General features: G+C 61.9%; 44 protein-coding genes and 1 pseudogene. 21 read left to right on the top strand and 24 right to left on the bottom strand.

Features of this window, described 5'->3' with window-relative positions:
* Positions 1–53: 53 nt before the first annotated feature.
* On the bottom strand, positions 54–1169 hold the full coding sequence (locus E4O92_RS01720; protein WP_135188021.1) for an acyl-CoA dehydrogenase family protein: 1116 nt from the start codon (positions 1167–1169) through the stop codon (positions 54–56).
* A 170-nt stretch (positions 1170–1339) separates the two neighbouring features.
* On the opposite strand from E4O92_RS01720, the gene E4O92_RS01725 reads away from it, so the two are divergent.
* The gene (locus E4O92_RS01725) at positions 1340–1732 is read left to right on the top strand and encodes a GYD domain-containing protein (RefSeq protein WP_206076793.1); all 393 of its coding nucleotides are present in this window, start codon (positions 1340–1342) and stop codon (positions 1730–1732) included.
* On the opposite strand, the gene glcF is transcribed toward E4O92_RS01725, so the two are convergent.
* From glcF to E4O92_RS01740, 3 genes are read right to left on the bottom strand one after another with little or no spacing between them, the layout of a single operon-like run.
* Positions 1733–2971, bottom strand: a complete 1239-nt coding sequence (glcF, locus tag E4O92_RS01730) for a glycolate oxidase subunit GlcF (RefSeq protein ID WP_135188023.1) — start codon at positions 2969–2971, stop codon at positions 1733–1735.
* 3 nt (positions 2972–2974) lie between these two features.
* A complete protein-coding gene (gene glcE, locus E4O92_RS01735) occupies positions 2975–4030 on the bottom strand; it encodes a glycolate oxidase subunit GlcE (RefSeq protein WP_135188024.1) in 1056 nt (351 codons plus the stop codon).
* Positions 4031–4040: 10 nt separating this feature from the next.
* Positions 4041–5519: an FAD-linked oxidase C-terminal domain-containing protein gene (locus tag E4O92_RS01740; protein WP_135188025.1), complete on the bottom strand. Its 1479-nt coding sequence runs from the start codon at positions 5517–5519 to the stop codon at positions 4041–4043.
* Between the two features lie 74 nt (positions 5520–5593).
* Between E4O92_RS01740 and E4O92_RS01745 the strand changes: the two genes are divergently transcribed.
* On the top strand, positions 5594–6163 hold the full coding sequence (locus tag E4O92_RS01745) for a cob(I)yrinic acid a,c-diamide adenosyltransferase (protein ID WP_135188026.1): 570 nt from the start codon (positions 5594–5596) through the stop codon (positions 6161–6163).
* 6 nt (positions 6164–6169) lie between these two features.
* Positions 6170–7162, top strand: coding sequence for a rhomboid family intramembrane serine protease (locus E4O92_RS01750; protein WP_135188027.1), 993 nt, complete (start codon positions 6170–6172; stop codon positions 7160–7162).
* A gap of 238 nt (positions 7163–7400) precedes the next feature.
* Here the strand turns inward: E4O92_RS01750 and E4O92_RS01755 are convergent, their stop codons facing one another.
* The 4 genes from E4O92_RS01755 to E4O92_RS01770 all read right to left on the bottom strand — a co-directional run bounded on the left by E4O92_RS01755 (position 7401) and on the right by E4O92_RS01770 (position 13249).
* Positions 7401–9578: a hypothetical protein gene (locus E4O92_RS01755; protein ID WP_135188028.1), complete on the bottom strand. Its 2178-nt coding sequence runs from the start codon at positions 9576–9578 to the stop codon at positions 7401–7403.
* Between the two features lie 651 nt (positions 9579–10229).
* A complete protein-coding gene (dxs, locus tag E4O92_RS01760) occupies positions 10230–12101 on the bottom strand; it encodes a 1-deoxy-D-xylulose-5-phosphate synthase (RefSeq protein WP_135188029.1) in 1872 nt (623 codons plus the stop codon).
* Positions 12102–12992, bottom strand: coding sequence for a polyprenyl synthetase family protein (locus E4O92_RS01765; RefSeq protein WP_135188030.1), 891 nt, complete (start codon positions 12990–12992; stop codon positions 12102–12104).
* A complete protein-coding gene (locus E4O92_RS01770; protein ID WP_135188031.1) occupies positions 12989–13249 on the bottom strand; it encodes an exodeoxyribonuclease VII small subunit in 261 nt (86 codons plus the stop codon). Before E4O92_RS01770 ends, E4O92_RS01765 begins: the two co-directional genes overlap by 4 nt.
* Positions 13250–13607: 358 nt before the next feature.
* Between E4O92_RS01770 and E4O92_RS01775 the strand changes: the two genes are divergently transcribed.
* From E4O92_RS01775 to E4O92_RS01785, 3 genes are read left to right on the top strand one after another with little or no spacing between them, the layout of a single operon-like run.
* The gene (locus tag E4O92_RS01775) at positions 13608–14708 is read left to right on the top strand and encodes an aromatic ring-hydroxylating oxygenase subunit alpha (protein ID WP_135188032.1); all 1101 of its coding nucleotides are present in this window, start codon (positions 13608–13610) and stop codon (positions 14706–14708) included.
* Between the two features lie 7 nt (positions 14709–14715).
* Complete coding sequence (locus E4O92_RS01780) at positions 14716–15636, top strand: DMT family transporter (RefSeq protein WP_135188033.1); 921 nt, start codon at positions 14716–14718, stop codon at positions 15634–15636.
* 9 nt (positions 15637–15645) lie between these two features.
* Positions 15646–16497: a sulfurtransferase gene (locus E4O92_RS01785; protein WP_135188034.1), complete on the top strand. Its 852-nt coding sequence runs from the start codon at positions 15646–15648 to the stop codon at positions 16495–16497.
* Between the two features lie 215 nt (positions 16498–16712).
* Here E4O92_RS01785 and E4O92_RS01790 read toward each other — a convergent pair whose 3' ends face one another.
* Positions 16713–20021: an amidohydrolase family protein gene (locus tag E4O92_RS01790; protein WP_135188035.1), complete on the bottom strand. Its 3309-nt coding sequence runs from the start codon at positions 20019–20021 to the stop codon at positions 16713–16715.
* Positions 20022–20114: 93 nt separating this feature from the next.
* Positions 20115–20441 carry a hypothetical protein gene (locus tag E4O92_RS01795; protein WP_135188036.1) on the bottom strand — a complete coding sequence of 109 codons (327 nt, stop codon included), beginning with the start codon at positions 20439–20441 and terminating at the stop codon, positions 20115–20117.
* A 520-nt stretch (positions 20442–20961) separates the two neighbouring features.
* Between E4O92_RS01795 and E4O92_RS01800 the strand changes: the two genes are divergently transcribed.
* Both E4O92_RS01800 and E4O92_RS01805 read left to right on the top strand, forming a co-directional pair.
* Positions 20962–21609: a DUF5343 domain-containing protein gene (locus tag E4O92_RS01800; RefSeq protein WP_135188037.1), complete on the top strand. Its 648-nt coding sequence runs from the start codon at positions 20962–20964 to the stop codon at positions 21607–21609.
* 1 nt (position 21610) lies between these two features.
* Positions 21611–22207, top strand: coding sequence for a Swt1 family HEPN domain-containing protein (locus E4O92_RS01805; protein WP_135188038.1), 597 nt, complete (start codon positions 21611–21613; stop codon positions 22205–22207).
* A gap of 514 nt (positions 22208–22721) precedes the next feature.
* Here E4O92_RS01805 and E4O92_RS01815 read toward each other — a convergent pair.
* Both E4O92_RS01815 and E4O92_RS01820 read right to left on the bottom strand, forming a co-directional pair.
* A complete protein-coding gene (locus E4O92_RS01815) occupies positions 22722–23243 on the bottom strand; it encodes a penicillin-insensitive murein endopeptidase (RefSeq protein WP_135188040.1) in 522 nt (173 codons plus the stop codon).
* Positions 23244–23255: 12 nt separating this feature from the next.
* Positions 23256–23750, bottom strand: coding sequence for an Hcp family type VI secretion system effector (locus E4O92_RS01820; protein WP_135188041.1), 495 nt, complete (start codon positions 23748–23750; stop codon positions 23256–23258).
* A gap of 208 nt (positions 23751–23958) precedes the next feature.
* On the opposite strand from E4O92_RS01820, the pseudogene E4O92_RS25080 reads away from it, so the two are divergent.
* A pseudogene (locus E4O92_RS25080) lies at positions 23959–24096 on the top strand (sulfurtransferase); the annotation flags it as partial.
* A 22-nt stretch (positions 24097–24118) separates the two neighbouring features.
* Entirely contained in the window at positions 24119–24847 is a 729-nt protein-coding gene (locus E4O92_RS01830; RefSeq protein WP_135188042.1) for a glutathione S-transferase family protein, read from the top strand.
* 232 nt (positions 24848–25079) lie between these two features.
* Here the strand turns inward: E4O92_RS01830 and E4O92_RS24675 are convergent, their stop codons facing one another.
* Positions 25080–25241 (bottom strand): hypothetical protein, encoded by a 162-nt coding sequence (locus tag E4O92_RS24675; protein ID WP_167759665.1) that lies wholly within the window; start codon positions 25239–25241, stop codon positions 25080–25082.
* Positions 25242–25565: 324 nt separating this feature from the next.
* Here E4O92_RS24675 and E4O92_RS01835 point away from each other — a divergent pair, with 324 nt between their 5' ends.
* On the top strand, positions 25566–26360 hold the full coding sequence (locus tag E4O92_RS01835; protein ID WP_135188043.1) for a hypothetical protein: 795 nt from the start codon (positions 25566–25568) through the stop codon (positions 26358–26360).
* A 36-nt stretch (positions 26361–26396) separates the two neighbouring features.
* On the opposite strand, the gene E4O92_RS01840 is transcribed toward E4O92_RS01835, so the two are convergent.
* Complete coding sequence (locus E4O92_RS01840) at positions 26397–27098, bottom strand: ZIP family metal transporter (protein ID WP_229482942.1); 702 nt, start codon at positions 27096–27098, stop codon at positions 26397–26399.
* Positions 27099–27248: 150 nt separating this feature from the next.
* Positions 27249–28133, bottom strand: coding sequence for a dienelactone hydrolase family protein (locus E4O92_RS01845; RefSeq protein WP_135188044.1), 885 nt, complete (start codon positions 28131–28133; stop codon positions 27249–27251).
* A 231-nt stretch (positions 28134–28364) separates the two neighbouring features.
* On the opposite strand from E4O92_RS01845, the gene E4O92_RS01850 reads away from it, so the two are divergent.
* Together E4O92_RS01850 and E4O92_RS25085 are read left to right on the top strand one after the other, a co-directional pair.
* Positions 28365–29507 (top strand): radical SAM protein, encoded by a 1143-nt coding sequence (locus E4O92_RS01850; protein ID WP_135188045.1) that lies wholly within the window; start codon positions 28365–28367, stop codon positions 29505–29507.
* Positions 29508–29730: 223 nt separating this feature from the next.
* The gene (locus E4O92_RS25085; RefSeq protein ID WP_229482945.1) at positions 29731–30267 is read left to right on the top strand and encodes a PEP-CTERM sorting domain-containing protein; all 537 of its coding nucleotides are present in this window, start codon (positions 29731–29733) and stop codon (positions 30265–30267) included.
* 67 nt (positions 30268–30334) lie between these two features.
* Here E4O92_RS25085 and E4O92_RS01860 read toward each other — a convergent pair whose 3' ends face one another.
* Both E4O92_RS01860 and polA read right to left on the bottom strand, forming a co-directional pair.
* On the bottom strand, positions 30335–31543 hold the full coding sequence (locus tag E4O92_RS01860) for a DUF4382 domain-containing protein (RefSeq protein ID WP_135188046.1): 1209 nt from the start codon (positions 31541–31543) through the stop codon (positions 30335–30337).
* A gap of 194 nt (positions 31544–31737) precedes the next feature.
* On the bottom strand, positions 31738–34488 hold the full coding sequence (gene polA, locus E4O92_RS01865) for a DNA polymerase I (protein ID WP_135188047.1): 2751 nt from the start codon (positions 34486–34488) through the stop codon (positions 31738–31740).
* Positions 34489–34671: 183 nt separating this feature from the next.
* Here polA and E4O92_RS01870 point away from each other — a divergent pair, with 183 nt between their 5' ends.
* From E4O92_RS01870 to E4O92_RS01880, 3 genes are all read left to right on the top strand, one after another.
* Positions 34672–35139: a hypothetical protein gene (locus E4O92_RS01870; protein WP_229482947.1), complete on the top strand. Its 468-nt coding sequence runs from the start codon at positions 34672–34674 to the stop codon at positions 35137–35139.
* A gap of 69 nt (positions 35140–35208) precedes the next feature.
* Positions 35209–36168, top strand: coding sequence for a homoserine kinase (locus E4O92_RS01875; RefSeq protein WP_135188049.1), 960 nt, complete (start codon positions 35209–35211; stop codon positions 36166–36168).
* Positions 36165–36935, top strand: a complete 771-nt coding sequence (locus tag E4O92_RS01880; RefSeq protein ID WP_135188050.1) for a BPSS1780 family membrane protein — start codon at positions 36165–36167, stop codon at positions 36933–36935. The genes E4O92_RS01875 and E4O92_RS01880 overlap by 4 nt, the downstream gene beginning before the upstream one ends.
* 15 nt (positions 36936–36950) lie before the next feature.
* On the opposite strand, the gene E4O92_RS01885 is transcribed toward E4O92_RS01880, so the two are convergent.
* On the bottom strand, positions 36951–41177 hold the full coding sequence (locus E4O92_RS01885; RefSeq protein ID WP_135188051.1) for a DUF3857 domain-containing protein: 4227 nt from the start codon (positions 41175–41177) through the stop codon (positions 36951–36953).
* 339 nt (positions 41178–41516) lie between these two features.
* Entirely contained in the window at positions 41517–43835 is a 2319-nt protein-coding gene (locus E4O92_RS01890; RefSeq protein ID WP_135188052.1) for a UvrD-helicase domain-containing protein, read from the bottom strand.
* A gap of 227 nt (positions 43836–44062) precedes the next feature.
* On the opposite strand from E4O92_RS01890, the gene E4O92_RS01895 reads away from it, so the two are divergent.
* The 3 genes from E4O92_RS01895 (at position 44063) to E4O92_RS01905 (ending at position 45947) form a co-directional block, all read left to right on the top strand.
* Entirely contained in the window at positions 44063–44545 is a 483-nt protein-coding gene (locus E4O92_RS01895; RefSeq protein WP_135188053.1) for a PGDYG domain-containing protein, read from the top strand.
* A gap of 142 nt (positions 44546–44687) precedes the next feature.
* The gene (locus tag E4O92_RS01900) at positions 44688–45191 is read left to right on the top strand and encodes a hemerythrin domain-containing protein (RefSeq protein ID WP_135188054.1); all 504 of its coding nucleotides are present in this window, start codon (positions 44688–44690) and stop codon (positions 45189–45191) included.
* Between the two features lie 207 nt (positions 45192–45398).
* Entirely contained in the window at positions 45399–45947 is a 549-nt protein-coding gene (locus E4O92_RS01905) for an SRPBCC family protein (RefSeq protein ID WP_206076794.1), read from the top strand.
* Between the two features lie 255 nt (positions 45948–46202).
* Here E4O92_RS01905 and E4O92_RS01910 read toward each other — a convergent pair whose 3' ends face one another.
* The 5 genes from E4O92_RS01910 to E4O92_RS01930 all read right to left on the bottom strand — a co-directional run bounded on the left by E4O92_RS01910 (position 46203) and on the right by E4O92_RS01930 (position 52721).
* On the bottom strand, positions 46203–48275 hold the full coding sequence (locus E4O92_RS01910; RefSeq protein ID WP_135188055.1) for a M13 family metallopeptidase: 2073 nt from the start codon (positions 48273–48275) through the stop codon (positions 46203–46205).
* An 83-nt stretch (positions 48276–48358) separates the two neighbouring features.
* Positions 48359–48997 carry a hypothetical protein gene (locus E4O92_RS01915; RefSeq protein WP_135188056.1) on the bottom strand — a complete coding sequence of 213 codons (639 nt, stop codon included), beginning with the start codon at positions 48995–48997 and terminating at the stop codon, positions 48359–48361.
* A 197-nt stretch (positions 48998–49194) separates the two neighbouring features.
* Positions 49195–49683: an outer membrane beta-barrel protein gene (locus E4O92_RS01920; protein ID WP_135188057.1), complete on the bottom strand. Its 489-nt coding sequence runs from the start codon at positions 49681–49683 to the stop codon at positions 49195–49197.
* A gap of 349 nt (positions 49684–50032) precedes the next feature.
* Positions 50033–51466 (bottom strand): alpha/beta hydrolase family protein, encoded by a 1434-nt coding sequence (locus E4O92_RS01925; protein WP_135188058.1) that lies wholly within the window; start codon positions 51464–51466, stop codon positions 50033–50035.
* A gap of 148 nt (positions 51467–51614) precedes the next feature.
* Positions 51615–52721: an S-(hydroxymethyl)glutathione dehydrogenase/class III alcohol dehydrogenase gene (locus tag E4O92_RS01930; RefSeq protein WP_135188059.1), complete on the bottom strand. Its 1107-nt coding sequence runs from the start codon at positions 52719–52721 to the stop codon at positions 51615–51617.
* 327 nt (positions 52722–53048) lie between these two features.
* On the opposite strand from E4O92_RS01930, the gene E4O92_RS01935 reads away from it, so the two are divergent.
* Together E4O92_RS01935 and E4O92_RS01940 are read left to right on the top strand one after the other, a co-directional pair.
* Positions 53049–54617: a S8 family serine peptidase gene (locus E4O92_RS01935; protein WP_135188060.1), complete on the top strand. Its 1569-nt coding sequence runs from the start codon at positions 53049–53051 to the stop codon at positions 54615–54617.
* Between the two features lie 180 nt (positions 54618–54797).
* Complete coding sequence (locus tag E4O92_RS01940; protein ID WP_135188061.1) at positions 54798–57596, top strand: valine--tRNA ligase; 2799 nt, start codon at positions 54798–54800, stop codon at positions 57594–57596.
* Positions 57597–57671 lie beyond the last annotated feature (75 nt).

Here is a 57671-nt window from a genome sequence, read left to right on the forward strand (position 1 = left end):
TTCGGTGGCGCACGTAACCGCGTGCGCACAGGTGCGCACCCTACGAGGTCGTTTCAGAATGACGGCGACAGGGGAAGCAGCATCGTATGCTGCGTCCCCGTGTGCACGTCGCGCCAAACGCGATTGATCTCGCTCTCCTCGTGCGCGGCATACAGCCCGCAATACGGATACAAATCGTCCGCGCCACGCCGCGCAGTGACCACCAGATCGAGCGATGCACGATGCAGTTCATGCATTCGTTCGGGGCTGACCACGTCGTTTTGGCAGACCGTATCCCACATCCGTTCCAGCAGGCCGTAGAACAATTCGCGCGCCTGTTCCAGATTGCGCTGTGCGCGCAGCAGCGCCGCGCTCACTTCAGGCATATCGGAAAGCGGCACGCCCGTACCAGGCCGCTTGCGGTTGGCAATGAGAGCCCTGGCCAGCTGCTGGAAATGCGCGCCCATTCCCGCGATGTTGGCCGCGATCGTCACGTAGGCCAGCGAAACGAACGGGAACCGGTACAGCGGCCCCGGTGCCGTCGCGGCCGCAGGATCGATGACGAACGCGTGACGGCCATCCACCCACACATTATCGACGCTGAAGCTGTGCGAAGCGCTCGCGCGCAAACCGATGCTGCGCCATGTGTCGTGCACGCGCACGTCCTTGGCAGGAATGATAAAAGCGCGCACCAGCGGCGCGCCGGTGCAGTCCAGGACCGCCTGCCCGCCTTCGCGGATCACCGCGTTCATCGTGAAGTGCGTGGCGATCGGCGCCCCCGTCGCAAACTGCCATGTGCCGCTCAGGCGATAACCCTCGCCTTCGGCATCCGCGTGGCCCGTCGGCGCACCGCTGCCGCCAACGCACAGCCGCGGCGTGCCAATGATCTCGCGCGCAAACTCCGGTGGCAAGAAGCCGGCGAACCAGCCGGCGCCGGCGCACAGCGTCACGGTCCAGGCGGTGCTGCCGTCCACCGCCGCCAGCGCTTCCTCCAGGCGCACCACGTCAGGCAGCGCCAGCTCGCCGCCCCCAGCAGACTTGGGCGCCAGCATGCGCAGCCAGCCGCGCTCATGCATCAGGGCCTGCAAAGGTGGCGTCAACATGCGCTGCGCGTCCGATGGGCTGGACTCGTCGCGGATAAGCTGGCGGTCTGGTTCGGCCAGGCGTGGGGATGCTGCGTTTGCGGTCATTCGTGAATCTGCCGGGTTGTTTGATCGAGTCGCGCCGATCAAGAGCGCGCCCAAGTATAGCCGCTCGTCGCATCGATGGAGATGTCGGTTGAACCGCCTCTTACGATCGAATGTCAAACGGCGTGAGTGATCTTTGTCGCAAGACATGGCACAGCTGGAAGGAGATGCAAATGCCAAAATATCTTGTCGAAGCCAACTATCGCACGTCGGGCATCTCGGGCCTGCTGAAAGAAGGCGGCACCGGCCGGCGCGCGGCGGTCAATGAAATGTTCAATTCGCTGGGCGGTAAGGTCGAATCGTTTTACTTTTCCTTCGGGGAAGAAGACGTTTACATCATTGGCGAGCTTCCGGACAATGCCGCTGCGGCCGCACTGACGGTCAGGGTCGACTCCACCGGAGCGGCCACGTGCAAAACCTTCATGCTGATGACCCCGGAAGAAATCGATGTGGCCGTAAAAAAGACCGGCACATACCGGCCGCCCGGCTATCAGATCGAGGCCGAAGTCTCCAAGTGGGAGGGCGAAGGTGGACACCTTGCGGGCGGCGAGGCGGGCAACGAGTGATCATGCTCGCTGCCCGAAGTCAGTAAGCATCCGGTCGATCAGCTCAATCCAGTGCGTCACCGGCTTGCTGGTGCCCGACTGCAGGTGCGTCAAACAACCGATATTGGCTGACACAATCCCATCGGCCCCGGTGGCTTCGAGGTTGGACAGCTTGCGGTCGCGCAGCTCATGCGCGATTTTGGGATGGAGCATCGAATACGCGCCGGCCGAGCCGCAGCACAGATGGCTGTCCGCGCACAGCACCACGTCCACGCCGGCCGCCCGCAGCACGCCCTCGACCTTACCCCGAATCTGTTGGCCATGTTGCAGCGTGCATGGCGGATGATAGGCGACGCGCTTCGTGACCCTGCCTTGCAGGCGCGCCGCCAGCTCGGCCTCGAACTGCGGCATGATCTCGGACAGGTCGCGCGTCATCTCCGAAATGCGCCTGGCCTTGGCCGCATAGGCAGCATCGTGCGCCAGCAGATGTCCGTACTCCTTCACCGTGACGCCGCAGCCGGACGCGGTCATCACGATCGCCTCGACCTGATCGACGTAGGGCCACCACGCGTCGATATTGCGGCGCATGTCGTCAAGGCCGCCTTCCTGGTCGTTCATGTGGTAGCGCACCGCGCCGCAGCACCCGGCCTTGGGCGCAACGAGCAGTTGTACGCCGAATGAATCGAGCACGCGTGCCGCCGCGGCATTGATGTTCGGGCCCATCGCCGGCTGCACACAGCCGGCCAGCACCAGCATCTTGCGCTCGTGCGTGCGCGCTGGCCACTGCCCGGGATCGCGCGTGGGCAGCAGCTTGTCCTGCAGGCCCTTTGGCAGCAGCGGGCGCAATGCCTGGCCCAGCTTGTACGCGGGCTTGAACAGCGCGGTGCGCGGCAGCGCTTCCTTGAGCGTGGCGCGCTTGACCCGCTGGCCCGGTGCACGCGGCACGCGTTCTTCGACCACCTTGCGGCCGATGTCGAGCAGGCGAGCGTACTTCACGCCGGAAGGACAGGTGGTTTCGCAGTTGCGGCAGGTGAGACAGCGATCCAGGTGCAGCTGTGTCTTGTGCGTCGGCTGTGCGCCCTCCAGCACCTGCTTGATCAGGTAAATGCGGCCGCGCGGACCATCCAGCTCGTCGCCCAGCAGTTGATAGGTCGGGCAGGTGGCGGTGCAAAAACCGCAGTGCACGCAAGCGCGCAGGATCGATTCGGCTTCCTCGCCCTCGCGCGTGCCTTTGATGAAATCGGCGAGATTGGTCTGCATGGTTCAGTACATCCGTCCCGGATTGAAAATGTGCGACGGATCGAATGCCGCCTTCATGCGCTCGTGGATCCTTAAAAGCGCCGGCGCCAGCGGATGGAACACGCCGACGCTCTTGTCGCCGCCCCGGAACAGGACCGCATGGCCGCCGCGTGCCGCCACGGTGCGGCGAATCTCCTGCGCGCTCTGCCCGTCCGCCGCCGCGCGCAGCCAGCGCTGCGCTCCGCCCCATTCGATCAGTTGCTCCCCCTCAAGCACCATCGCCCCGGTAACCGACGGCACCGAAAGCCGCCACAACGCGCCCTCGCCCGCAAAGAATGGGTGACGCTGTTCACGCAGCGCGGTCCAGAACGCGGACGCATCAATCACCTCCTCGCCCCCAAGCGACTTCACAGCCGCGTCGACCGCTGCCTGCGCGCCGGACAAGCGCAGCATCAGAACGCCGTCATCCCAGCAGCTTGCCGAAATCGGCAGCGGCTGGCCGCCCCACTCGTTAAGCTTGCGGATCGAGTCCATCGCACCGATTTCGAAACGCAGCGAGGTCTCGCGATACGCGCGCGGCAGCACCTTGACCGACACTTCCAGCAGCAGAGCGAGCGTGCCGAGCGAGCCGGCCATCAGGCGCGACACGTCGTAGCCCGCGACGTTCTTCATCACCTGGCCGCCGAAGGTGAGCACGTCGCCCTTCCCGTCCATGATCTTTGCGCCGAGGACGAAGTCGCGCACGGCGCCCACGCTGGCGCGGCGCGGGCCCGACAGGCCGGCGGCAATCGTGCCGCCCAACGTCGCGCCTTCGCCGAAATGCGGCGGCTCGAATGCGAGCATCTGGTCGTGCTCGGCCAGCACGGCTTCGACCTCTGACAGCGGCGTGCCGGCGCGCGCTGTGATCACGAGTTCGGTCGGCTCGTAGTCGACAATGCCGGCGTAGCTGCGCGTATCGAGAATGTCGCCTTCGAGCCGTTGGCCGTACCAGTCCTTGGTGCCGCCGCCGCGGATGCGCAGCGCGCGCTGGTCGCGGCTAGCCGCCAGCACCTGTTCCCTGAAATGTTCGATTGCCTGCATGTTTGGTGTCTCAAAAGCGCGGCAGGTCAGCGAACGGCAGTGCGCCCTTCGTGACATGCATCTTGCCGAATTCGGCGCAGCGGTGCGGGGTGGGGATCGCCTTGTCCGGGTTGAGCAGCATCGGCACGTCGAAGGCGCGCTTCACCGCCAGGAACATGTCGAGCTCCTTGCGGCCGAACTGCACGCACATCGAATTGATCTTTTCCATGCCCACGCCATGCTCGCCGGTGATGGTGCCGCCCACTTCCACGCACAGCGCGAGGATCGCGGCGCCAAAGGCTTCGGCACGCTCGAATTCGCCGGGCTGGTTCGCATCGAACAGGATCAGCGGATGCAGGTTGCCATCGCCCGCGTGGAACACGTTCGAGCAGCGCAGGCCGAAGGTTCTCTCCATCTCCTCGATCCCGGTCAGCACCTGCGCCAGCTTCTTGCGGGGAATGGTCCCGTCCATGCAGTAGTAGTCGGGCGAAATGCGGCCCGCGGCCGGGAACGCGTTCTTGCGGCCGGACCAGAAGCGCATGCGCTCGGCCTCGCTTTGCGACACCGCGATCGCGGTCGCGCCCGCCGAGCGCAGCACGCGGGTCATGCGTTCGATTTCCTCGGCCACCTCGAGCGCCGTGCCGTCCGCCTCGCACAGCAGGATCGCCGCGGCGTCCGTGTCGTAGCCGGCCTTGACGAACGGTTCGACCATGCGCACCGACATGCGGTCCATCATCTCCAGGCCCGCCGGAATGATGCCCGCGGCGATGACGCTTGCGACCGCGTCACCGCCGGTGACCACGTCGTCGAATGAGGCCATGATCACCTGCGCGGTCGCGGGCTTGGGCACCAGCTTGACCGTCACCTCGGTGACGATGCCCAGCATGCCCTCCGAGCCGATGAAGACGGCCAGCAGGTCCAGGCCCGGCGCATCCAGCGCCTCGCTGCCCAGTTCGATGATCTCGCCGTCGATGGTGGCCACGCGCACGCGCAGCACGTTGTGCACGGTAAGGCCGTACTTCAGGCAGTGCACGCCGCCCGAATTCTCGGCCACGTTGCCGCCGATGGTGCAGGCGATCTGCGACGAGGGATCGGGCGCGTAGTACAGACCGTACTGGGCGCAAGCCTCCGAAATGGCGAGATTGCGTACGCCGGGCTGCACGATCGCCGTGCGCGCATACGCATCGACACGCACGATGCGGTTCAGGCGCGCGGTCGAGATCACGACGCCATCAAGAATCGGCAGCGCGCCGCCCGACAGGCCGGTGCCAGCGCCGCGCGGGACGATCGGCACGTTCAGCTCGCGGCACACGTTCAGGATCGCCAGCACCTCGTCTTCGTTTGACGGCAGCGTGACGATCATCGGCAACTGGCGGTAGGCGGCCAGGCCGTCGCACTCGTAAGGTCGGGTATCCTCGGGGTCGGACAACACGCTGCGCTCGGGAAGCCGTGCGCGCAAGGCAGCCGCGACCTGTTCGCGGCGACCGGTATCGATTGGTATGGCGGACATTGGGGAATTGTAAGCACAATCACATCGATTTAGCGTATCCTCCGCCTATCTTTTTTTAATCGCAGGACATAATCATGGGCAATCGGCTTTCAAAAATCGCCACACGTACCGGCGACGATGGCAGCACCGGCCTGGGCGACGGCAGCCGCACCGGCAAGGACAGCGCGCGCATTGCGGCCCTGGGTGACGTCGATGAACTGAACTCCTTCGTGGGCCTGCTGCTGTGCGAAGACATGCCGCCGGCGCTGCGCGAAGAGCTGGTGACGATCCAGCACGACCTGTTCGATCTGGGCGGAGAACTGTGCATTCCCGGCTACCAGCTGATCACCGACGAGCAGGTGGCGCGCCTGGACGAGCTGCTGGCAAAGTACAACGCCGACCTGCCGATGCTCAAGGAATTCATCCTGCCGGCCGGCTCGCGCGCCGCCTCGCTGGCGCACGTGTGCCGCACCGTATGCCGCCGTGCCGAGCGCAGCATCGTGGCGCTTGCGAAAAGCGAGACCATCAACGCGCAGCCGCGTCAATACGTCAACCGCCTGTCCGACCTGATGTTCGTGCTGGCGCGTGTGCTCAACCGCTTCGCCGGCGGCAGCGACGTGCTGTGGCAGCACGAGCGCAAGCGGGGACTGGAGAGCGCCAGCTGAACGCCGATGGCAGATCCTGACGTCTTCGAGGTCCGCTTTTACGTCAATCGCCGCACCAAGCCGGCCAATCCGTTCCACTTCCACGGCAAGGGGTCACTGACGATCGAGCGCGACTTTGTCATCCTGCGCAGCCGCAGCCATCGCACCTTCCGGATGCCGGCCCATGAAGAACATCGGCTGCGCATGGTGGACATCGTCAACGTGCACACCGATGGCCAGGGCGTGTGGTTCGACGTGCAGGGTGTGAAGGGAGACCAGACCGTGGGCTTCGACGTTGGCGACGAGGCACAAGCCGACCGCATCCTCGCACTGCTGCCGCGGCGCCTGACCGATGAGTTTGCGATTGCCCACGCCGAGCGCCTGATCTTCCACGACCGGATCGACCATTGGACGCCATCGACTCCGGCGATCTGGGCGCTGCTGGCCGTGAACATCGCCGTGTTCGTGCTCATGTGGCTGGACCAGTCAGGCCACGGTTCAGCAATCGAACAGTCGCAGAAACTGGTACGCTGGGGCTCGAATGCCGGGCAGCAGACGCTGCACGGCCAATGGTGGCGGCTGGTGACGTCGATGTTCCTGCACGGGAGCGTGCTGCACATCGCGTTCAACATGTTCGCGCTGTTGCAGGTCGGCCGGCTGGTCGAGCGCATGTTCGGCAGCCTGCGCTTTTTCGGGCTGTACATGCTGTCGGGCGTGAGCGGGAGCCTGGCCAGCGTGATGTGGAATCCGCACGTGAACAGCGTGGGCGCGTCGGGCGCGATCTTCGGCATCATCGGCGGGCTGCTGGCGTTTATCGGACGCGAGAACAGCGGCGTGCCGGCGACCGTGGTCAAGGACCTGCGCGGGTCGCTGGCGCTGTTCCTGCTGTTTAATATCGGGGCGGGGTTTGTGTATCCGCACACCGACAACGCGGCGCACCTGGGCGGGCTGATTGGCGGGTACCTCGCGGGGCACCTGCTGGCGCGCTCGCTGCATGTGCCCGGCCAGAACCAGTCTTAGCCTGCACGCGGCTCAGCCCGTAGGGTGGGCGGGTCTCCCGCCCACGCGTTCAACCGGACTTCGCTCAGCCCAGCAGTCAAACCATGCGTGATTTGGACGCGTGGGCGGGACACCCGCCCACCCTACGATCGAAGCCGTCTACTTCGGCAAGCGGATTGGGTACTCGGCCACCTGGCTGTTGTTGGCATGGCCCGGCCAGCACCAGCCTTAGCCGGCCGGGTTCGCATCGCCATCGGTTTTACGGAATGACCGGCACCGGCCGCCCGTAGATTACGTAGCGCACGGTCGCGGTACAGCCGACCGTGGCGCATGTCCCGCTCGGGACACCCGGCGGCAGCGGATTGAGGATGACATCGTACACTTCCGCGCCAAAGAACCGGCGCTCCCCGGGTATCAGCCGGTTGCCCAGGTAGTCGCCGAAGCGGACAACCTGCACGCCACGTATCACTCCCACCTGAGTAGCGTTACTCGATGTCACCTGGTAGACCACGAAGTCGTCCCGGAAGCCGACCGCGTTCTGCGGGTAGCCGATCGTGCCCCCGCCCACCGCGAGGTTGATCCCGATCTCCCTGCCATCGCTTCGCGGCACGGCCATCGCATACGCGAAATCGTTGTTCCAGATGTCGTATTCGGCGAACGCGTTGTAGGTGGTCGCGCTGCTGGTCGGCGGCACCAGCGTTTCCAACCGCACGTAGGCCTGCGGCCGCCCCCCGCCCGCGTTGACGCCGGCATCAAACGCGAACAGGTACTCGTCGCGGAATCCTTCCGGGTTCTCGGCAGGCAGGCGCCGGAATGCCCCGCCCGTGATATTCCCGGGGAACGAGGCCTTGAGCCAGTCGTTGCCGTCCGGCGCCACCGAGGTATAGCTGTTGCCCCGCATGATGCTGCTGATCGTGACGGAACTCGATACCGCCGCACCAGCATTGTCGGCGAACGTAAACACCCGCAGCCTGCTGCTGTTGTCCAGCGCTCCCAGTACCATCCGCGCCGGCGCGCCCTGGATGAAGTGGGACTTGGACAGGCCGCTGGCGCCGGTCAGCTCGGTACGGTTGTAGCCGACGGTGGGGATCGATGCATCGGCAATGTCGGCCAGGCTCAGGCGCGCCACGATGCGCCGGTCCGGAAAGACACTGTCAGGGGCATAGGCATGGTCCACTCCGACGTACAGGAAGGTGTCGGAGAAAGCGAGGTCCGGATAGTCCATCCATTCGGAGGAAGTCAGCCCCATCCCGCTGGACACCCCGGTGACGCTGGGGCCGGTCAGGTCGACATAGGTCCAGGCATTGTAGAAATCGGTCGCGATGTCCTGCGGGCTCGCCCACGCGATGCGCAACCGGTTCGAGGCGGTGACCGTGGTTCCCGCCGCATTGAACACTGCCTTGTACTGGAGCAGCCAGACGAACAGGTTACGAGCAGGAAGGTACAGGACGATCTGGTCGCAGCACAGTCCGCCATCGCTTTCGGGAAAAAACGTCCTTCTCGCGGGATTGCCAGGCTGCGGCGCGAACAGGTTGATGTTCGTGAACGTGGCGCCGCCGTCAGTCGAGAAACTGATTCCCGTGTTAAAGGTGGTCAGCACCACGCCGTCCGGAGCGGAGGCTGCCGCATTCGGGTCGGGCGGCACCCCGGAACTGGTGCCCGAGGTGTTGTTGCGCACGATCTCGACCGCCGCTCCGGACATGCTGGCGCTCACGCCGGTCGCGGTGGGCGTCGCGGGAAACACCTGGCGCTGCGGACCGATCGGTATCAGGGGCGGCGTCTCGGCGTTGTTATCGGGAGTGCGCGGAATCGGGGGCGGGAAGAACGCGTTGCGCAAGGACTGCTTGGTCGACAGCCCCGTCCGCGCCTTGAAGGGGCCGGGTTCCGCGGTGTTCGGACTGATCGTGCCGTTCAGCCTGAACTTCACGGTCTTCCCGTGCTTGACGTAAGTGCCGGCCAGGGTGAACGGGTGCGGCGTGCCGTTGATGGGCGCCAGCCTGAAGATGGCGTCGACCAGCAGGTGCTGCAGGCCCTGCACCGGGCCCAGCAGGATCGGCAACTTAACCGGGCCCTGGTAATCGCCACCCTCCAGCGTGATCGATGTGACGCGCACATCTTTGACAGCTTCGCGGATATTGTTTGCCACGTCGAACTGGACGCCCACGGTCCGCCCGTCGTCCCACGCCGAGGCGACCACGTTGCCGAGCACCAGCGCCTGTTGGCGCTGGCGATGGTCGTGATCACCGTCATGATCCCGCCCATCGTGGGCTTGCCATTCGTTACTGGCGCCTGTTGGCTGCGGCTGGCCGGCTACGGCAAGGCCGGACACGCCAAGCCCCGCGATCAGCAGGCTGAACAAGCCGACCGCCGAGAGCCTGCCCAAGGTCGGCCGTAACCAGCCGCCGGCGAACCACGCTTGCGTGAATTTGCTCTTCATGCCTTGTCTCCGTCGAACGCAACTGGATCGGCAAATCGGACACCAGGCCCGATTCGGCCAACGCACCTTCAGGCAAGTCCAGCCGGGCTGGGCTTGATACGGGACAGGCACAAACGCTGCCCGCCGGGTACGCAGACAGAGCATAGGCCTGCTGGGCTGACTAATTTTGATGCAGTCTAAGCATTCAGCAGATTCCGCTTGACAAGCAAAATTCTTTCGGGAATGCGGGCCTGCAGAAAAAAGGGCATCTGGTGGGGCACCTGCTGGCGCGGTGGGCCTTAGCAGGCTACACGCGGCTCGGTAGGGTGGGCGGCGCCCTGAAGTCAAATCATGCGGGATTTGAACGCGTGGGCGGAAATCCGCCAATCGAAGCCGTAGTTAAAACAGACGGAGGCGGTTTGCATGCGTCCGCGTGCGCACAGGTGCGCACCCTACGATCCGCGGCAGATGCAGGCGGTAGGAGGCGCGGGACCGCCGAGGGCCTGTGCGCACGCGGTCAACGTTCGCGTCATGCCGGCTGACCATAGGCGCATAGCCAGTAGGGTGGGCGGCTTGCCCGCCCACGCGTTCAACCGGACTTCGCTCAGCCCTGAAATCAAATCATGGGTGATTTGAACGCGTGGGCGGAAATCCGCCCACGCTACGCAAAACCTAGCTGTTGTTGACCACCAGCCGCGGCTCTCCACCGCCGAAGCGCTGGCGAATCGAGGCGGCGATGCCCTTCGCATCCAGCCCCACCGACGCCAGCAGCATTCCCGGATCGCCGTGGTCGATGAATTGGTCCGGCAGGCCAAGGTGCAGGATCGGTTTGACGATCCCCTCAGCAGCCAGCGCCTCGGCCACCGCCGATCCGGCGCCACCCATTACGCAGCCCTCTTCCACCGTCACGAGATAGTCGTGTTCGTTGGCCAGGCGCTTGACCAGCTCGACGTCAAGCGGCTTCACGAAGCGCATGTTGGCGACCGTCGCATTCAGTTCGTTGGCCGCGCCCACGCTCGGCGTGACCATGGAGCCGAAGGCCAGGATCGCGATGCCTTTGCCCTGGCGCTTGATCTCGCCTTTGCCGATCTCAAGCGAGGTCAGTTCCTGCTCGATCGCCGCACCGACGCCCGCGCCGCGCGGATAGCGCACCGCCGCCGGTCCCGGGTAGTGGTAAGCGGTGGTCAGCATCTTGCGGCATTCGTTCTCGTCCGATGGCGCCATCACGATCATGTTCGGGATGCAGCGCAGGTAGGCCATGTCGTAATTGCCGGCGTGCGTGGCGCCGTCCGCGCCCACCAAACCGGCGCGGTCCAGCGCGAACGTCACGTCCAGGTTCTGCAGCGCCACGTCATGGATCAGCTGGTCGTAGGCGCGCTGGAGAAAAGTAGAGTAGATCGCGACCACCGGCTTCATGCCCTCGGTCGCCATGCCGGCGCCGAAGGTCACGGAGTGCTGCTCGGCGATGCCGACGTCGAAATAGCGTTGCGGGTACTGCTGGTGGAAGCGCACCATGCCCGAGCCTTCGCGCATGGCCGGCGTGATGCCGACCAGGCGCTGGTCGACCGCCGCCATGTCGCACAGCCAGTTGCCGAACACCTCGGTGTACGAGACCTTCGACGGCGCCGCCGCCGGTTTGATGCCTTCGTTCGGGTTGAACTTGCCGGTGCCGTGGTACAGGATCGGCTCGGCCTCGGCCAGCTTGTAGCCCTGGCCTTTCTTGGTCACCACGTGCAGGAACTGCGGGCCCTTGAGCTTCTTGATGTTCTGCAGGGTCGGGATCAACGATTCCAGGTCGTGGCCGTCGATCGGGCCGACGTAGTTAAAGCCGAATTCCTCGAACATCGTGGCCGGGACCACCATGCCTTTGGCGTGTTCTTCCAGGCGCTTGGCCAGCTCGCGCACAGGGCCGGGCAGCACGCTCTTGCCGACGTTTTTGGCGGCGGCGTAGAACTGGCCCGACATCAGGCGCGCAAGATAGCGGTTGAGCGCGCCGACCGGCGGCGAGATCGACATGTCGTTGTCGTTCAGGACCACGAGCAGGTTCAGGTCTTCTTCCACGCCCGCGTTGTTCAGCGCTTCGAACGCCATGCCGGCGGTCATGGAGCCGTCGCCGATCACGGCGATCGCGTGCCGGTCCTCGCCCTTGATCTTGGCCGCTTGCGCCATGCCCAGCGCCGCCGAGATCGAGGTCGACGAATGCGCGGTGCCGAAGGTGTCGTAGATGCTTTCGTCGCGCTTGGGAAAGCCCGACAGGCCGCCCAGCTGGCGCAAGGTGGGCATGCGTTCGCGCCGGCCAGTGAGGATCTTGTGCGAATAGGTCTGGTGCCCGACGTCCCACACGATGCGGTCATGCGGCGTGTTGAACACGTAGTGCAGCGCGATCGTCAGTTCCACCGTGCCCAGGTTGGACGAGAGGTGGCCGCCCGTCTTCGATACGGAATCGAGCAGGAAGTGGCGCAGCTCGTGCGCAAGCGGCGTGAGGCTGGTGCGCGGCAGCTTGCGCAGGTCCGCGGGGTCGTTAATGGTCTCTAGCAGTTTCATTTATGCTTTCCGCTGCACGATCAGGTCGGCCAGTTCGCGCAGCCGCAGTGCTTGTTCTCCGAACGGCGCCAGCGCCTCATGCGCGTCGCGCCGCAGTTTTTCGGCCAGTTCCCGTGACGGTTCCAATCCCAGGATCGACACGTAGGTCGGTTTGTTGTCGGCTGCGTCCTTGCCGGCGGTCTTGCCAAGGGTGGCCGAATCGGCGGTCGCGTCGAGCACGTCGTCGACCACCTGGAACGCCAATCCCACCGCTTTCGAATAGGCGGCCAGCGCGGTCAGTTCATGCGGCTCGATATCCCGGCCGGCCAGCGCGCCCAGCAGCACCGACGCGCGCAGCAGGGCGCCGGTCTTAAGCTGATGCATGTGTTCGAGGTGCTCCAGGGTCAGGGCCACGCCCACGCTGTCCAGGTCGATCGCCTGGCCGCCGCACATGCCGCCCGAACCTGCGGCCTGGGCCAGCAGGTGCAGCATCGCCACCAGCCGCACCGGCGGCACGGTGACCGCTTCGGCCAGCACCGCGAAGGCCTGCGCCTGCAGGGCGTCGCCGACCAAGAGCGCGGTCGCCTCGTCGTAGGCGACGTGCACCGTCGGCTTGCCGCGGCGCAGTTCGTCGTCGTCCATGCATGGCATGTCGTCGTGCACCAGCGAGTAGGCGTGGATCATCTCGACCGCGGCGGCGGCGCGCGCCAGCGCCTTGGGCTCGGCATTGAACAGGGCTCCGCTGGCGTACACGAGCAGCGGCCGCACGCGCTTGCCGCCGCCCAGCGTGGTGTAGCGCATTGCCTCGTGCAGCTTGTGCGGCACCTGGCTGCTTGCGGGCAGGAAGCGGTCGAGCGCATCCTCGACCTGTGCCTGCACGTCCTTCATCCAGTCGTTGAAGTTGGCCGTCATTGCCCGCCCTCGCCCGCTTGTTCCCCCGCGAACGGCTTGAGCATGTCGCCTTCGAGCACCTTGACCTGCGACTCGACCTTCTCCAGCTGCGCCGCGCAGTATTTCACCAGTTCGGAGCCGCGTGCATAGGCGGCGACCGAGGCCTCCAACGGCAGCTGGCCGGATTCCATCTGCGACACCAGTTGTGCCAGCTCGGCCATTGCCTGTTCGAACGACTCGGGTGGCGCCGCGCGCGACGCTGCTGTGTTATTTGACATAGATCGGTAAAATGTGTGGGGCACGGAACCAGCGGGGACTCGCCACCCGCAACTTGTGCGCCACTGGCCAGTCTAACCGCGTATTTTAGAACATTCCTACCCCCAGAGTGGCGAGCCGTGCGCTGCCAACTCCTTGCTGGCAAAGCCGACATTTTATCGCACTCCGCTCGGAATCCATGAAAACGATGCAATTCCGACAATTTCTGACCACACAGCGGCCACGCCCGCGCGACGGCCCGCGCCCGTAGAGCTCGGTTCCACGGTATAATCTCCGGTTCTGTCCGAAATACCGTATTCCGCGTCCAAAATACTGGTCTTTGGATTCTTTCTCTTCTTTGATTTGATAAGGGGGGTTGGGATGTCCGATCTGGCTACCCACGCCAAGCTGGCGAGTTCTTGCGTCCAGCTTCCGGTAACTGTTTATTTTGACGAAGCGCTGATGCAGCGCGAAATGCAGCAACTGTTTCAAAAGGGTCCGCGCTACGTCGGTCACGAATTGATGGTGCCCGAAGTCGGCGATTTTGCCACGCTCGCCTCCGAAAACGAAGGCCGCATGCTGGTGCGTAACGCCAATGGCATCGAGGTGCTGTCCAACGTATGCCGCCACCGCCAGGCACTGATGTTCAATGGCCGCGGCAATGCCAACAACATCGTCTGCCCGCTGCACCGCTGGACTTACGATTTGAAGGGCGAGCTGATCGGCGCGCCGCATTTCAAGGAAACGCCCTGCCTGAACTTGGCAAAGACTTCGCTGCAGAACTGGAACGGCCTGCTGTTCGAACAGAATGGATATAACGTGATGGACAAGCTGGCCAAGCTGTCTGTCACCAAGGACCTCGATTTTACGGGCTACATGTTCGACCACGTCGAGGTGCACGACGTCGATTACAACTGGAAGACCTTTATCGAGGTCTATCTGGAAGATTACCACGTCGAGCCCTTCCACCCGGGCCTGGGCAATTTTGTCAGCTGCGAAGACCTGACCTGGGATTTCGGCACCGACTACAGCGTGCAGACCGTGGGCGTTAACCGCGGCCTGAAAAAATCCGGCTCGCCGGTTTATCAGAAATGGCACGAGCAGGTCCTGAAATTCAACAACGGCCAGGAACCGAAATTCGGCGCGATCTGGTTGACGCTCTACCCGAACATCATGGTCGAGTGGTACCCGAACGTGCTGGTGGTGTCGACCCTGTGGCCGCTGGGGCCGCAAAAGACGCGCAACGTGGTCGAGTTCTACTACCCCGAGGAGATCGTGCTGTTCGAGCGCGAATTCGTCGAGGCGGAACGCGCCGCCTACATGGAAACCTGCATCGAGGACGACGAAATCGCGCTGCGCATGGACGCGGGGCGCAAGATCCTGCTGGCGCGCGGCGTCAACGAAGTCGGCCCGTACCAGTCGCCGATGGAAGACGGCATGCGCCACTTCCATGAATGGTACCGCAGCAGGATCGAACTATAAGGTTTTAATGGCTTCACTTTGGATGGTCTTTGCCAGCTTCGCGTTCGCCGCCATGGGCGCCGCCGTGAAGCTGGCCTCAGGTGTTTTCTCGACGTCTGAATTACTCATGTACCGGGGCCTGATCGGCACCGCCATGCTGTTCCTGGTTGCTCGGCACCAGGGCGGCAGCTTCAAAAGCCAATTCCCCAGGGAGCACCTGTGGCGCAGCGCGGTCGGCGTGATCTCGCTTTGGCTGTGGTTCTACGCGATCGGCCAGCTGCCGCTGGCAACCGCCGTCACCCTCAACTACATGGCGCCGATCTGGATCGCGGCCGGCGTATTCGCCGCAGCTTGGTGGCACGGAAAAAAGCGCGTCGAATGGCAGCTGGTGCTGGCCGTCCTGATGAGCTTCGTCGGCGTCATGCTGGTGCTGCGTCCCGCGATCGACAGTGACCAGTGGCTGGGCGGCGTGTCCGGCCTGCTCTCCTCGATCATTTCGGCGATGGCCTACATGCAGGTGCGGCGCCTGGGCCAGATGGGCGAGCCCGAATACCGCGTCGTGTTTTATTTTTCGCTGACCACCACCGTGGCCGGCTTTGCAGGCAGCCTGCTCAGCCCGGACGCGGCCGGCGTGCGCTTCCACCCGATCGACCTGCACGCCGGCGCGCTGCTGGCGGCGATGGGCGTCTCCGCGCTGTTTGCGCAAATGGCGATGACCCGCGCCTATCGGGTCGGCAAGGTGCTGGTGGTGGCCAACCTGCAGTACACCGGTATCGTGTTCTCGAGCCTGTGGGGCGTGCTGCTGTTCGGCGACAGCCTGGACTGGCACGTGTGGCTGGGGATCGCCGTGATCCTCGCCTCCGGCGTGGCGGCGACGTTCTACAATACCGGCAGCGCGGCTAAAACCGTCGCCGCTGAAAAGAAGGAACCGATCACTAGCGAAACCTGAGGACCTGCCATGTACACGACCCTGATCGCAGCTGAACAACTGGCCCGGCACATCGACGATGCGAACTGGGTCATCGTCGACTGCCGGCACGACCTGATGAACCTGTCCGCAGGCCGCGCGGCCTATGCGGCCGGACACCTGCCGCATGCGGTGTTCGCGGACATGGAAACCGAACTGTCGGGCGCCAAGCGCGATGCCGGCGGCGCGTTCCGCGGCCGCCATCCACTGCCCGAGGTGGATGCTTTCATCGAGACGTTGCGCTCGTGGGGCGTGAACGACGACACGCAGGTGGTGGCCTACGACGCCCACGGTGGCATGTTCGCAGCGCGTCTGTGGTGGATGCTGCGCTGGGTCGGCCACGAGGCCGTGGCGGTGCTGGACGGCGGCCTGGCCGCCTGGCAGGCGCAGGGGCTGGCGCTCACGAATGCAGTCGATGCGAAGCCGCGAGGTACGATCCAGGCGCACAGGGCGCTGGTCTCGACGGTGAGCGCGCCCGAGGTGCTGGCCAACATCGGGCGCGGCGAACGGCTGGTGGTCGACGCCCGTTCGCCCGACCGCTTCCGCGGCGAGAACGAGACCATCGACCCGGTCGGCGGCCATATCCCGGGCGCCAGGAACCGCTTCTTCAAGGACAACCTGCAGGCCGACGGCCACTTCAAGGCGCCGGCGCAGCTCAAGACCGAATTGGCGACGGTGGTGGACGATGCGGCCCGGGCGATCATGCAGTGCGGCTCGGGTGTGACGGCTTGCCACAACCTGCTCGCGCTGGAGGTGGCCGGCATGCCGGGCGCCGCGCTCTACCCCGGATCGTGGAGCGAATGGTGCGCCGATCCAAGCCGTCCGGTCGCAACCGGGGCGTAACGAATTTGTAGCAGGCGTAGGGGGCGCGCGGCCGGCGAGGACCAGTGCGCACGCGGTCACCGCCTGCTGACTTGCGGCTGCCGCTCCATTACGCGGCGTTCGCGAACCGCGTGCGCACAGGTGCGCACCCTACGCCCCCCAGCTAACGGTGGCAGCGCTCTCGAAAACAGCCCGGACGTTATCCGCCCGGGCCGTTCAGGCGTCACCGCGCGCGGTCAATCCTGCTCCGAACCGTAGCCGTGGCTGTGCCCGTGGCTGTGGGTATTACCCTCGACCGGTGCATTGGCCCCCTCCACGCCTTCGAAGAAGAACGGCTTGCGCGCTTTCGGCGTAGCGCCGACTTCATTCATGGTCGCGGTTTCATACAGGCGGCCACCGACCATCACATACGTTATCCGGTCGGACTTGCGAATGTCCGCCACCACGTCGCCGTCGATGATCGCCAGGTCCGCAAGCTTGCCCACTTCGAGCGAACCGACGTCCTTGTCCAGCCCGAGATAGCGGGCGCCGTTCAGCGTGGCGGCGCGGATCGCTTCCAGCGGCGTCATGCCTCCCCCCACCAGCGACCACATTTCCCAGTGCGCGCCCAGGCCTTCGCGCTGGCCATGCGCGCCCATGTTCACCGGCACGCCAGCGCGCTGCAACTCGGTTGCGGTGCGCGCCACCTTGAAGACATTGAAGTCTTCTTCCGGCGCGGTTTCGCGGCGAATGCTGCGCGGCTCGAGAACCGACTTCGGCACATAGCGCGACAGCAGCGGATGCTGCCAGACATCGGTACGGGCATACCAGTAATGTTCCCCGTCCAGGCCGCCATACGAGACGATCAGCGTCGGCGTGTAGCCCACCTTGGTCTGCGACCACAATTGCTTGACGTCGTCGTAGGCCCTTTCAACCGGAATCGAGTGTTCGACGCCGGTATGGCCGTCCACCACCATCGTCATGTTGTGCTGGAACAGCGAACCACCTTCCGGCACGACCATCATGCCCGTCTGGCGTGCCGCTTCGAGAATCTGCTGACGCTGGTCACGGCGCGGCTGGTTGTAGCTCTTGACACTGATCGCGCCCGCAGCCTTCAGGCGGCGCAGGTGAGTCAGCGCATCATCCAGGTTGTTCACCGTCGCGGCGAAGTTGCCCTTGGCGCCGTACAGGATCGTGCCGGTCGAGAAGATGTGCGGGCCAACCACCTGGCCGGTCCGCTGCATCTCGCTGTGCGTGAAGATCGTGGCGGTATCGTTGGATGGATCGTGAACCGTCGTCACACCGAAGGCGAGTCCCGCGTAATCGACCCAGCTCTGCTGCGGCACGATGCCGTCTTCGCCCATCGAGCCGTGCCAGTGAGCATCCACCATGCCGGGGATGATGGTCTTGCCCGCCGCATCGATGCGCGTCGCACCAGGCGGTACGGCAACCTCGGCCGCAGTGCCAACGGCCGCGATTCGGTTGTCCCTCACCACGATGCGGCCATTTTCGATCACTTCGTCGCCCTTCATCGTGACTATGCGGGCGCCGTCGATCACCACGGTGCCGCGCGGCGCGGCCGTTTTAGCGGTAAAGCCGATCTTGACGCCCGGCTGCTTCATCAGCGCTTCGGCACGCAGTTTCTCCTGCTTCGCATCCGGGTCGCTCGGCGCAAAGGCAAGCTTCATGTCGCGTGTGAACAGCTCGTCGCCCAGCGAGAAATGCAGCGCGTTGCTGTTGCCGGCCCAGTGCAGGTAGTCGCCCGCGTCCACGTCCAGCTGGCGCTGGGGCAATGCCTCGGCCTTTTCACCAATCGTCACGGCCTTGCCGGCCAGCGGCAGCGGCGTCACCCAGGTGTGGAAGCGCTCGCCGTAGGCAAGCCATGCACCATCAGGCGAAACGGCGAAGTTCGTCACAAACTCCCCCTGCGCAACCGCGTGCTCTTCATGCTTGTCGAGATCGATACGCACCAGCGAGGTCATCGAGTCGACCTCGTTCGAGCGCTTCGTGCGCGTTACGTACAGGTGATTGCTGTCGTTGCCGAACTGAGGCGCCCGGCCGTCGTCGGTGATCAGCACGGGCTTGCCCTTGCCATCGGCGGGAACCTTGTAGACGCCCGGCTCCAGGCCGTACCACGGGCTGATCAGGTGCCTTCCCTGGCTCTTGACGTAGACCACGTCCTTGCCGTCTGGAGCAAATGCCGGTTCGAGGTACTTGCCCGGAGCCGTCGTCAGCGTCGTTTCCTTGCCACTCTTCAGGTCGATGGTGCGGACCGAACCGAGCTTTTCGTCGTTCCAGGTCGTGAAGACGACCTGCTTGCCGTCACGCGAGAATTTCGGGAAATACTCGAAATGGTCTTCCTGCTTCGTCAGCCGCTGCGGTGCGCCGTTCGGCAGCGCGCGCACGTACAGGTGGCCGAGGGCCGAGTAGACGACCTTGTCGCCCTGCGGCGCCACGTTCACCCAGCGCAGCTGGCGCACGTCGAACGACTCCGGCGCCACGGCATGTTCGTAACGCACTGCCTCGCGGACATCGCGCGTGTCTTTCACGTGGAATGAAATTTCTTTCGCCGACTTCGCAAACGGGTCCAGGCGCCAGATCTTCCCCTTGGCCCAAATCACGATCTCTTTGCCGCCAGGCATCCAGCTGAATGCCGGGTAAACACCGTGGATCGCCCATGCTTCCTGCATATCGCGCTCGAGCTCGCCCCAGACCGGGGTTTCCTTGCCAGTAGTCAGATCCTTCAGGAACAGGGTCGACTGGTTGCGCACGCGGCGCACGAATGCCAGGTACTTGCCGTCAGGCGAAGGCGTGGGACGGACAGCACCGCCCGGGCCGCTGACGAAGGCGCGGGTTTTCTCTTCCTTCAGGTCACGGCGAAAAATCTTGTAGATTTCGTCATTCGAATTTTTGTTGTACTCGAAAGAAGTGCCTGGCGTGGTGTCCTGCGAGTAGTAAACGTATCGGCCATCTGGCGAAAACGCGGGCTCGCCGAGGTCTTTCTGCCAGTTCGGCTTTTCATTGATCGCGATGCCGCCGCCGCCCTGCACGTGGAACATCCAGATTTCACCTGAGCCGAGCGAGCGCGTACCAGAGTAGTGCTTACGCGCAGCAATGTACTGGCCGTTCGGATGCCAGACCGGATTGTTCAGCAGCCGGAATTTTTCCTTGCTGATCTCGCGCGCACCGGTGCCATCGACGTTCATCACCCAGATGTTGTCGCCGCCGCCCGCATCGGACATGTAGGCCAGTTGCTTGCCATCCGGCGAGAAGCGGGCCTGCATTTCCCACGCCATCGAGTGCGTCAGCGGCTTGGCTTCGCCACCGGTGATCGGCAGCAGGTACAGGTCGCCCAGCAGGTCGAACACGATCTGCTTGCCGTCGGGGCTGACATCGACGCTCATCCAGGTACCGGTGCGCGTATCGATGTTCACGGTTCCGACCACGCCGGGTGGATGGTTGACATCCCATTTCTTCTTGTCGTCGGCGCCGTTTTCCGCGGCAGTAGCAGCCGCTGCGGCCGCCGCGATGAATGCTGCGATCGCAGCTGAACGTGATGTAAGCATGTGTCTCCCTCGCTGTTTTTTCTGACGGAATTATTTTTTGCCACGCGACATTCTACTGCTGAGAACGTCAGGCCAGAAAAAATGCGGCAGCGGTCAGCCGCGCGCGTCGACCCCAATGCGTTCGCGGCTGCCGATGTTCGCCAGTACGGCACCGGCATCAACCGTCGTCACCAACGGGTCGCGCGCCGCAATCGCTCCGCGCGCCCTGGCCGGAACATCTGCGGACAATGGCAGGCCGAACCTGCCACATGCGGTGTTCAGTTGGATAGCACCAAGGGCCCGAACAGCATGTCGCCTGCGCCTGACAACAGCAGCACCGGTAACAACACCATTACGGTCGCCACCAAAATGACGAAATAGCGCAGGCCGCACGGGCATCGCAGCGAGCGAAGCGACAACACGGTCGATCAATTCATTCATGGCTCCCCTTGGGATTGGCGGTCGATCGGAACTACCGCATTCAAGTAAGGGGAGCAGTCTGAGCATTCAACGCGGTAGCGCAAGGACTGAAAATCCTTGTGTCGGTGTTTCGATTCTGCCCGGGCCACTTCCCTGCTCTCCGGTCTATTTCCGGCTCACTTCGCGCAGACCTCACACCCGACCGGATCACCGCCCCTTTGACATCATGTAGCTGGGGCCTGTTTTGGCATTCAGCTTTTACGCCAGTCCATGTTTGGCTTGCGCCTCAATTACGTCAGTATCACTTCAGGGGCACTTTGACAGCCATCCATGGAACCTTCAGCAGATCGAGAGTACGCTTCTCTAGTGAGTAGCTAAGATGCTACAACGCTACTTGAACAGCATCGCCTGCCGCTGCCCCGCCACCAGAAATTTTCTCATAATTTCAGTATCGATTTTGAAACATACTTGTTATGCTAAGGCACATGTCACTTAATTAAATTGTCAACCTCCTTCGCAGTTTTTTAACATATGGTGAACTATGGCAGAGAATCTTCCTTATAGTACGTCTATTGGCACTCTAGAAAATATGCTAGAGAGAATTAAAACAGCCTCAGTCCCCGATCGATTCACGCAGGACTTCGTAAAGACGAAACTAGCAATGAAAGGTGGCACGGCTGCCTCATGCATCCCGTTTTTAAAGAAAATGGGGTTCGTCGCCAGTGATGGTACACCTACAGAATCATACCGTGAGTTCAGGAATCCAAAAAAATCGCGAATTGCTATTGGCCGAGCATTTAAAAAACTGTACGCTCGACTGTATGAGATGAACGAATATATTCACGACGTCTCAGATAATGAAGCGCTCGGTCTAATCGTTGAATGCACCGGGGGCGAAAAGGATGCTGCAGCAACCAAGTACACGTTGGCAACATTCAATTTACTGAGAAAACTGTCCGACTTCGATGAGGTAGAGCAAACCGAACACGACTTAGCTGTATCGGAACCTCTCTACAAACCAACGCCTGAAATAGCTTCACCACCTCACCCTTTGGTGATCTCTCCATCAACCCCTTCGAAGGGTATCAACTTATCGTACACAATCAACTTGAACTTACCTGCAACGAAGGACATTGAAGTCTTCAATGCCATTTTCAAGAGCTTGAAAGATCACCTGCTAGGAGAGTGAAATGATCTTCGAAGATCGAATTAAGGCATTTGGGATGACTAATATGCTCATAGAATCAGATCTTGATAGGTTAGAAGATCGCTTCGATGTCACGCTACGCGATTTGAGTTTTGGGACATCAGAGCAAAACTCAATTGCGAAAGCGTATTTTCCTCAGTTTGAAGAGAAGCTTCGCAGTGAAGCTGCGGCGATGGCGAAGAGCTACGAGCTGTTCTATTGTTTAGAAAAAACCATACGAAAACAGATATCGGATCTGCTCGAAAGTACGAAGGGCGAAGATTGGTGGAACGATTCTAACATTATCCCCCAACAAATACACATCGACGTACGAAAGCGAATCCAACGCGAACGCGAATCAGGTATAACCCCCCGTTCACAAGATGAACTTGACTACACAAATTTTGGCGAACTTGGCGAAATAATAAAGGCGAACTGGACTGTTTTTGCCAGCATTTTTAGCAACATAAAAGCTGTGGAAAAGGTAATGTTTAGCCTGAACACTTTACGCAACCCCATCGCGCACTGTAGTCTTCTCGCAGAGGACGAAAAATTAAGACTTGAACTCAGTCTACGTGATTGGTTCAGATTAGGCGAATAACCGATCTCAATGCAGTGAATGTCGAAACAAGCGCCGCGACCGACATTACGCTTTGTAGAATCTCAGCGGTGCTGGGTTCGTTTGCACTTTTTTATCGCCGAGGAAGCCTAGCAACTAACGGTCGTCTCGGTGCCGCCGCTGATGAGATTAACCCCAATCCAGCACCGGTAAGGGCCTTCCTTCTTCTTGGCGTCCTGGGCACTGTACGTGCAATAAATGCCCTTTCTCCGGCGATCCCGATCCCCATCCACGCCGCTGCAAACTAGCTGGACGTCAGGGCCTATCGAGTCGAATACCTCTTTCGCGGCCTTACCATCGATAAGAACCGTCAGCATCCGATCCGTTCCGGTAGGCGGAGCCCGATCTGCCACGCTGCCGGAATGGATTTTGTACATGCCCCCCTGGAGCGATTTCCACAGTCCATACGGATCGGATGACGGATCGGCCGCGTGGGCAAGCGAAAGTGCAGCAACGGCAGCGGCTCCCGCGGCCAAGCAAGTGATGTTTCGCATCTCTATCCTCGGAGCGTCACGTGAAAGTGATCGTCATGCTTGTCCGCTCTAGCGACAAATGGAACCCTGGGGTCGTTGAAGACGACGAACTTGACAGGTGCAAGGGTGCGAAACAGATGGATAAGCTTTCGCGTGGCTTCATGGTCGTACTGCGGATCATTCCACGTCACACGCTGCTCAAGACCGTCTTTACGCAAAGGTCGAACGTCCACATCAAGTCCGGTCTTGTGTCCGCCGTGATCTGGCGTTTCCCTACCATCGGGCAGACTGATATCCCCAATGCCGATCCGTCGCCTATCGATGGCCTGCCACTCCAGGGCCACGCGCAGGATTGTGGACATCATGATGGGGTGAGCGTACTGATACGCGCCCATGGCCGGTTCACCGTACAGCTTGCCGTAGGTGTAGTAACCGGATTCCGCCGGGGCTTGCGGCAGCATGAAAAAATGGCGCTTGTCCTGGGTTGGCCGCGGGCGCAACGGGTCTGGGCACCTTTCGTCATCTTCGTATCTCCATTCAGCCATGGCGAGCCCCCGTCATGCGGCAACTTTATTGCCCGCGAGGTCCCAGCCGCCGACAGTCGAACCGCCGGCACCACCCCCGATCTTCTGCTGGGTGTACGTCCACTTCACCTTCGAGAACCGCAGGCCGATGGAGTCGTGCACAATGCTGCCCTGGCTGACCATCTGCTCCATGCTGGCGATCATGACGTTCTCCAGCTCGACCTGGTAGTACCTCACTGGTTTCCCATCGCCGTCAGCTCGCATGAATTCCAGCTTGGCCTTGGGGATCGTCTTGCCCATCGAGCAGTGCTGCAACAGAATCGGCGAAGCCAAGTCCGCGAGCTTGGACACCAACAGGGTCCGATGGTCACAACGTTCAGATGTATGGCCGCCGCCCGTCGATACGGTTGTGCTCCTGGGCTGGATCACGCCCCAGCTGGCCGAGGCGAGTTCGATCCAGCCCTGATGTCCGGAGTCCTGGGACTCGCCTTTGATGCCGTCGATCTGCAGGTATACGTCGATTGCCATGGTGTGACTCTCCTTGTTGATGGATAAGAGCGACCATTCTTGTGCAATGAGTTCTGTAGTAGGTTAACGCGGCACAAGCCTTAGTCCCGATGGGAAATCTAGTCATGAGCAAGCGCAACAGTCGGCAGCGCCGCCAAGGATCGGTCGTGGATGCTTCCCAAATGATGGCCGGGACCGCTGCACCGATCGGTTGCGATAGCGTCACGGCGGGTCGGGCGTAACGGCATGCCATAATCTGCTCGCGCCAGAAGTGGCCGGTCTCACCGGCGCGGCGCTCTACCCCGGCTCATGGAGTGAATGGTGCGCCGACCCGGCCCGTCCGGTCAGCACTGGCGCCACCTCTTGAATACAACAAGAAGGAGATTGACGTGATCACGCTTTATACCTTCGGCCCTGCCCTCGGCCTGCCCGATTTCAGCCCATTCGTGATGAAGGCCGAGCTGCTGCTCAAGATGTCCGGCCTGCCCTACCAAACCGACACGCGCGGCTTCAAGCGCGCGCCAAAGGGCAAGCTGCCGTACATCGACGATAACGGCACCGTCGTGGCCGACTCCACCATGATCCGCATGCACCTCGAACAACGCCATGGCGTCAATTTCAACGGCGCCTACGATCAACGCAGCCAGGCTGCCGCATGGGCCGTCGAGAAGATGCTGGAAGAGCACCTATACTTCGCGCTCCTGCACGAACGCTGGATAAAGGACGAGAATTTCGAACGTGGCCCGGCCCGCTTCTTCGACTTCCTGCCTGCGCCACTGCGGCCGCTGGTCAGGCGAATGGTGCGCGGGAAGATCCGCAAAACCCTGCAAAGCCAGGGCATGGGGCGCCACAGCGAAGCGGAGATCGTGGCGATGGCGTGCCGCGACCTGGACGCCTTGTCCGCACTGATGGGCGAACATTCCTGCCTGCTGGGAGAGCATCCGTGCGCCGCCGATGCGACGGTGCTGGCCTTCGTGGCCGCCACCCTGTGCGAGCAAGTGGATACTCCGGTTCGCACCCACGCGGAAAAGCTGCCTAATCTGGTAGCCTATCGTGACCGCTGGATGGCGCATTACTACGGCGCAGGTCAGGCTAGCACTTCCGCCCTCGCCGCCTGAGCGGGATCGGCACGCGTTCAAGAGGCGTAGGGGGCCGCGGGGCCGCCGAGGACCTATGCGCACAAGATCTCCGCATGCTGACTTGCGGCTACCGCTTCGCTACGCTGAATTCGCGAACCGCGTGCGCACGGGTCCTCGGCGGCCCCGCGCCCCCTACGATGTGCTATGGCTACGGGCTCCGGCAGATCGTAGGGTGCGCACCTGTGCGCACGCTGTACGGTCGCCCAGAGTTTCAGTTGGACAGCACCGAGGGCCCGAACAACATGCCGCCGGCGCCTGACAACAGCAGCACCGGTAACAGAACCAGCACGATCACCATCGCAATGACGAGATAGCGCAGGCGCGCGGGCAGCGCGCTGAGCGATGCAGCCAGACGCTCGATCAATTCATTCATGGCTCCCCCTTGGGGTCGGCGGTCAATCGGAATTACCGCGTTCAAGTATGGGGGAGCAGCCTGAGCTGTCAATGCCGTAGCGCAAGGACCGCGCCGGGGTGACAATCAACAATTTACTCGTTGACGTTGCCAAAAACGAAAGCCATACTTGGCCACTGTGGGGCCCGGATTCCGTTTAACAATGCCGACTTTTCATAATCGCGCGGACGAGCGATATTTCTAAAGAACAGTATTATTTGCGAGTCGCGCGAGTCCGCTTATCCCAGTAGTCGGCCGAGGGCGTCCGATCATTTGGCGTGATGGATCTTCCTACGCGGAGGTATCATGGCACAGGGAAAGCCAGCAGCGAAAAAAACGTGGCTGGGTTCGCTAACGGGCAGGCTTACGAGGATCACCGCGGTACTCGTGGCTTGCGTCGCACTTTTAAACGGCGCGATTGATCTGGGTAAGATTGTCGCCCATATCCCAATCGGCGATCGAGAAAGATTGAATTCCGAGCTCTTCCGAATTAACTTCGGAAAGAAGCCGATAGTCGAGCAACCGCTGGAGGTTGCGACCTCCAATATGAAGGTTCCTCTGCTATTGCAGGTATTTCCGAGCGGCGACTTGTTCGTGCGCTATGGAAATTTCGAACAATGGCTGCCGTTCACTTCGGTCAAGGTTGCGTCCGTATCGATCTTGCCGGAAGCCTATGCGCAGTCGCCCTTCCCGTCGCAGGCAGCAGTCGCTGCGTCGCCCAATACGCAAGGTCAGCGCCCCATCTATATTGACCTCGATAAGCTGAGGGCTGAAGCACTCAAGGTCAGCGCTGCCTTGCCCAACGCAGACAGCATCGAGAAAACCTACGTGCTCGCGGAAATGAAGGACGACCATCCCTACTTTTTTGAGCGCTCGATTAAAGAGTACTCAAAAAAATTCGTCGCCGAACCGGGCTACCGGTTCGCAAGTTTTGATTTTCTGGTTAGCAGCTCCAACCACTACACGCCAGGAAAAATCGAAATTGTAGACAACGGCCGTGCCATCGTCGCCACGTTCAAACTGAAAAGCGGTGCCGCACTGGATAGATATCGAGGATGGGTTCAGGGGACGCTCAGGACGCAGCAACTTCGGAGCCAGTAGCGACGATTGAGCGAGACAACCTGCCTGCCTTAAGTCTTAATGCCCGCTCGTGAGGAACAGCACGATCCCCACGCCCAGCGCGATCAGGAGCACCTGCGGCACCGATTCCTTCACCGTCGCCCGGCGCTGCATCTGCGGCATCAAATCGCTCACCGCGATGTAGATGAAGCCCGAAGACGCAAACACCAGCACATACGGCACCATGCCGTGCGCACGCTCGAGCGTGAAGTAACCAAGCAGGCCGCCTGCCACCGCCATCAGGCTGCACAGCAGGTTGTACACGTAGGCGCGCAGGCGCGAAAAGCCGGCGTTGAGCAGCACGATGAAGTCGCCGATCTCCTGCGGGATCTCGTGGGCGATGATGGCCACGCCGGTGACGATGCCCAGCTCCGGATTGGCGAGGAAAGCGGCGGCAATCAGGATGCCATCGGTGAAGTTGTGCATGCCGTCGCCGATCAGGATCATCCAGCCCGACTTGCCGGCCTCGCGCGCATCGTGCCCGTGCGCGTGGTGGTGGCCGTCGCCTTCGTGATGGTGCGAGTGGCGCAGCACCGCCAGCTTCTCAAGCAGGAAGAACGCCAGCAGCCCCCCGAGCAGGGTCGCGAACAGGCTGCGCGGATCGGCCTTCGATTCGAACGCCTCCGGCAGCGCGTGCAGCAGCGAGGTCGAGAGCATGATGCCGACCGACAGGCTGACCATGCGATCGACCATCTTCGCGAGCAGGGCAAAGGAAAACAACGCAGCGGCCGAAATGCTGGCGGCGCCGGCGAATATCGTCGTCAGCAGGATGGAGCTTAGGGTCGGATCGATTTGAAAGCCTCTTGTTCTTGGTCTTGCGTACAGGCCGCGAGGCGGGCATTGTACCGCTCCGCCCACGGCCTTGCAGCGTCAGGCCACGCCGTGGTCCTTGAACCAGGCAAGCGCGCGCGCAAAACCATCCTTGGCGTCCGCTTCCACATAGCTTGGCCGGTAGTCGGCGTTGAACGCGTGCCCGGCGTCCGGATAGACCACGAAGGTCGACCCGCTCGATCCCTTGGCCAGCGCCGCCTTCATCTTGTCGATCGATTCGAGCGAAATGCCGGTGTCCTTGGCGCCGTACAGCCCCAGCACCGGCACCTTGAGGGTGGGCGCGATGTCGATCGGGTGGACCGGGTTGTTCGGGTTGGTGTCGCCTACCAGCCGGCCGTACCAGGCCACGCCCGCCTTCACGTTCGGATTATGCGCGCAATACAGCCAGGTGATGCGGCCGCCCCAGCAAAAGCCGGTGATGCCAAGCTTGTCGACATTGCCGCCGTTTTGCCTCGCCCACGAGACGACGGCGTCGAGGTCGCCCATGACTTGCGCATCGGGCGTCTTGCTGATGATCTGCTTCATCAGGTCGGCGATGTTGGGGACCTTGCTGGGGTCGCCCTGGCGCACGAACAGGTCGGGCGCCAGCGCCAGATACCCGCGCTTGGCGAAGCGGCGCGCGACGTCGGCGATGTGTTCGTGCACGCCAAAGATCTCGGAAACCACCAGGATCACCGGCAGGTTGCTCTTGCCGGCGGGCTGGGCGCGATAGACCGGAACCGCCTGCCCGTTCACGTCGATGTTGACCGTACCGGCGGTAAGCCCCACGGTATCGGTCTTGATCACGGTTTCCGCCGCAACCGGCATGGTGGCCGCGGCAAAGCCGGTGCCGAGAGCAACCTTGAGGAAATCGCGACGATCGACGCCGTCTGCAAACGGGCCGCCGGCAACCAGGCTATCGCCGTCAAGTACGAGATCTTTCATGTGCAGTTCTCCGGTCAGTTAAGAGAATTGCTATCTTAACAGCGTGACGCTAACCTGTTCGAACCGGGCGCTGCATGCCGTCGCAGGAATGCCAAACGAACGGCACGATGAACAAGCCCGCATCACCGGGTTCTAACTTCCACATTTGTCCTCAAACAGACAGGCAACACACCGGCTCATACCTCAGGACGAGCTGGATTTCTTTCCTGGTCGCACCCGGAGGAGACTGTCATGGACAGCAGACGTGCGAAAGCTGAACAGGCTGATGCGATCCTTTCCCGCGCACACGAACCGATGCCGAGCAACGCCATGCCGGCGATATGCGACGTGTCGGTGACGAACGTCTGCAACGCCGCCTGCGACTTCTGCGGCTTCTCCCGAAATAAAAAACTGGCCGGTCCGCGGCGCTACCTGGATACCGCCGCATTTGCGTCAAGCCTGCCCGCGCTGCGGCGCCGGCACGTGCGCTACATGACGTTTCAAGGGGGCGAACCCCTGCTTCATCCGGGCATCGTGTCGATCGTGACCGAGGCCGCCAGGGCCGGCATGCACTGCGGGATGATCACCAATGGATGGTTCCTGTCCCGCCACATTGAGCGGCTGGCGCAAGCCGGCCTGCGGCGGGTGCTGGTGTCGATCGACAGCGCCAACATGCTCGAGCACGAGATCAGCCGCGGCCTGAACGGGCTGGGACCGCGCATCAGGCAAGGCCTGGCCAGCGCGCGTGAACTCGGCATCCCGACCTGTGCCAGCGTGACCGTCAACCGCATGGTGCGCTACGAGGCGCTGCCGGAAACTTTGGCGCGGCTCGGGTTTGACGCGGTCACATTTTCCTATCCAAGGCGCGAGCCGTTCGGCTCGACTTCGCTCGTCTACGACCAGGACTGCGCGCTGATCGATCTGGATGCGGAAGAGCTGCTGGACGCCTTGCGCCAGATCGCACTGCTCAAGCGCCGGTTCCATGTCGTCGACCCTGCCGCATCGCTCGCAGAAGTCGCGCGCTTCATCCGGGGCGAACCGCAGCACGTCCCCTGCATCGGCGGCAGCAAGTACTTTTACCTGGACTGGAACCTGGACATCTGGCGCTGCGAGGCGTGGTCCGAACCGATGGGGAATGTGTTCAACCTCGACCGCATACCGGATATGCGCGAGCCCTGCAATGCATGCATGATGGCTTGTTACCGCCATGCCAGCGTGCTGATGCATGGCGCAGTGGCGGCAGCCGATGCGGTGCACGCACTCGGCCACGGAGACGTGCGGAGCGCGGTCAGCTACCTGTTCCGGCGCAGCGTCGCTTATTCGCTGTGGGCGTTATCGGTCGAGGCATTGCCGCAAACGGCCTTGTGGTTCAAGCGTCGCCGCAAACGGCGGTAAGCGGCCAGCAGCGCGGGCAACCCGTACGGCGCGCGGCCGGCGAGGACCTGTGCGCACATCTTTCCAGTATTGCCATCCAAATAGTGATGACGCATAGTTAAACTGTCGGAAATACTTACAGTTAAAAAAAGACTCACCGCTAAGTTATTGATTTTTGCGACATTAATTTCTGGTACGCAAATTGCTTTAAGGCATTCAACAACAACTTCCTGGAGAGTCAACCATGAAACGTATTTTCGCCCTGCTGGCAGGACTTGCCTTGTCGCTCCTGACACAAACCGCCCAGGCTGGCCTGCTGTCGCATCAGGTCAGCGTGACCTATCTGTATCCGACCGTGGATACCGAATTCCAACACATCGGCGCCGGCACGGTTGGCGCGACCGGACTGCAGATGAACTTCCTCGATTATTTTGATTTAAACATCACCGACGACCGGATCACCGTCCTCTATAGAGACTGGCCGGAGGTGTGGTGGAACCCGGCGCCTTTCAATGGTTTCGTCCTGACCGACCTGACCGGCCCCCTGCCCGCGATTTCGCTCAACACCGCAAGCAACATGGCAGGCTTTAGTTCGAGCAACCTCACCATCGTGGGCAACTCGCTGTATGTGAACTGGCAGGGCCTGCCCTTCACGGGGGCCACGCAGGTGATCCTGGATGTCGGGGGCACACCCCCCAGCCAGGTTCCGGAACCGTTCAGCCTGAGCCTGTTGGGGCTGGGCCTGCTCGGCCTGGGCGCCGCCCGCCGCCGCGCGAAATAAACTGCGCCCATAAACGTGCCTCGTCGTCCCCGGCCTCGCCGGCAGGCCGGGGGCGACGGTGTGGCGATTACGGCGTCAGCGCAAAATTGACGCCGGTTTGGTTGGACGTGGCAATGCTGACGCCCGATACCGACTTGGTCGCGTAGCCATTGGCGCTTGCCTCGACCGTGTATGTCGCCGGGGTCACGCCCGTGGCGGCATTGAACGCGAGCGGCAGCGTGCTGCTGTAGACCGCAAACTGGGGCGCCGCTACCGGGAGGTTGGCAAGCGTGTATGCGCCGGTTGCCAGGTCCGCGCCCTGGTACTTGATGGTGACTGTGGGACCGGCCCCGAACGTCTGCTTGGCCGCGACGTAGGCGGCCTCGGTGCTGCTCGGCGGGGTCATCGTCACGGCGCCGCTGATCGAGCCGGTCGTCGAGAGGGCGAGGGCAATCGGGGCAGCGGTCGTGCTGACCGCGGTGGTGGCGCTCGCGGTCACGGGGACGGCACTGATTACCGAGGCGGCGCTGTTGTCCGAGGTGATGACCACGTCGTAGTTACCGGCGGTGAGGTGCGACAGGTTGAAGGCACCCGTGCTGTCCGGCGCGGTGGACGCGATGATCTTGCCGTTCTGCTGGGCCGATACCACGACATGGTTTGCCAGCGCGGCGGTTGCGACGACGCCGGTGATGCCGTTGTTGACCGCGCTCGGGACCATGCGCAGCACAGGCTTGAGCGCGTACTTGCCATTGCCCTTGGTAAGAACGGACCTGCAGGCGTCAAAGTCGATCACGATGTCCGAACGCTGGCCGGCGGCCACGTCGAACTCGCCGGTCAGCTTGATGCCGCTCTGGACTGCGCTCGGCGTATCAAGCGGCTGTTCGGTTTTCGAGCCGGTCGGCAGCACGGTGTTGGCGCTGCCGCTGGCGTTCGAGTCGAGCACCAGCCGGACCTGGGAATAATGGCCCGCATCCAGCGAGGTCTGGCCCAGCGTATCGAGCACGCCGTTGGTCAGCTTGAGCAGGTCGATCTTGCGTGCCGGGTTCAGAGTCACGTCGACCCAGCCGGCGTCGGTGTCGCTTGCGGTCGCGCTCTTGTTCACGCGGACTTTGCTGACCGTGACGTTGACGGCGTCAAAACCGCAAGCGGGCGCGTCGGTCAGCGCGACGGTCAGCGTACCTGCGGTCGAAACCGGAGGCGGAGACGTTGTCGAGGATCCCGATGAGCCGCCGCCTCCACAGGCGGCGAGCGACGCTGCGGCCGCCAGGAGGCCGATCTTGGTGAGCTGTTGTTTCATGATATGCCTTTCTTAAAGCGCCGACGACCACGGCGAGTAAGAGGCATCCTATATTCCGGTCGGAAACTTTTTTGTTAACGAACGCACATTGAAACCATTGCTTACACTTCAGATACTGAACTGTTGCGGTGCCGCCACCGAAATTTACCCTTGTATTAACAGCTATTGTCGACCTATCAAATAGTCCAGGGCGCTCAGTGTGCCTTCTCCCAGTTCGGGCCGACCCCGGTCTCGGCCATCAGCGGCACCTTGAGCGTGGCCACGCCCGCCATCAGCTCCGGCAGCCTGGTCTTGACCAGCTCCAGCTCGGCCTCGGGCACCTCCAGCACCAGTTCGTCGTGCACCTGCATGATCATGCGCGTGCCCAGGCTTTCGGTCTCGATCCAGCGCTGGACTTCGATCATCGCCAGCTTGATCAGGTCCGCCGCCGTGCCTTGCATGGGCGCGTTGATCGCGGCACGTTCGGCGCCGGCGCGGCGCGGGCCGTTGGGCGAATTGATCTCCGGGAGCCACAGCCGGCGGCCGAACACCGTCTCGACATAGCCGCGCTGCTTGGCCGCCAGGCGCGTCTCGTCCATGTACTGTTTCACGCCCGAAAAACGCGCGAAGTAGCGGTCGATGTAGCTGGCCGCGGCCGAACGTTCGATGCCGAGGTTGGACGCCAGGCCGAATGCGCTCATGCCGTAGATCAGGCCGAAGTTGATGACCTTCGCGTAGCGCCGCTGCTCGCTTTGCACCTCGGCCGGCGGCACGCCGAAGATTTCGGCCGCGGTGGCGCGGTGGATGTCCTCGCCCTGCGCGAACGCGCGCAGCATCGCCTCGTCGCCGGAGATGTGGGCCATGATGCGCAGCTCGATCTGCGAATAGTCGGCCGAGACGATCACGTTGCCGGGCGCCGCGACGAAGGCCTCGCGAATGCGCCGCCCTTCGCTAGTGCGCACCGGGATGTTCTGCAGGTTCGGGTCGTTCGACGCCAGGCGCCCGGTGATCGCCACCGCCTGCGCATAGTTGGTGTGCACGCGCCCGGTGGCCGGATTCACCATCCTGGGCAGCTTGTCGGTATAGGTCGACTTGAGCTTGGACAGGCCGCGGTGCTCGAGCAGGAGCTTGGGCAGTGGGAAGTCCTCGGCCAGCTTCTGCAGCACTTCCTCGTCGGTGGACGGCGCGCCGGTCGCTGTCTTTTTGATCACCGGCAGGCCCAGCTTGCCGAAGAAGATCTCGCCGATCTGCTTGGGCGAACCAAGGTTGAACGGCCCGCCGGCCAGCTCGTAGGCCTGCTGCTCCAGTTCGATGATGCGCGCGGCCAGTTCGCTCGACTGGGTCTCCAGCAGCGCGGCGTCGATCAGCACGCCGTTGCGCTCGATCTTGTGCAGCACCACCTGGGTGGGCAACTCGATGTTCTTGTAGACGAACTCAAGACCCTTGTCACTTTCGACATGGCCGACCATCGTCTGGTGCAGACGCAGCGTGATGTCCGAATCCTCGCCTGCGTACTCGGTCGCGCGCGCCAGCTCCACCTGGTCGAAGCAGATCTGGCCGGCGCCCTTGCCGCATACGTCCACGTAAGGAATGGTGGTGTAGTCGAGGTGGCGCATCGCCATCGTGTCCATGTCGTGCGGCTTGTGCGATTCGAACACGTAGGACTGCAGCAGCGTGTCGTGCACGATGCCGCGCAGGGTCACGCCATGGTTGGCGAAGACGTGCATGTCGTATTTCAGGTTCTGGCCGACCTTGGGTTTGTCCGGATTTTCCAGCCACGGCTTGAGGCGTTCGAGCACGTACTCGCGCGAGAGCTGCTCCGGCGCGCCGGCGTAGCGGTGCGCCACCGGGATGTAGGCGCCGCTGCCCGGCTCCACCGACAGCGAGATGCCGACCATCTCCGCCTGCATCGGATCGAGCGAGGTGGTCTCGGTGTCGACTGACGTCAGTTCGGCCGCCTCCACCAGCGCCAGCCAGCGCTCCAGCTGTTCCTCGGTGAGCACGGTCTCGTACTGGCCGCGCGCGATCGGCGTGCGGGCTTCTTTGCCGGCCGCGCCTTCCGGCGACTGCGGGGTCGCTCCGCCCGGCCCTCCGGTCACTCCCGCGCCCTTTTCCAACTCGCGCAGCATGGTCTTGAAGCCGTAGCGCTGGAAGAATGCGCGCAGCGCTTCCAGGTCTTCCGGGCGGCCAACCAGGGTCTCTTCGAACGACACCACGTGCGCGGCCAGGTCGCAGTCGGTCTTTACCGTGATCAGCTCGCGACCCTTGGGCAGCCATTCGAGCGCGGTGCGCAGGTGCTCGCCGACCGCCCCGGTGATCGCGTGCGCGTTGGCGATCACGCCATCGAGCGAGCCGTGCTGGGACAGCCACTTGACCGCGGTCTTCGGGCCGCACTTGTTCACGCCGGGGATGTTGTCGACGGTGTCGCCGATCAGGGTCAGGTAGTCGATGATGCGGTCGGGCGCCACGCCGAACTTGGCCAGCACGCCCGCTTCGTCCAGCTTCTCGTTGCTCATCGTGTTGATCAGCATGACCTTGTCGTTGACCAGCTGCGCCAGGTCCTTGTCGCCGGTCGAGACGATCGTCTTCATGCCGCGCGTGGTCGCCTGCACCGCCAGCGTGCCGATTACGTCGTCGGCCTCCACGCCTGCCACCATCAGGATCGGCCAGCCCAGGTAGCGCACCGCTTCGTGGATCGGCTCGATCTGCTTGGCCAGGTCCTCCGGCATCGAAGCGCGCGTCGCCTTATACTCGGGGTACATCTCGTCGCGGAAGGTCTTGCCCTTGGCATCGAACACGCATGCGATGTAGGCGGCCGGATAATCGGCGCGCAGGCGGCGCAGCATGTTGACCATGCCGTGCATGGCGCCGGTCGGATAGCCTTCTGGGCTACGCAGGTCGGGCAGCGCGTGGAAGGCGCGGTAAAGATAGCTGGAACCGTCAACCAGCAGCAGGGTATTTTCCATGTTGACCAATCAGAGTGGGAGCGGCACCTTGGCCGAAGTCGTGATTATCGCAGAATCGGGCATGGGAAAAAGCAACGGGTGCTTGACCGCCATGCCTCGGGAATATGGGGACGAGCGCCACACTTTTCACTGGGAAGCGTGGCCGTTTGTTACAATGACCGCAAACGATACAAGGTGAACATGATGTCGCGCACTTCCTCCTGCCTGAAGACCCTGACACTGGGCCTGCTGGCATTCGCCGGCCTGGCCTTCGCGCAGCAGCAGCAACAGCCGCCGCAGCAGACGCCGCCGAGCGAGAAGCCGCCCAGGCTCGAAACCATCGAACCGGGCAGCGACGTGCCGGCGACCGCCATCCCACCCCAGCGCGGCACCCAGATCATTGAGCACCGTAACAACGCCGGACAGGTCACCCAGATCGAAGTCATTGCAGGTGGAAGCCACTACTTCATCAACAACCCATATAACGCCCAGGCGGGCAATTCCCTGCCCGGTGACGCCACCAGCGCGATCCGCAATACGCCGCAGTGGAAGCTCTTTGATTTCGACCTGAACAGCAAGAAAAAAGCGGCCAGCGCCGCGGAAGCGGCAGGCGGCCAGGCGGTACCGGCCGCCGCGGAGGCACCTCCCCCGCCGCGGCCCGCCACCGAATAACCGAACCTTGGACAATGCGCGACCCGCCAGCGGATCGCGTTGCCCTCACATTCATTTTATTGCTTGCACATGGCAGTTTTCACTTCGGTCACATTGGATGACCTCGCGCAGTGGATCAAGCAGTTCCCTCTTGGCAAAGCCCTTGCGCTGGAAGGTATCTCCTCCGGCATCGAAAATAGCAATTTCTTCCTGACAACCGAGCGCGGCGAGTATGTGCTGACGATCTTCGAGAATCTCGGTTTCGAACAATTGCCCTTTTACCTGCAACTGATGCGCCACCTGGCCGCGCGCGGCATCCCGGTGCCCGATCCGGTCGCCAATGACCAGGGCGAACTGGTCGTGGCGCTGCACGGCAAGCCGGCCTCGGTCGTCAGCCGCCTGGACGGCAGCTCGCAGATGGACCCGCAGCCGGCGCACTGCGCCGCGGTCGGCGCGATGCTGGCAAAGATGCATCTGGCGGCGCACGATTTTCCGCTGTCGCAACCGAACCTGCGCGGCCTTGACTGGTGGGTCGCGACCGCGCCCAAGGTGCTGCCCTACCTGTCGCCGGACAATGCGCGCCTGCTCACCCGCGAAATCGACTACCAGCAAGCCTTTGCCGAAACCGGCAACTACCAGCGCCTGGCGCGCGGCCCAGTCCATGCCGACCTGTTTCGCAACAACGTGATGTTCGTCGGCGAGCAACTGTCCGGCTGCTTCGACTTCTACTTCGCCGGCGTCGACACCTGGCTGTTCGACCTGGCCGTCACCGTCAACGACTGGTGCATCGACCTTGCCACTGGCGAGCTGGATGAGCGGCGCGTTGCGGCGCTGCTCGCGGCCTACCATGCCGTGCGCCCGTTCACGCTTGACGACCGGGACGCATGGCAACCGATGCTGCGCGCCGCGGCGCTGCGCTTTTGGCTGTCGCGCCTGTATGACCTGCATCTGCCGCGCGAGGCCGAGCTGCTCACGCCGCACGACCCGACGCACTTCGAGCGTATCTTGCGCGAACGCATCACCACCCCACCTGCAGGACTGCCAGTATGAACAAGCTGCCCGCACTCACTGGATGGGCGTGGCTCAAACAGGGCGCCGGACTGTTTCGCAAGCAGCCCGGCGCGCTGATGACGCTACTGTTCGCAAACATTCTTTTCAGCATCGCGATCAGCGCCGTCCCCATCCTCGGACCGCTGGTCGCGATGGTGCTGATCCCGGTGTTCTCGGTGGCCTTCATGCGCGCCTGCCTGATGATCGACAACGGCAAGCGGGTCACGCCCGCGGTGCTGCTGTCCGGCTTTCACAAGCCGGTCTTCGGCCAGCTGGCAAAGATCGGGCTGATCTATGTGGGCGTTGCGGTGATCATGGCGCTGGTGGCCGGGATGCTCATCGATGCCGAGACGTTGACGCAGGTCGCCAAGCAACCGGCCAATTCCAAGGAGGTCCAGGCCCTGGCCCCGGACGTGTTCGCGGTGCTCAGTGGAATCTTCCTGCTTGAACTGGCGATGCTCATCACCTTGTCGTTCGCGGCGCCGCTGGTCTTTTGGCAGCAAATGAAGCCGGGCAAGGCCACCTTCTACAGCTTTTTCGCCGTCGTCAAAAGCGCACGCGTGTTCGTCGTGCTGCTGCTGGCCTGGTTCGCGATCTTGTTTGGCACCTGGTTCATCGCGGTGATGCTGCTCGGTCAGGCGAGCATCGTACGCATCGTCATCATGTGGATGTTCTTCCTGTTGATGCTGGTGCTGCAGTGCGCGCTGTATGTTGGCTACCGGCAGATCTTCGGCAAGCCGGACGACCCGGAGGCGTGCCCGGCGTAAGAGGTAGAGCGCTGATCAACTTTCCTCTGGCATAGCGCCACCCGGTTTCCACGCTTTCGCATAGGCTTGTGCCTTGCTGATGACTGCGGGATCTGTGATCGTCTGTAACTGTTTCAATTGAGGCGCGGCATCCGCCATTCCATACTTTTCGGCAAGCATATAGTAAGCCAGTGACAAGAATGGATTGGCCTTGCCTTCCTCGCTCGATACATAGATTTCGGCAAGGTTGAGCATGGCAGTTGGCTGTCCCATTTGAGCCGCACGACGATATAGATCCAATGCCTTTTGCCGCTGCTTCTCTCCGGCCAGGCCGTCATCATAAATATTAGCAAGGTTATTCATTGCCGCTGGGAAGCCAGAGGCGACGGCCTGTTCGTAATATTGAACGGCTTTTGGAATATCACGCGGGATGCCCTCACCGGTATGCAGCATGAGAGCAAGTGACTGCGCCGCTTCGCGCTGGCCAAGCTCCGCGCCACGGCGGAAGTACTCGGCCGCCTTTTTCTTATCCGTCATCCCACTGTTATCGCGGCGATAAACCCGGCCCAACTGATAGAAAGCATCCGGTATATTGCGCTTCTCGACTTCCGCAAGCAGTTCAAATCCTTTGCGAGGATCGGCGGTTACGCCCAGCCCCTCCACAAGCATTCGTCCCAGCAAAGCCGTTGCACGATCATGTCCCTTCAAGTGGGCACTTTGTATCAGTTTGAATGCGTTAGTTTGATCCGCTGGTACACCGATGCCATTAAGCATTAAATTGCCAAGCTCCAGCTGTGCGAAACTGTTGCCGCGCGCAGCCATACGGGTCAATAGCTGCAGACCAAAACTCCGAATTTTTTCGTCCGTTTCCAACTGAAGCAACAATAATCCGAACAAGGCGCTACCGTCATCGTGCTTGCGCAGAAAAGACTGTGTAGCCCAGAACAAGGCCAAATTGTCATTCTTCTCGGTGCCCTTACCCTGGTAGTACATGAGCGACAGAAAAAACTGTGCTCCCTCATGCTCCATCTCAGCACCGTCCTTTGTGTAGCGGAACGCCAGGTCGAAGTCATATGGAAGCCCATGCCGAGCGAGCCAGTAGGAACGGCCCAACACATAACCTGCGTAGCCGTTTCCATTTTCCGCAGACTGCATGAAATGTGCGACCGCGCGTTTCTGGTCGCGCTTGCCGTTTGTTTCGTCCCCATAAATGACCCCAAGGTCATGCATGGCATTGCTGTCACCTTTCGCAGCAGCGGCCTGAAGCAAGCTTTCTGCTTTGGCAAGATCCTGGCGGACCCCTCTCCCCTCCATATAGCGTGAACCTAAGACAGACTGTGCACGGGCAACCCCATTATTCGCCGCAGCCTGCAAGTGACTCATGATGGAACTGGCAGAGCCTTTTTCACGTTCAAGCCGCCAAAATTCGCGCATGTCCGGATCTTCGCGCGTTTTGCCATATTTATCGGCGTCCGCCAGCACTTCAAACGCGCTGCCAAGGAGGGCATAGCGTTCAAACCAGTTCAAATGGAAATCGGCCTTGCGAGGCTGGCTCGTTGCGAGGCAATGCTGGCTCAGAACAAAGTGGACCTCCGCTTCAGCATGTTCGCGCGCCGCGGGCGCGAGCCTGGCGAGCGCCGCAGACAACTCTTCTTCCGGCACAGTTCCACGCAACAGGCCGAACAGAGGCTGCGGCCACACACCGGGATACAGCGCGTCAACGAAATCCTGGATCTCGAGCGGCTCTTCCAATCCTAACCTGCGTACCAATGCCAAGGAAAGCAGAGCGTCATCTGCTGCGAGACTTCCAGCCTTGGCTTTCGCCTTCAAAAACCGGGAGAGATTATTGCGAGCTTGCTCGACTTCATGTGCGTGGAAGTTTGCCCACGCCTGCATCAGCGTCAGTGGATCGTCATCGGAAGGCACCAAGGCCGCCAGTTCCTTACTGGCTTGGGGTAGATCGTGACGGATAATGGTGAACCGCGCGTCGCAAAGATCCTTGGTGCGTTTGTCAGCGCGAGCATCAACCAATTTGCCCAGAGCCGCTATCGGCGCCAGAATGACTGGGTTCCATTGCCGGATCGCATAGCTGTCTACGACTGATTCGCACAAGGCTCGGTAATTCAGTTTGGCATAAACTCCTTCGTCAAAATTCAACTCTGGAATTTTTCCAGTCCTGAGTGCCTCTTGCTGAAGGTCCTGGTGCCGGCTCAGCTTTTCCAGAATATCCAGCACACGCAGGGATGCCTCTTTCGCCTCGCGGGGTGGCACACTCACCGGTTTGAAGCGCAGTTTGGACTCAAACAAACGGGATAGTTTATCGATCTCATTTACCAGGCCCGGCAATTCCGAAGCAGCCACTTCTGGCTCGGTGATGGAAAAATCCACAATGTAGTTCAGATTCGCTCCGCGCCAAGTCAGCTGTTCATGTGCATGAAAATACTGGTTCTTGACAGAGAAGCTACGGTCGTCCTTCGTGAGACGTGCTTCGTTTGGTAGTGACACGTCAAGCACATAACGCGCACGGAAGTGGCCGGCAGCGAGCCAAAATGGCTGCTTGCGTACAAGCTTATCCGGTATGCCAAATGTACCTTCCATGATGTGCGAGCGTTGTGAGAGCTGCACGATACCGTCATCCTCCTTCAACGCCTTAGGGATAGTCAGCCTACCCTCCACAATGAAACTACTTCCGTCCGCGCCGTCACTGAACTGAGGGGGACCTTCCAGTCGCACACCCGGATAAGTTCGTTCGAATTGCTCCAGCATTGCTTTCTTCAATTCCACGGAGCCCAGGGAACGATACAATTGACGCATTCCTGTTGCCATGCGACCGCGGTACTCGACCCGCAACGCCAGTTGTGCGTCTGCATTCATCGCTGGAATCGTGATCTTTTCGCTGCGTTCAACCAACGGAACATCCATTGGGTCGTTCGGCAAGGAAATCAAACCTTTGCTGTCATTGGCCACAATAAGCGCGTCACCTGACGGCAATGGCACCGACAGGTTCGCAATCGGGCCTCGTTCATTCAGCCGGGTAGGATCGACAAAATAAGCTTTTCCGTTGAGGAGTACCCTGACAATCACGTGATTGAAACTCTTAGGCGAAGGCTGCATTTGCGACGGGAATTTTGGAGAATCCGCCTGCACCAATACTGGCTGCGCCTCTAATCCCATGGCGTGGTAGACAGCCACCAATAATTGGCTCTTGTCTTTGCAATCACCGAAACGCCGGCGAAGCACTACTTCCGGCGGCTGCGGACGGTGAGAGTTTTCTCCCATAGCCACGCTGAAGTAGCGAATTTCATCCTGGACCCAATGCAAGGCTTGAGCGGCCCGTTCCTCTGGCGTTCGCCCATCGAACGTTCGTGCCAAGGCCTGGACTTCGGGCCGCGTCCCCATATCGGGAAACAAAGCGGCGGCCCATTTTGCGACCTGGGACCAATCGCCATATTCACTGAAATCCAGTACCGGTACAGGAATCAGATTCGGCGGCATCGAGGGCTCGAACTGTTCGGCGGCTACGGCAGACTCTTGAAATACCAGCCGGGTAGTTCCCTTCCGTACCTCGATCTGGGGTTGAGGAAGCCCCGGCCTGGGAACACCCGAGAAGCGCCAATGCACCGGTTTGTTCGACGGATGCAGCACAACAGCCTTCCGGAGCTCCATCGGGGATTCTTTATCCCAGGGAAGTAGCTCACTCCAGATGGAGCCATAAACCGGATTCGTCCCATGAACAGAGTAGGTTGTCCAAAGGGTGTCGCCAGCCTTGACATCTTCAAGCAATACCTCAGCCGACGACGTACCATAATAGTAGCCATTGGCTGCGTCTTTCTCCGTATCCAGCACACGAACACTAGCGGTCTTTGTTCGATCAAGCACCTGATCGCCACGCAAAATGGCAATCTTATGGAGAACCAGTTTTTGATATGCGGGGACGAAAGGAATCGAAAATCGCCCCAACTCCGACAGTCTCGCCGATGAATTGACTTGAACCGCGCGATTCACCAGGTAACCTGGATTGGCCCCTGTCCAATATTGCACCTCGGCCAGTCTGATAACCACCGGCTCTTCCGATTCGGTAGGCGGTACAGGCTGCAGCGGTTCTGCCCAGGCCGGTAGTGCTGTGTTGCGCGAAAAAGATGCGGCGCCTGATTGGCGGGCTGGCGACTGGGCCAGTTGGGCTGCGCAAGCGGACGATAGAAAAATTATTATTGTGGAGATAAGAATGGCTAGTGATCGCATAAAGCCGCACGGTTGCTTCATCTTGCTTGTCCTTCCTCGCCTTTTGGCCAGTCTCGGCCGACTCGTTTAGGATAGCATCTTGCCTAAATGGAAAGTACGTACATTGTCACTGCCATGTACATTCCATTTTGACGTGCGAATGATGGCGGCCCGCCGATTGTGTTGGAGCGCATGCTGCGCATGACATTGCGCGGCAGTGTGGAAAACGCGAACTAATGCGAAGTTGCGCTTAGGTTTGAGGACTCTGAATGGTGGCGGCAACACGACCCGCCAGTTGATGTTGCTATCTGAAGAACAGAGAAAGGAGCAATCTGCCGACGCAAGGTGCTCCGCCCCCCGATAACGCTGGAATGAGAAGACTTAGCGCGCCACGCGCTCCAGCTTGGCCACCGACAGGTCCAGCACCTTCATCCCGGCCGCACCGAAATTGATCTGGGCGCGCGCCGCGCCCGCGCCGCCTTCGATGTTGACGATCACGCCCTCGCCGAACTTGGCGTGCGCGACCGATTCGCCAATGCGCCAGCCCGAACCGCCGCCCGACTTTTGCGTGATCTGGCGCGCGATCTGGTTATCCGTGCCGCCGCTGCGGAAATCGGCGTCGTCCCACGCAGTCGTCGCCTTGCGGTTCGAGAACCAGTTCCCCTGCTGCACCCGCGGCGACAGCCACTTGAGCGATTCTTCCGGCAGCTCGTTGAAAAAGCGCGACTTCATGTTAAAGCGCGTCTGCCCGTGCAGCATGCGCTGCTGGGTAAAGCTCATGTACAGGCGACGCCGCGCGCGGGTGATCGCCACGTACATCAGGCGCCGCTCCTCGTCGACGCCGTTATCCTCGCGCGAGCTGCTCTCGTGCGGGAACAGGCCTTCTTCCAGCCCGGTGATGAACACCGCGTCGAACTCGAGGCCCTTTGCCGAGTGCACCGTCATCAGTTGCAGTGCGTCCTGCCCGGCCTGCGCCTGGGCGTCGCCGGCTTCCAGCGAGGCGTGCGCGAGGAAAGCGGCCAGCGGCGACATTACGGTCGCCAGTGCGGCATCGGCGTCGATGATCTCCAGACCGTCCCCGCTCACGACCGGCTGCCCGGCCTGGGCCTGGGCTTGCGGTCCGAGGTGCGCAGGGGCGTTCTGGCCGAACCCTTCTTCCTGCACGAACTGGGTCGCGGCGTTCACCATCTGCTCCAGGTTCTCGATGCGGTCCGCGCCTTCCTTTTCGGTCTGGTAGTGCGCGAGCAGGGTACTGCGCTCGAGCACCACGCGCACCAACTCGGGCAGCGCCAGCTGCTGGGTCTCCATGCGCATGCCTTCGATCAGCTTGACGAAGGCGCCCAGCGACGTGCCGGCCTTGCCGGTCATATAGGGCACCGCCGCGTACAGCGAAATACCGTAGGCGTCGGCCGCCATCTGCAGTTGCTCGATCGAGCGCACGCCGATGCCGCGCGTGGGGAAATTCACCACGCGCAAAAACGCCGAGTCATTGTGCGGATTGTCCATCAGCTGCAGGTAGGCGATCGCGTGCTTGACCTCGGCGCGCTGGAAGTAGCGCAGGCCGCCGTACACGGTGTACGGCATGCCGGCCGCGAACAGCGCGTGCTCGATCACCCGGCTTTGCGCGTTCGAGCGGTACAGGACCGCGATCTCGCTGCGCGGCACGCCATCGGCCATCAGGCTCTTGGTTTCCTCGATGATCCACTGTGCTTCTTCCAGGTCTTTCGATGCCTCGTAGACGCGCACCTGCTCGCCCTGCCCCGCGTCGGTGCGCAGGTTCTTGCCCAGCCGCTGGCTGTTATTGGCGATCAGGTAGTTTGCGCTGTCGAGGATGTGGCCGTGCGAACGGTAGTTCTGCTCCAGCTTGATCAGGTTTTGTACCCGGAAGTCCTGCTCGAACTTCATCATGTTGCCCACGTTCGCGCCGCGGAATGCGTAGATGCTCTGGTCGTCGTCGCCCACCGCGAAGATCGCGCCGCCGCCCTGCTCGCCCTGGCCAGCCAGCAATTTGAGCAGGTTGTATTGCAGGTCGTTGGTGTCCTGGAACTCGTCGACGAGGATGTGGCGGAACCGCATCTGGTAGTGCTGGCGCAGCGGCGCGTTGCGCGACAGCAGTTCGTACGCGCGCAGCAGCAATTCGGCGAAGTCGACCACGCCTTCCTTCTGGCATTGCTGGTCGTATAGCTCGTACAGCTCGACGAACTTGCGCGTGATCGGCTCGTAGGCTTCGACCTGATGCGCGCGCAGGCCCTGGTCCTTGGCGTTGTTGATGAAGTACATCAGGTCCTTGGCCGGGTACTTCTCGTCGTCGACGTTGTTCGCTTTCAGCAAGCGCTTGATCATCGACAATTGGTCCTGCGAATCCAGAATCTGGAACGCCTGCGGCAGCGCCGCATCCTTGTAATGCGTGCGCAACAGGCGGTTGCACAGGCCATGGAAGGTGCCGATCCACATGCCGCGCGTATTCACCGGCAACATTGCCGACAGACGCGTCAACATCTCCTTCGCCGCCTTGTTGGTGAACGTGACCGCCATGATGCCGGCCGGCGATACCTGTCCAGTCTGGATCAGCCAGGCGATGCGCGTGGTCAGCACGCGCGTCTTGCCGGAACCGGCGCCGGCCAGGATCAGCGCGCTCTGGGGCGGCAGGGTGACGGCTGCAAGCTGTTCGGGATTGAGGTTTTGGAGGAGATTCTGCATCCAATCATTATACCGGTACAGGTACCTTGCTGCCTTGGGCCGCTGGCCCTTCATCGAGCGTTGTTGGTTGTCGATTTCTCATGTTTACTAAACAAATAGTAGAGAAATGCTTGCAACAGTAGTAGCATGCTTTCCAGGAATATTGATTATTTGTCATAAGCAACCCGATACGAATATTCATTTCGAATTGCTGAAAGTCGAAACGGAAGGCGAAGGGGTGGAACCCGATGACTGATCCCGTGCGCACCTACGACAGCCGCACCGATTCCCTCCGCAGCCACGCGGGCGCGATCCCGGTCCGCAAGCGCCCGCAGGTGCTGATGGTCCAATTCGCGACGACCTCAGGACAGCTTGAAACGCTGGAAGGCCCGGTCGCGGTTGCGCCGGGTGACGCGATCGTCACGGGATCGGGCGGTGAACGCTGGCCGGTCACGCGTCGGCGCTTCGAGTCCCGCTACACTCCGGTGGCGCCCTGCCGGCCCGGCGAGGAGGGTCCGTATCAGGGCCTGGCGGTATCCGTCCTGGCACTGCAGGTCGGCACGCCGTTCGCAGTCATCCTCGCCAACGGCATCACCCATCTGCACGGCCGCCCCGGCGACTGGCTGGTCGACTACGGCGACGGCAACCTGGGCCTCGTCGCGCAGGCGCTTTTTCCGTCGTTGTACGAGCGCGGACCGGTCGTGCCGCGCGCTTCCAATGGCAACAGCTGAACGCGGCCGCTTCACAGCCTGATAGCTTTCCCAAGTTAAACGAACCAAGCTTCTCCGAAGACAGGGTTTAGCATGACATGCCCGTGCGCCTGCCGATCGCGTTTGGTGCCAGGCCCAATCCAGTACTCAGGAGGACAAGCAAATGGACGATCCAATTACCCCAAGAAATACGGAATCCTTTCCGGTGGACAGGCCGGTCGAAGCATTGCTGCAAGATCACAACCTGGCCCGCAAGCTTGCCGATGCGTACCTGAACGACACCAGCATGGCAGCGAAGAAACAGGCTGCGATACAGCTCGTGCAAGCCCTTCACGCCCACTCGCGCCTTGAAGAGTCGGTCTTCTATCCCGGCGTGCGCCGGGTGGACCCGAACATGATCAGCCACTTCGAGGAAGAGCACCAGAAACTCGACGACGTGGTGGCGACCCTGATGGGAATGACCATGGACGAGCCGCAGGCCGACCAGATGGTACGCGAGATGATCAACATGGCGCTGCACCACATCCAGGAAGAGGAAGACCAGTTCTTTCCGAAACTGCAGCAGGCCAACATCGACATGACACCGATCGGGCTGGAAATGCAGTCGTTCGAAGCCAACCTGGTGCACACGCAGACCCAGGTACCGCCGCCCCGCATGCGCCGGTAGTTCCGTTCTTGCGAGCACGACAGCGCCGCCCGCGCGCGGGTGGCGTTTCCCGTTCGCTCGAAAGCCCAGTCTGCCGCGCGCCACGGTTGCGGCATTTGGCTTAATTTAACGACTGCTTCACCGAATTCGCCAAGCAAGTTTGCACGTTCCGGTTCGGCCCCCTGGTCCCTCGCGTGCCAACAGCTTCTCAATGGAAAGGAGAACAAAATGCAGCTCAATCGTGTAGTGACTGTCGCCGCGCTCGCTGTGGGCGGCGTGATGCTGTCCAAGCAGCTCAAGAAGAACCGCAGCTGGGGTGGCCCCTCGGAGGTGACCGAGTCGATCGAAGTCAATGTGCCGTTGCACACGGCCTACAACCAATGGACCCAGTTCGAGGACTTTCCTAAGTTCATGAAAAGCGTGCACGAGGTTCGCCAGATCGACAACCGCCACCTGCACTGGCGCGCCAACATCGCTGGTGAAGAAAAGGAATGGAACGCCGAAATCACCGAGCAGATCCCCGACAAGCGCATCGCCTGGCGCAGCACCAGCGGCGTGCACAATGCCGGCGTGGTCACCTTCCACAGGATCGCCGACAACAGCACCCGGGTGACCTTGCAGATGGAATACGAGCCGCAAAACATGGCGGAAAAGGTGGTCGACGTGCTCGGCGCGGTGCGCATGGAAGCGCGCAGCAACCTGGAGAATTTCAAGAAAATGCTGGAACAACGCGGCCAGGAGACCGGTGCGTGGCGCGGCACGGTCGCCCAGCATTGAACTGCGCATCGGTTCGCGAGCGCGGCGTAGTGGAGTGGCAGCCGCAAGTCGGCATGCTGTGACCGCGTGCGCACAGGTGCGCACCCTACGCCGTACGGCTCGACCCGGATTGATCCGCGTCGCATCCCGTAGGGTGTGCAGCTTTGCTGCGCACGCGGATGATGAAAACCGTCAGCGTCTCAGCCAACAGGCCCCGGGGCGGTGACGGGACGGTGGCGTGATGCCGTCGAAATGCTCACGCCTGCCGACCGCAGATCACCAGACCCGGCAGCGCTTCTCCTTGACCATCGGCTGGCCCGGCTTGCAGTGGAACGCCTGCTGGAACTGCGGCATGTTGACCACGAGTCCGTTGACGCGGAACCGGCCCGGCGAGTGCGGGTCGGTCATCGCGTGCACGCGCTGGTTCTCGGGCCGGTCGTTTTCGCACGCCCACTGCGCGTTGCCGACAAAAAAGCGCTGCTCGGGCGTGAGGCCGTCACGCAGCGGCTGCGCCTGCTCCGGCATGCTCGCCATCTGGTTCTGCCACGCCATCCAGCCCAGGATCAGGCCGCCCAGGTCGGCCACGTCCTCGCCCAGCGTCAGCTTGCTGTTGATCTTGATGTCGTCCACCACCGTGTACTGCGCGTACTGGTCGACGATGCACTGCGCGCGCTCCTCGAATTCCTTGGCGTCTTTCTTGGTCCACCAATCCTTCAGGTTGCCCTGCGCATCGAACTGGCGGCCCTCGTCATCGAACGCGTGGGTCAGTTCGTGGCCGATGGTGCCGCCGGTGTTGCCGTAGTTCGGCGCATCGTCCATCTTCGGATCGAACAGCGGCGGCTGCAGCACCCCGGCCGGGAAGTTGATGTCATTCATCTGCGGGTCGAAGTAGGCGTTGACGGTCGGCGGCGTCATCGACCATTCGGTACGGTCGAGCGGCTTGCCGATCTTGGCCAGGTGGCGCTTCACTTCGAACACGTTGCCGCGAACGACGTTACCGGCAAAGTCATCGCGCTTGACCACATACGTGCTGTAGTCGCGCCATTTGTCCGGGTAGCCGATCTTGTTGACGATCGCGGCCAGCTTTTCCTGGGCGCGCTGCTTGGTCGCCGGGCTCATCCAGTCGAGCGAGTCGATATCCTTTTTCATCGCCTCCTCGACCTGGCGCGTCATGTGCAGCGCCTTGGCCTTGAGCTCCGGCGAAAACGCGCGGCTGACAAATTCCTGGCCCAGCGCCTCACCGAGCTGGGTGTCGACCAGGCGCACGCAACGCTTCCAGCGCGGCGGTTGCTGCTGCACCCCGCGCAGGGTCTTGCTGAAGAACGCGAAGTGTTCCTTGTCGAAGTTCGACGACAGCGCCGGCGCCAGGTTGTGCGCCACGTGCCAGCGCAGGTAGGTCTGGATCGTGGCCAGGTCGTGGGTAACCACTTGCTTTGCGAACGCCTTGAAGAACGCCGGCTCGGTAACATTGAAGCTGGCAAGCTTGGGCTGGCCGATGCCAGCCAGGTAAGTCTTCCAGTCAAAGCCAGGCGTGAGGGACTGCAGAGCCTTGCCGTCCATCTTGTGGAACAGCTTGTACGGATCGCGCTTGTCCACCCGCGACAGCGACGCCTTGGCCAGCGCGGTCTCGATTGCCATCACCCTGGCCGCGTCGCGCTGCGCCTGTGCCGCGTCCTCGCCCAGCAGCCGGAAGGTATTGGCGATGTGGGCCACGTACTTGGTGCGAATCTCCTTGGAATGCGCGTCGGTCTTCAGGTACGACTCGCGATCAGGCAGGCCCAGGCCGCCGCCGGTGGCGAACGCGATCACTTGCGAGGAATTGGCGAAGTCCTGGCTCGAATCAAAGCCGAAGAACAAGCCGGGATCGGCCAACGACAGGTGCAGGCTCGCCAGCACGGCCGGCAGGTCGCGTGTGGAACGCATGGCCGCGATCTGCTCGAGATACGGTTGGAGCGGCGCCGCGCCGCGTGCCTCGATCGCCCGCTCGTCCATGCAGGCGCCGAAGTAATCGCCGATCTTCTGCTGGTTGCTGCTCCTGCCTTCGGCCTTGTGCGACAGTTCCTCGAGAATGCCCCACAGGTAGCGCTGGTTGTCCTGCGCCAGCTTGCCGTACACCGACCAGCGCGCCTGGTCGGCCGGGATCGGGTTGTTCTTCATCCAGCCGCCGCACGCGTACTGGTAAAAGTCCACGCACGGGTCCGCGCTGCGGTCCATCGAAGTGACGTCCAGGCCCGGCGTGTACGGCAGGCTGGTGGTCGGGCGTTCCGCGGGCGCCGGGGCCTGGGCGGCGGCAATAGTGCAACTACCGGCAACGGCAACGGAAAGGGCGATGCGGACGAACTGGCGCATGAACGAAAAGCTCCAAAGGCGGGGTTGAAACCGGCCTATGCTGCCATACAACCAATGCGTAGGCAATCTTGACGCTTGCGGCGTCAGCCCTGCATTGGCGCCGGTTTTGCCAGGCCTTTCTCCAGCACATCGCGGATCAGATCACGCACAACCATGTCGGCCGCACGGCTTTCCTCTTTCATCTGCTTGCCCAGCTCGCCCATTTGCTTTCCGAGCGCATTCATCGGCTTGCCAGCCTCTTTCATGCGGCGGCCAATCTCTTCCATCGATGCAAATTGCATTTGGCCGGACGCGCTGGCCATCTCCTTGCCGAGCGCATCCATCACCTTGCCCTGCTTGTCCATCTGCTGGCTGTAGCCGTCCATCTGCGCACTGAGGCGGTCCAGCGGCGCCCATGCTGCCTTGGCCTTGGCCAGCACCTGCGGGTCCTGCACCACGTAGGCCTTGCCGCCGTCGCGGAACCAGAGAAAATCGCCACTGAGCTTGCGCCTGGCCGCCTCGATGTCCTTCCAGTCGGCGCTGTTGCCGCTCACGCTGGTGCCATTGCTCACCAGTGCATACGCATGCTCCGGGTCGCTGTGATTAATGTTGGTACGATGCAGCGCAGGTCGATCGGGCGCCTGGATTGTGCCGGCAACAACGTCATGCGTGTAGAACGCGGCGCTGGCTGCCAGGCCAAGAACCGAGAAGGTGATCTTCTGAAGGCGTTTGGTGGGAAACATGACATTCCTCCTGCTGCGTGATTGACGGGAAATGAAGAGCAGGCAGCATTCGCTGCCGACGAGATCACTCTAGTCACGCGGGCAAGGGCCCGCCATTACGCTGCGACGAACTGCCGATTTTGCGGTACAGGCCGCAAACCGGCTGCGGCGGACGCCGGCAGGAGGAAACGCCGGCGTTGTGCGCCGGCGGATAAAGCTTAGAACGAATAAATGACGCTGGCGCTGACGTTGGTGAACGCAGCAAAAGGCTTTTGCACTTCCACTCGTGCGGACACATTGGAGCCAAAATCGTAGCCGACACCAGCGCCATACAGGACTTTGACCTCGTTGTCCGAGACTTTAATCTTATCGACAGTGGCAGTGCCGTGCAGGTTATTCAGGCCAAGGCGGCCGAACACACTAAAACCGTTGCTCAGCGGCAGCGTACCAACGGCCGACAGATGAGTCTGCTCTGTCTTGAAACCGATCCCGCCACCCAGATCCCAATTACCCAGTTTGCGATAGCCGAGTTCGGCCGACAGGTTATCGGTGAAGCGGTAGCCGGCAAACCCGCCGAAGCTGGTCTCGTTGTTTTCGCTGTGGATTTGCGTGAGGCCCAGATCGGCGCCGGCATAAAAACCGGGAGCGGCGAACGACGATGCGGCCAGGGTGGACAGCGCGACAGCAGCTGCGATTTTTTTAAACATAGCGACCTCTTGGATTAACTGTTCAAGGAATTGTCGCAACCGCGCATTTGGATAGGCGTTGCGAGGGGCGAATCATAATGTCCGGAACGGAAATTGAACAGCTGGTCAGCAAATAAACTGTAAATAATTGTGAATATCCGAATAAATACTCTAATAAAACGGGAAAACGGGGCTATTTATATGCATCAGATATGCATGAATATAGCGGGAAATGTATGAAAACTGTATCCAGATTCCCGAAAACTGTAATCGCAAAAAAAGCCCGCCGGGAGCCAGCGGGCTTTAATCCAAAAAATCAAATCGGAAAATTAAATGCACCTCGACCGAACGCGAAAGCTCTGCCCGCAGCTCAGGGCTGCTTGCGCGCGAAGTCGGCGACTTTCTGGAGCACGGTTGGCGCCATGGTCTCGTCGATTTTCGTGTATTCATCAGGTGCGCCGGTATGCGCGGTTTGGAACGGGTGATTCACCGATGGCAGCAATTCGGACTGACCCCGGGTGTTCCCTCCTTCCTTCAACGCGGCGAGAATCCCGGCGACATTCTCCTCGGCCGGCACTTGGTGGTCCAGGGTGCCGTTCAGTACAAGCACGGGACAGCGGACCTTGCGCCAATCGCGCTGGGGATTGGATGCCAGAAGGACGCGCAGCGAGGGATTGGCCGCGAATTCGGGCGATAGCGTCCACCGGTTCATCTTGTACTTTGTGATCAATCCCTGGAGTTCCGGTGGGAGTGCCGCGTACACTGCCTTCAGGGCGGCGATGCGCGGTGCCCCATCCGGCGTTGCGAGCACGGTCTCGTAATACTTGCGCACGTAGGGCATGATCCGTTCAACTTCCTCCGGACTCGCGCCGTTGTCCTTGGCCTCTTGCCGATCCTGTAGCAGCATCACATCGAAGCCGGACAGGCCGACTCCCGCCATCGACACGATGAAGTCGACCGCTTCCGGATGGCGCGCGGCCACAGCGGCCGCGATCTGCGACCCTTCGCTGTGCCCGACCAGGCCGATGCGGCCGAATTCCTTGCGCGCCGCCAGTGCCTGCACAGCGGCGGCGAGGTCATTCTCCAGGTCCGCGAGCGTGTGCCCGTAGTAGTCGCCGGTCGAGCGCGCAACGCCGCGCTTGTCGTAGCGCAAGACGGCCACGCCCTGGCGCGCCAAATGGTCGGCAAGCACGTCGAACTTGCGGTGCCCGGAAACATTTACGTGCCGCGTCTGCGGGCCGCTGCCGGCGACCAGGACGACCACGTTCGGACGGGCTGGCGCGCGCGGAACAGTCAACGTGGCGCCGAGTGTCACTCCATCCTTGCTGCGAATGGCCAACATCTCTTCTTTGTACGGGAAGGGTGGCTGTGGCGTCTGCGGACGCGACCGCATTGGGAAGGCGTCAACCTGTCGCAGCTCCAGCAGCAGCGGAGTTTCGCCTTGTGTCCACTCGCCCTGAAAATGGTCCTGCACCCAGGTCAGCTTCAGGCGAGCCACATCGGCGTCGAGGACCAGGGTATTGCCGGGCTCCGCTTGGATTGTCTTGACCGGGACGTCATATACGCCCTGGTCGGGAGAAGCAATGCTTGCCCATGCCGAGCCGTCGGCACGGGTGAAGAGTTCGGCGCCGATCTTCAAGACACGGCCATTGGGCAGGGTCATATCACCGAGCCAGTAGCCGGGGTGATCCTGCAATGGGCCGGCTTGGGTGACTGGTTGGAGGACAAGCAGCGCCAGCAAGGCTAATACGCGCAGATGAGAAGTGTTCAATTGCAGGGTCTCCAGGATGTAAGTACGTTTCACGACTCGTTGTTGATCAGCGAGCAATATCAAAAAGGTATCGACGAATCATGGAGAAATTGTGGACTTCTCGGGACGCGCACCTGCGGCGCAAAAAAGAAAACGGCAGCCCGTAGGCCGCCGTCTTGTCGAGTCTTAAAACCAATACAAATCAATACACCACGACCGAACGGATCGATTCTCCGCGCTTCATCAGGTCGAAGCCTTCGTTGATCTGGTCAAGCGTCAGGTGGTGGGTGATCAGGTCGTCGATATTGATCTTGTGGTCCATGTACCAGTCGACGATCTTCGGTACGTCGGTGCGGCCCCGTGCGCCGCCGAACGCCGAGCCCTTCCACTGGCGCCCGGTCACCAGCTGGAATGGCCGGGTCGAGATTTCCTTGCCCGCTTCCGCCACGCCGATAATGATCGACTGGCCCCAGCCCTTGTGGGCGCATTCGAGCGCCTGGCGCATGACCTGGGTGTTGCCGATGCATTCGAAGCTGTAATCGGCGCCGCCATCGGTCAGCTGAATAATGGCGTCGACCACGTTCTCGACCTCGTTCGGGTTGACGAAGTGGGTCATGCCGAATTTGCGCGCCATTTCCTGGCGAGCCGGGTTGATGTCGACACCGATGATCTTGTTGGCGCCGACCATCTTCGCGCCCTGGATCACGTTCAGGCCGATGCCGCCCAGACCGAACACGACCACGTTTGCGCCCGGTTCAACCTTGGCGGTAAAGATCACCGCGCCCAGGCCGGTGGTGACGCCGCAACCGATATAGCAGACCTTGTCGAACGGCGCATCCGAACGGATCTTGGCCAGCGCGATTTCCGGAACCACGATGTAGTTCGAAAAGGTCGAGGTGCCCATGTAGTGGTAGATCGGCTTGCCGTCGAGCGAAAAGCGGGCGGTCCCGTCAGGCATCACGCCGCGGCCCTGGGTGGAACGGATCGCCTGGCACAGGTTGGTCTTCTGTGACAGGCAGAATTTGCACTGGCGGCATTCGGGGGTGTACAGCGGAATCACGTGGTCGTCCTTGCGCAGGCTGGTCACGCCAGGTCCCACGTCAACCACCACGCCGGCGCCCTCATGGCCGAGGATGGCCGGGAAGATGCCTTCCGGGTCGGCGCCGGACAGCGTGTAGTAATCCGTGTGGCAAATGCCGGTGGCCTTGATTTCCACCAGGACCTCGCCCGCCTTCGGGCCTTCGAGATCGACCTCTTCGATTGTTAAAGGTTGACCCGCCTTCCATGCAATCGCTGCCTTGGTCTTCATGCTTTTTCTTCCTGTCTACGAGTTGGACAAACGCGGGCGCTGCCGCGGCGTTTGCCATCATATCAAGCGGGAAGGAATCGCGTGTCCCAAGGGGTGGCGGCGGGAGGTTCCTTGCAAAATCCAAAAGACTATAGCACGCGGCCGAGCAATGTTTTTCCGCTCAATCGTGCGCTGGCGTGTGCATACAACACCGGCTGGGCACGCTCAAAATTCAATTGAAGTGTTAAATCTTCTGGCAATAAACTGGACCAGCTGCAACCGCAGCACATCACCAGCCAACGGCCACAAGCCGTCACAACTATAAGCAGTCTTACACGGAGAAAATCAATGATTCAGAATAAAAAGTTTCGCGCATCAAAGATGATTCTCGCCCTCGGGCTGTGCTTCGCCGCGCTCGCCGGGAGCGCGCTGGCCGCTCCCGACAAGACCCGGGTGATCGTCGCCTTCAAGCCGGGCGCGGCGGCCTCGATCAAGTCGCTCGTGGCCGCCTCCAAAGGCGAGGTCAAGCACGAGATCTTCAACATGAACGCGATGGCGGTCGAGGTGCCGAACACGGCGCTGAAAGGGCTGGAAAACAACCCCAACGTCGAGTACATCGAGGAAGATGTGATCCGCACGCCGTTCGCGTTGACCACGCCGTCGACCGGCACGCCGTACGCGACCGGGCAACTGGTTCCGTACGGCATCAAGCTGGTGCAGGCCGACCAGCTGCCGGACGCGAACGTGGGCAACCGCAAGGTCTGCATCATCGATTCCGGCGTGGACTTCACCCATGAGGACCTGAAGGACAACGGCGCCAACGTCACCGGCGAATACGACAAGGGCACCGGCTGGTGGTACACCGACGAGACCGACCATGGCACGCACGTGTTCGGCACGATCGCGGCAGTCAACCAGGCTGGCGTGGGCGTGGTCGGCGTGACCCCGAACAAGCTGCTCAAGCTGCACATCGTCAAGGTGTTCGGCGCGAACGGCGCATGGACCTATTCGTCCACGCTCACTACGGCCGCCAACAAGTGCGGCGCGGCTGGCGCCAACGTCATCTCCATGTCGCTTGGTGGCGGCGCCAAGAGCATCACCGAGCAAAGGGCCTTCGACAGCCTGCAGACCAATGGCGTGCTCAGCATTGCCGCGGCCGGCAACTCCGGCAACGCCACCACCTCCTACCCGGCCGGCTACGCCAGCGTGATGTCGGTGGCGGCGGTGGACGAGAACAAGAACTACGCCAGCTTCTCGCAGTACAACAGCGACGTCGAGATCTCGGGTCCCGGCGTCTCGGTGCTGTCGACCGTGCCGATGGGTACCGGCCTGGATTCGGCCCTCACGGTCGGCTCGATCAATTACGCATCCGGCGTAATGGACGGCTCGCCGAAGAAATCGGCTAGCGCGCCGCTGGCCGACTTCGGCATCGGCGACACAGTCAACACTGCGGTCTCCGGCAAGATCTGCCTGATCCAGCGCGGCACGGTGGACTTCGCGACCAAGGTCACCAACTGCCAGAACAGCGGCGGCCTGGGCGCGATTATTTACAATAACGCCGCCGGCAACTTCTCGGGCACCCTGGGCGGCGCGGCCACCACGATTCCATCGGTCTCGGCCTCGGACGCCGACGGCATGTCGATGAAGGCACAGCTGGGTAGTAGCGCGACCGTGGCGGTCCTGGCCTCCAACTACGCCTACTTCGACGGCACCTCGATGGCGACGCCGCACGTGTCGGCGGTGGCAGCGCTGGTCTGGAGCTACTTCCCGACCTGCACCGGCAGCCAGATCCGCACCTCGCTGAACAACAGCGCGCTCGACCTGGGCACGGCCGGCCGCGACACTCACTACGGCTACGGGCTGGTGCAGGCGAAGGCTGCCTACGACCGCATCAAGTCGCTGGGCTGCGGTAAATAATCCTGACTGTTCAGGGGAAAAGGCGCTGCGGCGCCTTTTTTATTGGCGCTGTCACCCCGCCCACCCTACGAAACTATTTTCCAGCCCTGCCAAGACGCCCGAATTTGCGGCAGCTCGCGGGCGCATCCTTGCGCCCGTCATCTATAATGATTGTTTTCGCCAAATTCAAACCGCCACATCATGGAATTAGCCAAGTCTTTCGAGCCAGCCGACATTGAACAGTTCTGGCGCACCGAGTGGGAAAAGCGCGGTTACTTCACCGCGTCCACCGATCCAAGCAAGCCTTCGTTCAGCATCCAGTTGCCGCCGCCGAACGTGACGGGCACCCTGCACATGGGTCACGCGTTCAACCAGACCATCATGGACGGCCTGACCCGCTACTACCGGATGCGCGGCTATAACACCGCCTGGATTCCCGGCACCGACCACGCCGGCATCGCGACCCAGATCGTGGTCGAACGCCAGCTCGACGCCCAGCGCATCTCGCGCCACGACCTGGGGCGCGAGGCGTTCGTCGAGCGCGTCTGGGAATGGAAGGAAAAATCGGGCAACACCATCACCGGCCAGATGCGTCGCCTGGGCGCATCGCCCGATTGGTCGCGCGAATACTTCACGATGGACGAGCCGCGCTCGAAGGTGGTGGCCGAAGTGTTCGTGCGCCTGTACGAGCAGGGCCTGATCTACCGCGGCAAGCGCCTGGTGAACTGGGACCCGGTGCTGGGCACCGCGGTGTCGGACCTGGAAGTGGTGTCGGAGGAAGAAGACGGCTCGATGTGGTACATCAAGTACCCGCTGGCCGACGGCAGCGGCGCCATTACCGTGGCCACCACCCGCCCCGAGACGATGCTGGGCGACGTCGCCGTGGCGGTGGACCCGACCGACGAGCGCTACATGGCCCTGCACGGCAAGATGATCAAGCTGCCACTCACCGGCCGTGAAGTGCCGATCGTCGCCGACTCGTACGTGGAAAAAGAATTCGGCACCGGCTGCGTGAAGATCACACCGGCGCACGACTTCAACGACTACGCGCTGGGCCAGCGCCATAACCTCCCGATGATCAACGTGTTCACGCTGGACGCGAAGATCAACGATGTCGCGCCCGAACAATACCGCGGCCTGGACCGCTTCGTGGCGCGTAAGCAGATCGTGGCCGACCTCGAAGCCCAGGGCTTCCTTGAGCAGGTCAAGCCGCACAAACTGATGGTCCCGCGCGGCGACCGCACCAACGTCATCATCGAGCCGATGCTGACCGACCAATGGTTCGTCGCAATGAGCAAGCCGGCCCCCGAAGGCACCTTCAACCCAGGCAAGTCGATCACCGACGTGGCGCTCGAGAAGGTCGCGACTGGCGAAATCAAATTCGTTCCGGAGAACTGGAGCACCACATACAACCAGTGGCTGAACAACATTCAGGACTGGTGCATCTCGCGCCAGCTGTGGTGGGGCCACCGTATCCCGGCATGGTACGACGAGAAGGGTCACGTGTTCGTCGCCCGCACCGAAGAGGAAGCGAAGGCCAAGGCGGAAGCCGCCGGCGAATTCGGCCCGTTGCACCGCGACGAGGACGTGCTCGACACCTGGTTCTCGTCGGCGCTGGTGCCGTTCTCCACCCTCGGCTGGCCGGAAGAAACCCCGGACCTGAAAACCTTCCTGCCGTCCTCCGTGCTGGTTACCGGCTTTGACATCATCTTCTTCTGGGTTGCGCGCATGGTCATGATGACCACGCACTTCACCGGCAAGGTGCCGTTCGAGACCGTCTATGTGCACGGCCTGGTGCGCGATTCCAGCGGCCAGAAGATGTCCAAATCGAAGGGCAACACGCTCGACCCAATCGACCTGATCGACGGCATCGACGTCGAAGCGCTGGTCGCCAAGCGCACCACGGGCCTGATGAACCCAAAGGACGCCGAAAAAATCGCCAAGGCCACGCGCAAGGAATTCCCGGAAGGGATTGCCGCGTTCGGCACCGACGCCGTGCGCTTCACCATGGCCAGCTACGCCTCGCTGGGCCGCAACATCAACTTCGACCTGGGCCGCTGCGAAGGCTACCGCAACTTCTGCAACAAGCTGTGGAACGCCACCCGCTTCGTGCTGATGAACACCGAAGGCAAGGACTGCGGCGCGCCCGAAGCCGGCGACCTGTCGCAGGCCGACCGCTGGATCATCTCGCTGATGAACCGCGTCGAACAGGAAGTGGCGAAGGGCTTCGAAGACTACCGCTTCGACAACATCGCCAGCAGCATCTACAAATTCGTCTGGGACGAATACTGCGACTGGTACCTGGAAGTAGCCAAGGTCCAGGTCCAGCAAGGCAGCGAGGCCCAGCAGCGCGCCACCCGCAACACCCTGCTGCGCGTGCTGGAAGTGATCCTGCGCCTGGCGCATCCGGTCATCCCGTTCGTCACCGAAGCACTGTGGCAGAGCGTGGCGCCGCTGGCCGGCAAGACCGGCGACACGGTCATGCTGCAGCCCTACCCGGTCGCCAATCCGTCGGCGATCGATGAAGGCGCCGAAGCGTGGATGGACCAGCTCAAGGCGCTGACCGACGCCACCCGCAACCTGCGCGGCGAAATGCAGCTGTCGCCGTCGGTGCGGGTGCCGCTGATCGTCGAACCAGGCAATGTTGACGAGCGCAGCAAGATGGAAGGCTTTGCGCCTTACATCCAGTCGCTGGGCAAGCTGTCGGAAGTGCAGATCGTCGACGCGCTGCCCGAATCGCCGGCGGCGGTGTCGATCGTCGGCACCACCAAGCTGATGCTCAAGGTCGAGATCGACGTCGCCGCCGAGCGCGAGCGCCTGTCGAAGGAGATCGCGCGCATCGAGGGCGAAATCGCCAAGGCCAACGGCAAGCTGTCCAACGAAAGCTTCGTGGCGCGTGCGCCGGCGGCGGTGGTGGAGCAGGAACGCGAGCGCCTCGCGAACTTCAGCGCCACGCTGACCAAGCTGCGCGAGCAATTTGCGAAGTTGCCGACCGCCTGACAAGGAGCCGAAGGAAGATGGAACGGCCTGCCTCGCAGGCCGTTTTTTTCACCAGTTGGGGCTCGCGACGGCGTC

The sequence above is a fragment of the Massilia horti genome, from assembly GCF_004614195.1.
GTDB lineage: Bacteria > Pseudomonadota > Gammaproteobacteria > Burkholderiales > Burkholderiaceae_D > Telluria > Telluria horti.

Bases quoted from the DNA above. Each gene is read 5' to 3' on its own strand.
- E4O92_RS01720 (WP_135188021.1), bottom strand. From the start codon at position 1,169: ATGACCGCAAACGCAGCATCCCCACGCCTGGCCGAACCAGACCGCCAG.
- E4O92_RS01725 (WP_206076793.1), top strand. From the start codon at position 1,340: ATGCCAAAATATCTTGTCGAAGCCAACTATCGCACGTCGGGCATCTCG.
- glcF (WP_135188023.1), bottom strand. From the start codon at position 2,971: ATGCAGACCAATCTCGCCGATTTCATCAAAGGCACGCGCGAGGGCGAG.
- glcE (WP_135188024.1), bottom strand. From the start codon at position 4,030: ATGCAGGCAATCGAACATTTCAGGGAACAGGTGCTGGCGGCTAGCCGC.
- E4O92_RS01740 (WP_135188025.1), bottom strand. From the start codon at position 5,519: ATGTCCGCCATACCAATCGATACCGGTCGCCGCGAACAGGTCGCGGCT.
- E4O92_RS01745 (WP_135188026.1), top strand. From the start codon at position 5,594: ATGGGCAATCGGCTTTCAAAAATCGCCACACGTACCGGCGACGATGGC.
- E4O92_RS01750 (WP_135188027.1), top strand. From the start codon at position 6,170: ATGGCAGATCCTGACGTCTTCGAGGTCCGCTTTTACGTCAATCGCCGC.
- E4O92_RS01755 (WP_135188028.1), bottom strand. From the start codon at position 9,578: ATGAAGAGCAAATTCACGCAAGCGTGGTTCGCCGGCGGCTGGTTACGG.
- dxs (WP_135188029.1), bottom strand. From the start codon at position 12,101: ATGAAACTGCTAGAGACCATTAACGACCCCGCGGACCTGCGCAAGCTG.
- E4O92_RS01765 (WP_135188030.1), bottom strand. From the start codon at position 12,992: ATGACGGCCAACTTCAACGACTGGATGAAGGACGTGCAGGCACAGGTC.
- E4O92_RS01770 (WP_135188031.1), bottom strand. From the start codon at position 13,249: ATGTCAAATAACACAGCAGCGTCGCGCGCGGCGCCACCCGAGTCGTTC.
- E4O92_RS01775 (WP_135188032.1), top strand. From the start codon at position 13,608: ATGTCCGATCTGGCTACCCACGCCAAGCTGGCGAGTTCTTGCGTCCAG.
- E4O92_RS01780 (WP_135188033.1), top strand. From the start codon at position 14,716: ATGGCTTCACTTTGGATGGTCTTTGCCAGCTTCGCGTTCGCCGCCATG.
- E4O92_RS01785 (WP_135188034.1), top strand. From the start codon at position 15,646: ATGTACACGACCCTGATCGCAGCTGAACAACTGGCCCGGCACATCGAC.
- E4O92_RS01790 (WP_135188035.1), bottom strand. From the start codon at position 20,021: ATGCTTACATCACGTTCAGCTGCGATCGCAGCATTCATCGCGGCGGCC.
- E4O92_RS01795 (WP_135188036.1), bottom strand. From the start codon at position 20,441: ATGAATGAATTGATCGACCGTGTTGTCGCTTCGCTCGCTGCGATGCCC.
- E4O92_RS01800 (WP_135188037.1), top strand. From the start codon at position 20,962: ATGGCAGAGAATCTTCCTTATAGTACGTCTATTGGCACTCTAGAAAAT.
- E4O92_RS01805 (WP_135188038.1), top strand. From the start codon at position 21,611: ATGATCTTCGAAGATCGAATTAAGGCATTTGGGATGACTAATATGCTC.
- E4O92_RS01815 (WP_135188040.1), bottom strand. From the start codon at position 23,243: ATGGCTGAATGGAGATACGAAGATGACGAAAGGTGCCCAGACCCGTTG.
- E4O92_RS01820 (WP_135188041.1), bottom strand. From the start codon at position 23,750: ATGGCAATCGACGTATACCTGCAGATCGACGGCATCAAAGGCGAGTCC.
- E4O92_RS24675 (WP_167759665.1), bottom strand. From the start codon at position 25,241: ATGAATGAATTGATCGAGCGTCTGGCTGCATCGCTCAGCGCGCTGCCC.
- E4O92_RS01835 (WP_135188043.1), top strand. From the start codon at position 25,566: ATGGCACAGGGAAAGCCAGCAGCGAAAAAAACGTGGCTGGGTTCGCTA.
- E4O92_RS01845 (WP_135188044.1), bottom strand. From the start codon at position 28,133: ATGAAAGATCTCGTACTTGACGGCGATAGCCTGGTTGCCGGCGGCCCG.
- E4O92_RS01850 (WP_135188045.1), top strand. From the start codon at position 28,365: ATGGACAGCAGACGTGCGAAAGCTGAACAGGCTGATGCGATCCTTTCC.
- E4O92_RS25085 (WP_229482945.1), top strand. From the start codon at position 29,731: ATGAAACGTATTTTCGCCCTGCTGGCAGGACTTGCCTTGTCGCTCCTG.
- E4O92_RS01860 (WP_135188046.1), bottom strand. From the start codon at position 31,543: ATGAAACAACAGCTCACCAAGATCGGCCTCCTGGCGGCCGCAGCGTCG.
- polA (WP_135188047.1), bottom strand. From the start codon at position 34,488: ATGGAAAATACCCTGCTGCTGGTTGACGGTTCCAGCTATCTTTACCGC.
- E4O92_RS01870 (WP_229482947.1), top strand. From the start codon at position 34,672: ATGTCGCGCACTTCCTCCTGCCTGAAGACCCTGACACTGGGCCTGCTG.
- E4O92_RS01875 (WP_135188049.1), top strand. From the start codon at position 35,209: ATGGCAGTTTTCACTTCGGTCACATTGGATGACCTCGCGCAGTGGATC.
- E4O92_RS01880 (WP_135188050.1), top strand. From the start codon at position 36,165: ATGAACAAGCTGCCCGCACTCACTGGATGGGCGTGGCTCAAACAGGGC.
- E4O92_RS01885 (WP_135188051.1), bottom strand. From the start codon at position 41,177: ATGAAGCAACCGTGCGGCTTTATGCGATCACTAGCCATTCTTATCTCC.
- E4O92_RS01890 (WP_135188052.1), bottom strand. From the start codon at position 43,835: ATGCAGAATCTCCTCCAAAACCTCAATCCCGAACAGCTTGCAGCCGTC.
- E4O92_RS01895 (WP_135188053.1), top strand. From the start codon at position 44,063: ATGACTGATCCCGTGCGCACCTACGACAGCCGCACCGATTCCCTCCGC.
- E4O92_RS01900 (WP_135188054.1), top strand. From the start codon at position 44,688: ATGGACGATCCAATTACCCCAAGAAATACGGAATCCTTTCCGGTGGAC.
- E4O92_RS01905 (WP_206076794.1), top strand. From the start codon at position 45,399: ATGCAGCTCAATCGTGTAGTGACTGTCGCCGCGCTCGCTGTGGGCGGC.
- E4O92_RS01910 (WP_135188055.1), bottom strand. From the start codon at position 48,275: ATGCGCCAGTTCGTCCGCATCGCCCTTTCCGTTGCCGTTGCCGGTAGT.
- E4O92_RS01915 (WP_135188056.1), bottom strand. From the start codon at position 48,997: ATGTTTCCCACCAAACGCCTTCAGAAGATCACCTTCTCGGTTCTTGGC.
- E4O92_RS01920 (WP_135188057.1), bottom strand. From the start codon at position 49,683: ATGTTTAAAAAAATCGCAGCTGCTGTCGCGCTGTCCACCCTGGCCGCA.
- E4O92_RS01930 (WP_135188059.1), bottom strand. From the start codon at position 52,721: ATGAAGACCAAGGCAGCGATTGCATGGAAGGCGGGTCAACCTTTAACA.
- E4O92_RS01935 (WP_135188060.1), top strand. From the start codon at position 53,049: ATGATTCAGAATAAAAAGTTTCGCGCATCAAAGATGATTCTCGCCCTC.
- E4O92_RS01940 (WP_135188061.1), top strand. From the start codon at position 54,798: ATGGAATTAGCCAAGTCTTTCGAGCCAGCCGACATTGAACAGTTCTGG.